The sequence below is a fragment of the Streptomyces sp. NPDC058052 genome, from assembly GCF_042885515.1.
GTDB lineage: Bacteria > Actinomycetota > Actinomycetes > Streptomycetales > Streptomycetaceae > Streptomyces.
Window position 1 is genome coordinate 1 of sequence record NZ_JBHVRX010000037.1, and the last position, 52,853, is coordinate 52,853.

65 protein-coding genes are annotated in these 52,853 nt (G+C 72.2%); 17 read left to right on the forward strand and 48 right to left on the reverse strand.

The window, feature by feature from the left end; genetic code table 11:
• Window positions 1–103 precede the first annotated feature (103 nt).
• From ACFVU3_RS33945 to ACFVU3_RS33955, 3 genes are all read left to right on the forward strand, one after another.
• Window positions 104–730 carry a hypothetical protein gene (locus tag ACFVU3_RS33945; RefSeq protein WP_390072422.1) on the forward strand — a complete coding sequence of 209 codons (627 nt, stop codon included), beginning with the start codon at window positions 104–106 and terminating at the stop codon, window positions 728–730.
• A 37-nt stretch (window positions 731–767) separates the two neighbouring features.
• Window positions 768–3,434, forward strand: a complete 2,667-nt coding sequence (locus tag ACFVU3_RS33950) for a Helicase associated domain protein (RefSeq protein ID WP_390072424.1) — start codon at window positions 768–770, stop codon at window positions 3,432–3,434.
• Window positions 3,435–3,810: 376 nt separating this feature from the next.
• Window positions 3,811–4,233, forward strand: coding sequence for a hypothetical protein (locus ACFVU3_RS33955; RefSeq protein ID WP_390072426.1), 423 nt, complete (start codon window positions 3,811–3,813; stop codon window positions 4,231–4,233).
• Between the two features lie 89 nt (window positions 4,234–4,322).
• On the opposite strand, the gene ACFVU3_RS33960 is transcribed toward ACFVU3_RS33955, so the two are convergent.
• From ACFVU3_RS33960 to ACFVU3_RS34000, 9 genes are all read right to left on the reverse strand, one after another.
• Window positions 4,323–4,817 carry a GNAT family N-acetyltransferase gene (locus tag ACFVU3_RS33960; RefSeq protein ID WP_390072428.1) on the reverse strand — a complete coding sequence of 165 codons (495 nt, stop codon included), beginning with the start codon at window positions 4,815–4,817 and terminating at the stop codon, window positions 4,323–4,325.
• A complete protein-coding gene (locus tag ACFVU3_RS33965) occupies window positions 4,811–5,695 on the reverse strand; it encodes a protein kinase (RefSeq protein ID WP_390072430.1) in 885 nt (294 codons plus the stop codon). Before ACFVU3_RS33965 ends, ACFVU3_RS33960 begins: the two co-directional genes overlap by 7 nt.
• Entirely contained in the window at window positions 5,611–6,309 is a 699-nt protein-coding gene (locus ACFVU3_RS33970; protein ID WP_390072432.1) for a DUF6875 domain-containing protein, read from the reverse strand. Before ACFVU3_RS33970 ends, ACFVU3_RS33965 begins: the two co-directional genes overlap by 85 nt.
• The gene (locus tag ACFVU3_RS33975; protein WP_390072434.1) at window positions 6,306–6,710 is read right to left on the reverse strand and encodes a hypothetical protein; all 405 of its coding nucleotides are present in this window, start codon (window positions 6,708–6,710) and stop codon (window positions 6,306–6,308) included. The genes ACFVU3_RS33970 and ACFVU3_RS33975 overlap by 4 nt, the downstream gene beginning before the upstream one ends.
• A gap of 117 nt (window positions 6,711–6,827) precedes the next feature.
• Complete coding sequence (locus ACFVU3_RS33980; RefSeq protein ID WP_390072436.1) at window positions 6,828–7,229, reverse strand: DUF6415 family natural product biosynthesis protein; 402 nt, start codon at window positions 7,227–7,229, stop codon at window positions 6,828–6,830.
• Entirely contained in the window at window positions 7,229–7,414 is a 186-nt protein-coding gene (locus ACFVU3_RS33985; protein WP_390072438.1) for a hypothetical protein, read from the reverse strand. The genes ACFVU3_RS33980 and ACFVU3_RS33985 overlap by 1 nt, the downstream gene beginning before the upstream one ends.
• A gap of 96 nt (window positions 7,415–7,510) precedes the next feature.
• The gene (locus tag ACFVU3_RS33990) at window positions 7,511–8,359 is read right to left on the reverse strand and encodes a DUF5753 domain-containing protein (RefSeq protein WP_390072440.1); all 849 of its coding nucleotides are present in this window, start codon (window positions 8,357–8,359) and stop codon (window positions 7,511–7,513) included.
• A gap of 35 nt (window positions 8,360–8,394) precedes the next feature.
• A complete protein-coding gene (locus ACFVU3_RS33995) occupies window positions 8,395–8,940 on the reverse strand; it encodes a DUF6879 family protein (RefSeq protein ID WP_390072441.1) in 546 nt (181 codons plus the stop codon).
• Window positions 8,897–9,175, reverse strand: a complete 279-nt coding sequence (locus tag ACFVU3_RS34000; protein ID WP_390072442.1) for a hypothetical protein — start codon at window positions 9,173–9,175, stop codon at window positions 8,897–8,899. Before ACFVU3_RS34000 ends, ACFVU3_RS33995 begins: the two co-directional genes overlap by 44 nt.
• A 293-nt stretch (window positions 9,176–9,468) precedes the next feature.
• Between ACFVU3_RS34000 and ACFVU3_RS34005 the strand changes: the two genes are divergently transcribed.
• Both ACFVU3_RS34005 and ACFVU3_RS34010 read left to right on the forward strand, forming a co-directional pair.
• Window positions 9,469–10,149: a hypothetical protein gene (locus ACFVU3_RS34005; protein ID WP_390072444.1), complete on the forward strand. Its 681-nt coding sequence runs from the start codon at window positions 9,469–9,471 to the stop codon at window positions 10,147–10,149.
• 352 nt (window positions 10,150–10,501) lie between these two features.
• On the forward strand, window positions 10,502–10,717 hold the full coding sequence (locus ACFVU3_RS34010; RefSeq protein ID WP_362881783.1) for a DUF6207 family protein: 216 nt from the start codon (window positions 10,502–10,504) through the stop codon (window positions 10,715–10,717).
• A gap of 67 nt (window positions 10,718–10,784) precedes the next feature.
• Here the strand turns inward: ACFVU3_RS34010 and ACFVU3_RS34015 are convergent, their stop codons facing one another.
• From ACFVU3_RS34015 to ACFVU3_RS34025, 3 genes are all read right to left on the reverse strand, one after another.
• Window positions 10,785–11,261: a hypothetical protein gene (locus ACFVU3_RS34015; RefSeq protein ID WP_390072446.1), complete on the reverse strand. Its 477-nt coding sequence runs from the start codon at window positions 11,259–11,261 to the stop codon at window positions 10,785–10,787.
• A 411-nt stretch (window positions 11,262–11,672) separates the two neighbouring features.
• A complete protein-coding gene (locus ACFVU3_RS34020; protein WP_390072448.1) occupies window positions 11,673–12,803 on the reverse strand; it encodes a replication-relaxation family protein in 1,131 nt (376 codons plus the stop codon).
• A gap of 57 nt (window positions 12,804–12,860) precedes the next feature.
• Entirely contained in the window at window positions 12,861–13,331 is a 471-nt protein-coding gene (locus ACFVU3_RS34025) for a hypothetical protein (RefSeq protein WP_390072450.1), read from the reverse strand.
• A gap of 271 nt (window positions 13,332–13,602) precedes the next feature.
• On the opposite strand from ACFVU3_RS34025, the gene ACFVU3_RS34030 reads away from it, so the two are divergent.
• A complete protein-coding gene (locus ACFVU3_RS34030) occupies window positions 13,603–14,070 on the forward strand; it encodes a hypothetical protein (protein WP_390072452.1) in 468 nt (155 codons plus the stop codon).
• A 624-nt stretch (window positions 14,071–14,694) separates the two neighbouring features.
• Here ACFVU3_RS34030 and ACFVU3_RS34035 read toward each other — a convergent pair.
• A complete protein-coding gene (locus tag ACFVU3_RS34035; RefSeq protein ID WP_390072454.1) occupies window positions 14,695–15,021 on the reverse strand; it encodes a hypothetical protein in 327 nt (108 codons plus the stop codon).
• Complete coding sequence (mobF, locus tag ACFVU3_RS34040) at window positions 15,018–16,769, reverse strand: MobF family relaxase (RefSeq protein ID WP_390072552.1); 1,752 nt, start codon at window positions 16,767–16,769, stop codon at window positions 15,018–15,020. The genes ACFVU3_RS34035 and mobF overlap by 4 nt, the downstream gene beginning before the upstream one ends.
• Window positions 16,770–16,989: 220 nt before the next feature.
• Between mobF and ACFVU3_RS34045 the strand changes: the two genes are divergently transcribed.
• From ACFVU3_RS34045 to ACFVU3_RS34055, 3 genes are all read left to right on the forward strand, one after another.
• Complete coding sequence (locus ACFVU3_RS34045; RefSeq protein WP_390072456.1) at window positions 16,990–17,184, forward strand: hypothetical protein; 195 nt, start codon at window positions 16,990–16,992, stop codon at window positions 17,182–17,184.
• 203 nt (window positions 17,185–17,387) lie between these two features.
• The gene (locus ACFVU3_RS34050; RefSeq protein WP_390072458.1) at window positions 17,388–17,690 is read left to right on the forward strand and encodes a hypothetical protein; all 303 of its coding nucleotides are present in this window, start codon (window positions 17,388–17,390) and stop codon (window positions 17,688–17,690) included.
• An 88-nt stretch (window positions 17,691–17,778) separates the two neighbouring features.
• Window positions 17,779–18,486, forward strand: a complete 708-nt coding sequence (locus ACFVU3_RS34055) for a hypothetical protein (RefSeq protein WP_390072459.1) — start codon at window positions 17,779–17,781, stop codon at window positions 18,484–18,486.
• 71 nt (window positions 18,487–18,557) lie between these two features.
• Here ACFVU3_RS34055 and ACFVU3_RS34060 read toward each other — a convergent pair whose 3' ends face one another.
• From ACFVU3_RS34060 to ACFVU3_RS34145, 18 genes are all read right to left on the reverse strand, one after another.
• The gene (locus ACFVU3_RS34060) at window positions 18,558–19,454 is read right to left on the reverse strand and encodes a ParA family protein (RefSeq protein WP_390072461.1); all 897 of its coding nucleotides are present in this window, start codon (window positions 19,452–19,454) and stop codon (window positions 18,558–18,560) included.
• Complete coding sequence (locus ACFVU3_RS34065; protein ID WP_390072462.1) at window positions 19,451–20,794, reverse strand: ParB/RepB/Spo0J family partition protein; 1,344 nt, start codon at window positions 20,792–20,794, stop codon at window positions 19,451–19,453. The genes ACFVU3_RS34060 and ACFVU3_RS34065 overlap by 4 nt, the downstream gene beginning before the upstream one ends.
• Before the next feature lie 305 nt (window positions 20,795–21,099).
• On the reverse strand, window positions 21,100–21,630 hold the full coding sequence (locus ACFVU3_RS34070) for a hypothetical protein (RefSeq protein ID WP_390072464.1): 531 nt from the start codon (window positions 21,628–21,630) through the stop codon (window positions 21,100–21,102).
• Window positions 21,627–22,049, reverse strand: coding sequence for a hypothetical protein (locus ACFVU3_RS34075; RefSeq protein ID WP_390072466.1), 423 nt, complete (start codon window positions 22,047–22,049; stop codon window positions 21,627–21,629). Before ACFVU3_RS34075 ends, ACFVU3_RS34070 begins: the two co-directional genes overlap by 4 nt.
• Before the next feature lie 88 nt (window positions 22,050–22,137).
• Entirely contained in the window at window positions 22,138–22,569 is a 432-nt protein-coding gene (locus ACFVU3_RS34080) for an NUDIX hydrolase (RefSeq protein WP_249004861.1), read from the reverse strand.
• An 82-nt stretch (window positions 22,570–22,651) separates the two neighbouring features.
• Window positions 22,652–23,770 (reverse strand): DNA polymerase III subunit beta, encoded by a 1,119-nt coding sequence (gene dnaN / locus ACFVU3_RS34085; protein WP_390072468.1) that lies wholly within the window; start codon window positions 23,768–23,770, stop codon window positions 22,652–22,654.
• Between the two features lie 106 nt (window positions 23,771–23,876).
• Window positions 23,877–24,353 carry a hypothetical protein gene (locus ACFVU3_RS34090; protein WP_390072470.1) on the reverse strand — a complete coding sequence of 159 codons (477 nt, stop codon included), beginning with the start codon at window positions 24,351–24,353 and terminating at the stop codon, window positions 23,877–23,879.
• Between the two features lie 2 nt (window positions 24,354–24,355).
• A complete protein-coding gene (locus ACFVU3_RS34095) occupies window positions 24,356–25,171 on the reverse strand; it encodes a histone-like nucleoid-structuring protein Lsr2 (protein ID WP_390072472.1) in 816 nt (271 codons plus the stop codon).
• A gap of 9 nt (window positions 25,172–25,180) precedes the next feature.
• On the reverse strand, window positions 25,181–25,702 hold the full coding sequence (locus tag ACFVU3_RS34100; RefSeq protein ID WP_390072474.1) for a WhiB family transcriptional regulator: 522 nt from the start codon (window positions 25,700–25,702) through the stop codon (window positions 25,181–25,183).
• Entirely contained in the window at window positions 25,699–26,160 is a 462-nt protein-coding gene (locus ACFVU3_RS34105; protein WP_390072476.1) for a hypothetical protein, read from the reverse strand. The genes ACFVU3_RS34100 and ACFVU3_RS34105 overlap by 4 nt, the downstream gene beginning before the upstream one ends.
• Window positions 26,157–26,828, reverse strand: coding sequence for a GGDEF domain-containing protein (locus ACFVU3_RS34110; RefSeq protein ID WP_390072478.1), 672 nt, complete (start codon window positions 26,826–26,828; stop codon window positions 26,157–26,159). Before ACFVU3_RS34110 ends, ACFVU3_RS34105 begins: the two co-directional genes overlap by 4 nt.
• A 90-nt stretch (window positions 26,829–26,918) precedes the next feature.
• A complete protein-coding gene (locus ACFVU3_RS34115) occupies window positions 26,919–27,221 on the reverse strand; it encodes a hypothetical protein (protein WP_376501583.1) in 303 nt (100 codons plus the stop codon).
• Between the two features lie 86 nt (window positions 27,222–27,307).
• Entirely contained in the window at window positions 27,308–28,078 is a 771-nt protein-coding gene (locus ACFVU3_RS34120; RefSeq protein WP_390072480.1) for a hypothetical protein, read from the reverse strand.
• A 77-nt stretch (window positions 28,079–28,155) separates the two neighbouring features.
• Window positions 28,156–29,001, reverse strand: coding sequence for a hypothetical protein (locus tag ACFVU3_RS34125; RefSeq protein WP_390072482.1), 846 nt, complete (start codon window positions 28,999–29,001; stop codon window positions 28,156–28,158).
• Between the two features lie 92 nt (window positions 29,002–29,093).
• Window positions 29,094–30,071, reverse strand: coding sequence for an AAA family ATPase (locus ACFVU3_RS34130; protein WP_390072484.1), 978 nt, complete (start codon window positions 30,069–30,071; stop codon window positions 29,094–29,096).
• 123 nt (window positions 30,072–30,194) lie between these two features.
• Window positions 30,195–30,848, reverse strand: a complete 654-nt coding sequence (locus ACFVU3_RS34135) for a hypothetical protein (RefSeq protein ID WP_390072486.1) — start codon at window positions 30,846–30,848, stop codon at window positions 30,195–30,197.
• 117 nt (window positions 30,849–30,965) lie between these two features.
• On the reverse strand, window positions 30,966–31,478 hold the full coding sequence (locus tag ACFVU3_RS34140; protein WP_390072488.1) for a hypothetical protein: 513 nt from the start codon (window positions 31,476–31,478) through the stop codon (window positions 30,966–30,968).
• Between the two features lie 16 nt (window positions 31,479–31,494).
• Complete coding sequence (locus ACFVU3_RS34145; RefSeq protein ID WP_390072490.1) at window positions 31,495–31,923, reverse strand: RRQRL motif-containing zinc-binding protein; 429 nt, start codon at window positions 31,921–31,923, stop codon at window positions 31,495–31,497.
• A 134-nt stretch (window positions 31,924–32,057) separates the two neighbouring features.
• On the opposite strand from ACFVU3_RS34145, the gene ACFVU3_RS34150 reads away from it, so the two are divergent.
• A complete protein-coding gene (locus ACFVU3_RS34150) occupies window positions 32,058–32,288 on the forward strand; it encodes an AlpA family transcriptional regulator (protein ID WP_249004874.1) in 231 nt (76 codons plus the stop codon).
• Window positions 32,289–32,644: 356 nt separating this feature from the next.
• Here ACFVU3_RS34150 and ACFVU3_RS34155 read toward each other — a convergent pair whose 3' ends face one another.
• The 6 genes from ACFVU3_RS34155 to ACFVU3_RS34180 all read right to left on the reverse strand — a co-directional run bounded on the left by ACFVU3_RS34155 (window position 32,645) and on the right by ACFVU3_RS34180 (window position 36,906).
• Window positions 32,645–32,980: a hypothetical protein gene (locus ACFVU3_RS34155; protein ID WP_390072492.1), complete on the reverse strand. Its 336-nt coding sequence runs from the start codon at window positions 32,978–32,980 to the stop codon at window positions 32,645–32,647.
• Window positions 32,981–33,107: 127 nt separating this feature from the next.
• Window positions 33,108–33,314, reverse strand: coding sequence for a hypothetical protein (locus ACFVU3_RS34160; protein WP_249004876.1), 207 nt, complete (start codon window positions 33,312–33,314; stop codon window positions 33,108–33,110).
• A 17-nt stretch (window positions 33,315–33,331) separates the two neighbouring features.
• Window positions 33,332–33,796, reverse strand: coding sequence for a hypothetical protein (locus tag ACFVU3_RS34165; protein WP_390072494.1), 465 nt, complete (start codon window positions 33,794–33,796; stop codon window positions 33,332–33,334).
• Window positions 33,793–36,012: a hypothetical protein gene (locus ACFVU3_RS34170; protein WP_390072496.1), complete on the reverse strand. Its 2,220-nt coding sequence runs from the start codon at window positions 36,010–36,012 to the stop codon at window positions 33,793–33,795. The genes ACFVU3_RS34165 and ACFVU3_RS34170 overlap by 4 nt, the downstream gene beginning before the upstream one ends.
• A 13-nt stretch (window positions 36,013–36,025) precedes the next feature.
• The gene (locus ACFVU3_RS34175) at window positions 36,026–36,418 is read right to left on the reverse strand and encodes a hypothetical protein (protein WP_249004791.1); all 393 of its coding nucleotides are present in this window, start codon (window positions 36,416–36,418) and stop codon (window positions 36,026–36,028) included.
• A gap of 17 nt (window positions 36,419–36,435) precedes the next feature.
• Window positions 36,436–36,906, reverse strand: a complete 471-nt coding sequence (locus ACFVU3_RS34180; protein WP_249004792.1) for a hypothetical protein — start codon at window positions 36,904–36,906, stop codon at window positions 36,436–36,438.
• 31 nt (window positions 36,907–36,937) lie between these two features.
• On the opposite strand from ACFVU3_RS34180, the gene ACFVU3_RS34185 reads away from it, so the two are divergent.
• On the forward strand, window positions 36,938–37,282 hold the full coding sequence (locus tag ACFVU3_RS34185) for a hypothetical protein (RefSeq protein WP_390072498.1): 345 nt from the start codon (window positions 36,938–36,940) through the stop codon (window positions 37,280–37,282).
• A gap of 383 nt (window positions 37,283–37,665) precedes the next feature.
• On the opposite strand, the gene ACFVU3_RS34190 is transcribed toward ACFVU3_RS34185, so the two are convergent.
• From ACFVU3_RS34190 to ACFVU3_RS34225, 8 genes are all read right to left on the reverse strand, one after another.
• Complete coding sequence (locus ACFVU3_RS34190) at window positions 37,666–37,884, reverse strand: hypothetical protein (RefSeq protein WP_249004794.1); 219 nt, start codon at window positions 37,882–37,884, stop codon at window positions 37,666–37,668.
• A gap of 1 nt (window position 37,885) precedes the next feature.
• Window positions 37,886–38,542 carry a hypothetical protein gene (locus tag ACFVU3_RS34195; RefSeq protein WP_384563212.1) on the reverse strand — a complete coding sequence of 219 codons (657 nt, stop codon included), beginning with the start codon at window positions 38,540–38,542 and terminating at the stop codon, window positions 37,886–37,888.
• A 169-nt stretch (window positions 38,543–38,711) separates the two neighbouring features.
• Complete coding sequence (locus tag ACFVU3_RS34200; protein ID WP_390072500.1) at window positions 38,712–40,982, reverse strand: hypothetical protein; 2,271 nt, start codon at window positions 40,980–40,982, stop codon at window positions 38,712–38,714.
• A gap of 67 nt (window positions 40,983–41,049) precedes the next feature.
• Window positions 41,050–41,415 (reverse strand): hypothetical protein, encoded by a 366-nt coding sequence (locus ACFVU3_RS34205; RefSeq protein WP_390072502.1) that lies wholly within the window; start codon window positions 41,413–41,415, stop codon window positions 41,050–41,052.
• Between the two features lie 110 nt (window positions 41,416–41,525).
• A complete protein-coding gene (locus ACFVU3_RS34210; protein ID WP_390072504.1) occupies window positions 41,526–41,855 on the reverse strand; it encodes a hypothetical protein in 330 nt (109 codons plus the stop codon).
• Between the two features lie 230 nt (window positions 41,856–42,085).
• Window positions 42,086–42,355 carry a WhiB family transcriptional regulator gene (locus ACFVU3_RS34215; RefSeq protein WP_384563222.1) on the reverse strand — a complete coding sequence of 90 codons (270 nt, stop codon included), beginning with the start codon at window positions 42,353–42,355 and terminating at the stop codon, window positions 42,086–42,088.
• A 248-nt stretch (window positions 42,356–42,603) separates the two neighbouring features.
• Window positions 42,604–43,020, reverse strand: coding sequence for a hypothetical protein (locus ACFVU3_RS34220; protein WP_390072506.1), 417 nt, complete (start codon window positions 43,018–43,020; stop codon window positions 42,604–42,606).
• 101 nt (window positions 43,021–43,121) lie between these two features.
• Window positions 43,122–44,009, reverse strand: a complete 888-nt coding sequence (locus ACFVU3_RS34225) for a hypothetical protein (protein ID WP_390072508.1) — start codon at window positions 44,007–44,009, stop codon at window positions 43,122–43,124.
• 349 nt (window positions 44,010–44,358) lie between these two features.
• Between ACFVU3_RS34225 and ACFVU3_RS34230 the strand changes: the two genes are divergently transcribed.
• The 3 genes from ACFVU3_RS34230 (at window position 44,359) to ACFVU3_RS34240 (ending at window position 46,891) form a co-directional block, all read left to right on the forward strand.
• Window positions 44,359–45,108, forward strand: a complete 750-nt coding sequence (locus ACFVU3_RS34230; RefSeq protein ID WP_390072510.1) for a GntR family transcriptional regulator — start codon at window positions 44,359–44,361, stop codon at window positions 45,106–45,108.
• Between the two features lie 179 nt (window positions 45,109–45,287).
• Entirely contained in the window at window positions 45,288–46,325 is a 1,038-nt protein-coding gene (locus ACFVU3_RS34235; RefSeq protein ID WP_384563234.1) for an AAA family ATPase, read from the forward strand.
• Entirely contained in the window at window positions 46,322–46,891 is a 570-nt protein-coding gene (locus ACFVU3_RS34240) for a guanylate kinase (protein WP_390072512.1), read from the forward strand. The genes ACFVU3_RS34235 and ACFVU3_RS34240 overlap by 4 nt, the downstream gene beginning before the upstream one ends.
• A 7-nt stretch (window positions 46,892–46,898) precedes the next feature.
• Here ACFVU3_RS34240 and ACFVU3_RS34245 read toward each other — a convergent pair whose 3' ends face one another.
• Window positions 46,899–47,738, reverse strand: coding sequence for a DUF1932 domain-containing protein (locus tag ACFVU3_RS34245; RefSeq protein WP_390072514.1), 840 nt, complete (start codon window positions 47,736–47,738; stop codon window positions 46,899–46,901).
• Between the two features lie 4 nt (window positions 47,739–47,742).
• Window positions 47,743–48,390: an HAD family hydrolase gene (locus ACFVU3_RS34250; protein WP_390072516.1), complete on the reverse strand. Its 648-nt coding sequence runs from the start codon at window positions 48,388–48,390 to the stop codon at window positions 47,743–47,745.
• Window positions 48,391–48,504: 114 nt separating this feature from the next.
• Between ACFVU3_RS34250 and ACFVU3_RS34255 the strand changes: the two genes are divergently transcribed.
• From ACFVU3_RS34255 to ACFVU3_RS34265, 3 genes are all read left to right on the forward strand, one after another.
• Complete coding sequence (locus ACFVU3_RS34255; RefSeq protein WP_390072518.1) at window positions 48,505–48,771, forward strand: helix-turn-helix transcriptional regulator; 267 nt, start codon at window positions 48,505–48,507, stop codon at window positions 48,769–48,771.
• Window positions 48,772–49,895: 1,124 nt separating this feature from the next.
• Window positions 49,896–51,983 carry a hypothetical protein gene (locus ACFVU3_RS34260; protein ID WP_390072520.1) on the forward strand — a complete coding sequence of 696 codons (2,088 nt, stop codon included), beginning with the start codon at window positions 49,896–49,898 and terminating at the stop codon, window positions 51,981–51,983.
• On the forward strand, window positions 51,980–52,801 hold the full coding sequence (locus ACFVU3_RS34265) for a DciA family protein (protein WP_390072522.1): 822 nt from the start codon (window positions 51,980–51,982) through the stop codon (window positions 52,799–52,801). The genes ACFVU3_RS34260 and ACFVU3_RS34265 overlap by 4 nt, the downstream gene beginning before the upstream one ends.
• Window positions 52,802–52,853: the final 52 nt, after the last annotated feature.

Genomic DNA, 52,853 nt, shown 5'->3' on the forward strand with positions numbered 1-52,853 from the left:
ACCCGGGAACCTCCCTCATTTTCGAGAGGAACGGCCGCAGATGACCGGACACCACGAATCTACCGGACCGGATGCCGCGCTGAGCAGCGATTCCGTGCGCCGGGTGAGCCAGTATCAGACAGCGGGCACCAACGCCCGGTTGAAGGTGTTCGCTCTCCTGGCCGCCCAGGGTGTTCCCGCGGCTGAGGCCGACGAGCTGGTGGCCGCCCTGGAGGCCGGCGCGGTCGCCGGGGCGCAGAGCGAGGTCGTCGAGCTGGACGGCATGGCGCCGCGCTCGCGTGGCCCGGTGTTCGAGGACGGCTGGGACGCCGGGGTGAGGGCCGTCAGCGAGGCCCTGGTGGGCATCGCTGACCGCGACTGGTCTCGGCGCTGCGGCCGGGCGTCCGGGTCCGCTGAGCTGGCCGTACACCTGGCGGACGTGAGGCAGCGTGAGCGGGCGGACCTGGTGCGGCTGGAGCAGTTCGTCCGGGCCCGCGTCCTGCCGGGCACCCACCCGCACACCACGGCCAGGCGCCGGGTGCTGGAAGCCCTGGGCGAGGCCGGCGGTCTGTGCACGGCCCGGACCGTGAACGGCGAGGGGGACGTCGTCGTCTGCACGCTCGATGCCGGGCACTACGACCCGGACGACAAGCCGCCCTTCAAGGACGGAAATCCCGGCGGCTGGCACAAGGCGGACGCGTCGATCTGGAACGACCTGGGCGCGGCCTGCATTCCGCACGCGGCCCTCTGAAACACCACAGGAATTCAGCGCTCGGGGAGGCACGGAAATGTCAGCGATTCAACTCAAGGAACACCAGGTAGACCAGCGGTCCGCGTTTCGCAGGTGGGTCGGATTCCCTGCAAGGTCATCTGTGCCCCCGCAGGGCGCCCGGGGCACCATCGTGTCAGCGACCGGCTCGGGCAAGACGATCACCGCCGCCGCGTGCGCGCTGGAGTCCTTCGCGGACGGCCGGATCCTCGTCACCGTGCCCACCCTGGACCTGCTCGCCCAGACCGCCCAGGCATGGCGGCTGGTGGGCCACCGGGCCCCGATGATCGCCGTGTGCTCGCTGGAGAACGACCCCGTGCTGAGCGAGCTGGGAGTACGGACCACCACCAACCCGATCCAGCTCGCCCTGTGGGCCTCCTCGGGGCCGGTCGTCGTATTCGCCACGTACGCCTCCCTGGTGGACCGCGAGGACATCGACGCACCCGAGGGCCAGCGGAAGGTTCGCGGGCCGCTGGAGGCCGCTCTGGCGGGCGGGGAACGGCTCTACGGGCAGCAGATGGCGGGCTTCGACCTCGCCATCGTCGACGAGGCCCACGGCACCGCCGGCGACCTCGGCCGCCCGTGGGCCGCGATCCACGACAACGCCCGGATCCCGGCGGACTTCCGGCTCTACCTCACCGCCACCCCGCGCATCCTCGCGGCGGCCCGGCCGCAGAAGGGGGTCGGCGGCCAGGAGGCGGAGATCGCGAGCATGGCTGACGACCCGGACGGAACCTACGGCGCGTGGCTGGCCGAGCTGGGCCTGAGCGAGAGCATCGAGCGGGGGATCCTCGCCGGGTTCGAGATCGACGTCCTGGAGATCCGCGATCCCTCTCCCGTCCTCGGGGAGTCCGAGGAGGCGCAGCGGGGCCGGCGTCTGGCGCTCCTGCAGGCTGCGCTCCTGGAGCACGCCGCGGCGTACAACCTGCGTACGGTCATGACGTTCCACCAGAAGGTGGAGGAGGCGGCCGCGTTCGCGGAGAAGCTGCCCGAAACGGCGGCCGAGCTGTACGTCACCGACGCCTCCGACGCCGATCTGACGGCCGCGGAGAAGCTGCCGAAGTCCTCGATCGAGGCCGAGTTCTACGAGCTGGAGGCCGGCCGCCACGTCCCGCCCGACCGGGTCTGGTCGGCCTGGTTGTGCGGGGACCACCTCGTCACCGAGCGCCGGGAGGTCCTGCGGCAGTTCGCCAACGGCATCGACGCCGACAACCGGCGCGTGCACCGGGCGTTCCTCGCGTCCGTACGTGTCCTGGGCGAGGGCGTCGACATCACCGGCGAGCGCGGGGTGGAGGCGATCTGCTTCGCCGACACCCGCGGCTCCCAGGTCGAGATCGTCCAGAACATCGGCCGCGCACTCCGGCTCAACAGGGACGGCTCCACGAAGATCGCCAGGATCATCGTGCCCATCTTCCTGGAGCCGCACGAGGACCCGACCGACATGGTCGCCAGCGCCAGCTTCCGCCCCCTTGTAGCCGTCCTCCAGGGCCTCCGCAGTCATGACGACCGTCTCGTCGAGCAGCTCGCCTCCCGGGCCCTCACCAGCGGGAAGCGCAAGACCCACCTGCGCCGCGACGAGAACGGGCAGATCGTCGGCACCGGCGGCGAGGGCGAGGACCAGGAGGACGGCACCGACGCCGCAGCCGAGTCGGCCCTGCTCCACTTCTCCAGCCCCCGCGACGCCGCCACCATCGCCGCGTTCCTGCGCACCCGCGTCTACCGGCCCGAGTCCCTGGTCTGGCTGGAGGGCTACCAGGCCCTGATCCGCTGGCGGGCCGAGAACGAGATCACCGGTCTCCACGCCGTCCCGTACGACACCGAGACCGAGGTCGGCGTCACCAAGGCGTTCCCCCTCGGGCGGTGGGTGCACCAGCAGCGCAAGGCCCTGCGCGCCGGCGAACTCGAGGACCGGCGCAAGGTGCTCCTGGACGCCCCGGAGGCCGGGATGGTGTGGGAGCCGGGCGAGGAGGCGTGGGAGGCCAAGCTCGCCGTGCTCCGCTCGTACCGGCGGGCCACCGGGCACCTTGCGCCCCGGCAGGACGCCGTGTGGGGCGAGGACGACGAGATGGTGCCCGTCGGCCAGTACATGGCCAACCTCCGCAGGAAGGGCGCGAAGAGCGGGCTGGGGAAGGACGAGGACACTGCGACGACCCGGGCCGCGCAGCTCGCCGCGATCGACAAGGACTGGAACTGCCCCTGGCCCCTGGACTGGCAGCGGCACTACCGCGTGCTCGCGGACCTGGTCGACGCCGACGGCCAGCTGCCCGACATCGCCCCCGGCGTGCTGCTGGACGGCGACGACATCGGACGGTGGCTCCAGCAGCAGAAGCAGCCGGCTACCTGGGCGCGCCTGTTGCCCGAGCAGCAGGCGCGGCTGTCCGCGCTGGGTGTGCAGCCCGACCAGGCGCCCGCTCCCGCCCCCGCGGCCAGTCCCGGGGCGAAGGGGCCGAGCAAGGCGCAGCAGGCGTTCCAGCGGGGCCTGGCGGCCCTCACGCAGTGGGTCGAGCGGGAAGGCGCGCACCGCCCGGTCCCCCGCGCCCACGGCGAGGAGATCGCGGTCGAGGGTGAGGCCGAACCGGTCGTCGTGAAGCTGGGTGTGTGGGTCTCCAACACCAAGAGCCGGCGCGACAAGCTCAGCGCCGACCAGCTCGCCTCGCTCGCGAAGCTGGGCGTGGACTGGGCGTGACAGGCCGTCCGGCTCGTCGTTGAGCTGGGAGGTCAGCGAAGTGGAGGCCCCGGGGCGTCGTGACCCCCGGGGCCTTCGGCTTCTCCTCCGGCACCGGGATGGTGGTGCAACACGGACTGCAACACGCCCCCTTGACGGCTGTTGGGCCACGTTTGTGCAGGTCAGGGGTGCAACGCGCAGTCGTGTTGCAGCGTCGGTGTTGCACGGCCCGGGTGAGTGCGTTGCAGCGGTGGCGCGATCGTCACCGCTTCGGGTGGCGCGTTCTTCGCGGCCGGGGGTGCCTTGCCGGGAAGCCCGCTCCCCTGTGGCCCAGAGCGGCTATACCGGATCGGGGCCGACTGCCCTGCCCGCCGTAGGAGAAGGAGTCCACCGCCTCATGACCGACGCCGCGAACACCCCTCCCACCACCCGTGCCGCCCGCGTACTCACCACCGTCTTCGTCATCATCGCCGTCGCCTACATGGGCTTAATGACCTTCATCTCAGTGCCTGAGCTCACGGACTACATGAGCGGCCGGGACATCGACTTCCCGGTGTTCCTGGCCATCGCGGCCGTCGCCGGCCCCGCCCTGTTCTGGGCCTACATCGGCCTCGGCTTCGGGCTGAGCAAGACGGGCTGGGCTGCCGGACTCGCCCTCACCGGCATCCTCACCAGCCTCACCTACGGGTGGCTCCTCGCCTCCTCCAACGGCCACGGCTTCGCCTACTGGCTGTTCCTCACCCTGATCGTCGCCACCAACCTCGGCGCCTTCTGCGTGATGCCCTACGCCCTCGTCCGCGGCACCATCAGGAGCCGCTGACCCGCCCGAGCCGGGGCCAGCCGTCCTGACGGCGCCGCCAGCCCCGGACACGGGCAAGCCCCCTCCCGGTGCGCGCCTCTCCTGGTGCCTCAGCTCGTCTGGTGTCGGATTGCGTACGTCTCGTACGGCACGGCGGACCCGTCGGCGGCGGGCTGGTCGGTGGTGCCGGTGTGGGTGAAGCCGGCCTTGGCCAGGACGCGGCCGGAGGCCGGGTTGGCGGGGTGGTGCATGGCTTCCACCCGTTCCAGGCCGGCGGTGGCGAAGGCGAAGGCGACGACCTGCTCGGCGGCGTTGGTGGCGTAGCCGCGGCCCCAGGTGTCGTCGCGCAGGATGTAGCTGATGGTGCCCATGACGGGCGAGCGGCGGCGCAGGGCGATGAAGCCGATCATCTCGTCGGCGGCGAGGATGCCCCAGCTCCACTGCGCCCTCGGCATCTCGGCCGCCCGGGCAAGGGCGCTGCGGATCTTCTCCTGGGCCTGGTCGAGCGGGAGCGCGCGGCCGGTGGTGTAGCGGACGGACGCGCCGCTGTAGATGCGGGTGAGGGCGGGGGCGTCGTCGAGGGTCAGGGCGCGCAGGGTCACCATGCTGCGATCAGTTCCTTGGCGGTGGGGCGGTCGGCGGGGTCGGGTGCCAGGCAGGCGGTGATGGTGGCCGCGAAGGTGGGGAACGGCCAGGGCCGTACGTCGGCCAGCTGGGTGGTGTGGCCTTGGGCGATGACGGCCAGCTTGTCCAGGCGGTCGAGGCTGTCGTCGTAGGGGACGGGGCGGTGGCCGGTCCAGCACCAGAACAGGGAGGCGCCCAGGCTCCACACGTCGGCGGCTGGCTGCGCCTGAACGTGAGTGTCGTCTGGGGTCGCGAGGACGGCAGCGGCGATCTCGGGGGCGGTCGTGTGCGTCAGCGCGCCGCGGTACGGCAGGCGCCCATCGGGTTCGGGGCCGCAGGCGAGGGCGTAGTCGATGACCTCGGCGCGGCCGCCTGCGGTGATGAGGGTGTTGGTGGGCTGGACGTCGGCGTGGGCCCACCCGGCGGCGTGCAGGCCGGCCAGGTGCTCAGACCAGGTGCGGGCGATCCGCCGGAGCCAGGGCCGGACCGAGGGCCGGTCGCCTTCGGGACCACGGGCCAAGGCGAGCGCCCGCCACAGCGGGACGCCGTCGACCCAGCGGACCGCGAGCCACCGGCCACCGTCCCAAGGGCCGGCGTCGACGCGGTAGCCGGGCCGGATCGCCCCGGCCGCGGTGAGGCGGAGGAGGTGCTCGTCCTCCTGGGCCATCTCGGCTGCCTTGTCCCGGGCGGTGGCCTCGTCGGGGCTGTTCGCCTTCACGGCCACGGCTCCCCGGGGCCCTTGGATCTTCCATGCCCGGGAGCCGCGCCGGTCGCTCAGGAGCCTTGCGGTGAGGGGATCGCCGAGTTGTTCGGTGAGGCGGGTGAGGGCTTCACCGGGGGGAGGAAGCGCTTGGCCCATGTCTTGATCTCCTTCCACTGGTCGGGGACGTGCTCGAGGAGGTCGCGGCCGTCGTCCACTGCGACGGCGAGCGCGGCCGCCAGGTCCGGGGTCGCGGTGAGGAAGCGGGGGTCGCGGCGGCGTACGGCGGCCCTCACCGGGAGGAACGAGACAGGGGCGGCCGGGATCCGGGCGCCTGCCCGGGTGGTTTCCTCCTCGCCCGCGTGGAACTTGCCGAACATGATCCCGACGGGGCCGTAGAGGTTCTTCAGGACCCAGTGCGGCCAGGCCAGCAGGTCACGATGCCGGGCCCCGGGGACGTCGCCGAGGAGGACGATGTTCTCGCACCGCAGGCTGCCGTGCGGCCGGTTCAGCAGAGGGCGCAGCCACTCCGCGGCCTGGACTCCCGCATGGAACAGCTCCGCCTCCACCGCCGCGGGCTCGCCGTCGGCCCGATACACGGTCCAGCTCGTCAGGCCCTGCTGGAGGGAGGGAGCCAAGTAGGGGCAGTGGGAGGTCATCTGCCGCAAGTACGCGCTGATGTGGATCGTGGCCGGAGCGGTGGTGCTGGCTTCGACAAGGCGCAGCGCCCCGGCGGTGGGCCGGGGCGCTGCGCTGGTGCGGGTGCGGTTCACGGGCGGTGGGTCGGGGGCTGCTCGGGGGTGAGGTCGTCGCCGTCGCCGCCGGCGGGGCCGCAGTCCCACTCGGCGACCACGGTGCCGGTCTCGCGGTAGCGGGCGATGGCCTGCTCGTCGACGTTGCCGTGGGCGTCGGTAAACCAGATCTCCGGGAGCGGCCCGTACGCGGCCTCGTAGGCGGCGACCCAGGCGATCGGGCCGTGGCCGTTGTTCGCGACGTGGCGGATCGGCTGGCCGGCGGTCTCCTGGCACAGGACGTCGTAGGCGGGGGTGCCGAGCATGTCGTGCCAGGCGGCGTCCACGGCCGGGGAGAACATCTCGGGCGCGGACTGGCCGTTCTTGAAGCGCTGGCCGGTGATGGTCAGGAAGCGGCGCAGCTCCAGGGTTGCGGTGGTCACGATGGTGCCCCTCTCGGTGTCGAGTGGTGCTCGCCCGGCCCGGGTTGGGCCGGCCGTCGTGCTGTTCGACGCCGCGCACCCGAGGATCCCCAGGTCTCGTCCGGGTGCGCGGCGGGTTCAGAGGGCCTTGGCGGGCGCGGATGCGGCGGCTTCGGTGAGGCGGTCCAGGCGCTCGTAGAGGGCGCGGATGAGGCGGGCCCGCCCCTGGGCGCACAGCACCGTGCCATCCGGAGCAGCGGACAGGCGCCGGTCGGCTTCGTCCAGGACGACGTCGGCGAGGGCGCGGGCGGCGTGGTCGGCGGGCAGCTGGTCGGCGGCGCGGCGGACGTCGGCGGCAACTGCGCGGGCGGCGCCGGTCAGCTGCAGCGCGATCTGGTGGAGGTCCGCCGGCTGTAGCCCGGTCTCGCCGGTCCAGCCGAGCACGGCCTTGGCCAGGCGCTCGTGGGTGCTTCGGTCGAGGGGGAGTTCACCTTCGAGGAGCCCTTCGGGGTCGTGGAGGGCCAGGTGTCTGCTGCTCATCAAAGCCTCGCTGGTGCGGTCGCGGGGTGTGCGGCGGGGGCGGGCAGGGCCTGGCTGCCGTCGTGGTTCTCGGGCTGCTGGGCGAGGAAGCGGGCGTAGCCGCGGTCGGCGCGGGCGAGCAGCGCGGGGGACGGAACGCCGTACCGGGGCTTGGGGGCGGTGGTGCTGGTCGTCTGTGCGCGCATGAGGCACCGTCCCGTTCCGCTGGTGGTCCGTCGGTGCTTCGACGCTACGGACGGCGCAGGCCGGGCCTCAAGAAGGTTGCGGATAGTTGCGCGGATTCACCCCAGGGCGTCGGCGGCGGCCCGGATGAGGGTGCGGGCGGCGTCGCCGTGGACGGCCATCTGCGCCAGGCCCTTGAAGGCTTTGGCGTAGTCGGCCAGTTCGCGGGGCTGGCGGACGTTGATGCCGGCGGTGAGGGTTTCCACCACGGTGTGCCGGTCGTCGTAGAGGTAGAACGCCTCCAGCGGCCACACCGTGCGCGGGACGCCGAGCGGGATGATGCCCAGGGAGACCGACGGCAGCGGCATCACGGTGAGCAGGTGCTGGAGCTGGCCGGCCATCGTGGCGGGCGTGCCGATCCGGGTGCGCAGCACCCACTCCTCGATGAGGACGACGAAGCGGTGCTCGCCCTCGTAGAGGAAGCGGGAGCGGGCAAGGCGTGCGGCGACGGCCTCGGGGATGTCGTCGGGGGTGCCCTGGAAGTCGGTGATGGAGCGCATCAGGGCCTCGGCGTAGTCGGCGGTCTGGAAGAAGCCGGGGATGACGTTGGAGACGTACGCGCGGCAGGTGCGCGCGGCGGCGTTGCGGGCGAGGACGTCTTCCTGGGCGCGTCGCATCCCGGCGCGGTGCTGGCGGCGCCACTCCAGGTACATCGAGTCCACCGCGCGGGCGGTGGCCACCAGGTCCGCCGCCTGGTCCTCGGCGTTGCAGGCGGCGCACCAGGCCCGGATGTCGGCGTCGGAGGGCGCGGCCTTGGCGCCGAGGATGCGGGAGGTCTTGGCCTTGTCCCAGCCACAGCGACGGGACAGCTCACGCCCGTTGATCCCGGCGTCCCGCATGAGGTGGCCCAGGCGCACCGCGAGAGCTTCGCGGGCGGCCTGGGCACTGGACGACGGGGAGACGGGCATGAGACGCGGGAAGTCCTGTGGTGGGGTGGTCTGGGTTACGGCGTGTACTTGGCGTGGGGGATGGCGCGCTCCCACACCTTCTCGAACGCGGTGCGGCACAGGGTGGCCGCGGCCGGGTCGGTGGTGCGTTCGCGGCCGTCCTTGGCCCAGTCGCCGGTGCCGGTGAAGTGGTGGAACTGCACCACCGTGTCGTCCAGGAGCCAGAAGTCGTTCCCGGGCAGCGCGATGGTGCTCGCTTCGCGGCGGGGCAGCCAGCGGACCTGCTCGCCGGCCTGGAGGTTGAGCGGGGTGATGGCGTGCTCGTAGCGGATGTAGTCGGTGACCGGCTCGGAGACGATCCGGGCGCGGCGCATCACCACCCCGCGGCCCACCGCCTCCTTGACGAGGGGCATCCACTGCGGCCAGAACGAGCGGGTCGGGTCGAGGTTCGGGATACCGGTGCGCAGGAAGGTGGCGAAGTCGTCGGCTTCGTCTCCTACGGCGTAGCTGTCGCGCATCTCCAGATGGACGGCCGTGCGCTCGGTGGCGGCCAGGAGCTCAGCGAACGTCGCGTTGTGCAGCGCTTGCGCGTTCAGCGGCATCGCACGCCTCCCTCAGGATCGGCACCATCCGGGCCGGGATGCGGATCACCCGCTCGTGCGCGGGGATGCCCTTCTTGTGGCCGGCCACCCACTCGGTGGAGCCGACCAGGGCGGTGAGGAGCTCGTCGGCCTCCTCGCCCTGCAGGACGAGATCTGCGGACTCCTCTTCGACCCACACCGTCGGCGATCCCTCACCTCCGGTGTTCGGGTCCATCCCGACGAACCGTAACTCCATGGTGGTCTCCCCTGTCGAGCTGGTTGCGGATGGTTGCGCACAACGACCGTCCCGCGCTTCGGCGCTGGCGGTCAAGAGCGCGAGCCGCGCCAGGCCGCTGGCACTTCCGTGCGCCCCAGAAGGGACAGCACCCGGGCCGCCGAAAGAGTGAACCTGCCCTCGCGTACGTGGGCGCGGTCCTAGTCGCACCGGTCCAACTCGTCTGCTTTCAGGAGCTGTTGACATGTTTTGCGGTGGTCTGTCATGTTCTGTCGCCAAGGTTCAAGGCGAACGAGCGAGAGCGAGGAAACCCCATGGCTCAGCGAACCGAGTACGACGCGGCCCAGGCCGCGAAGCGGCTGCACACGACGGTCGTGGTGCTGCGCTGGGCGCGGCACGTGGGCGTGGTCCCAGATCCGGACGTCCGCGGCTTCGCGTGGTCGAGGTCGGCGGTGGAGGCGATGGACGCGGCCGCCGTGCGGGCCTCGATGCCGCGCGAGGCGGTCTCGCCGTACGAGGCGGCGAACCGGATCGCGGCAGCACTGGGTACGCCGAACGAGCCCGGCCAGCCGCCGGCGGTGTCCTGCTATGCAGTGGAGCGCCTGATCGCGCTCGGCCTCCTGCTCGACCTCAGCGGCCACCGCCGGTACAGCTCCCTCAACCCCGACCAGGTCGACCAGGTCGCCGCCCGGGAGGGCCTGGCCGAGCTGCTGGACCGTGAGGCGCCGCTCGGGCCGGAGCAGGCCGCCGCCCGGCTAGGCGTACGCCGGGTCGATTTCGAGTGGATGCGCCGCCTGGGCTGGATCGCTCCCGTCTCCTGGGGCCGCGTCCAGTTCGGCGCGAGCAAAGCCGGAGCCGTCGACGTCCCCCGCTTCGCTGCTGGCCACGTCGACGACCTGCCTGGGGCACACCCCGAGGTCGACTGGGCGCAGCTGCGCACGGTCGGCAAGGGCCGGCGCTCTCCCCTGGCCGGACTCCAGGCGCAGCTGGTCTGAGCGCGCCCGGCCCCGGCCCTGACGAACAGCACCTCTTCCCCTCGGCTATCGCGTGGGAAAGAGGTGTCGTTTTGCGAAAGGGGCTTGCCCACGGCCATTGACCTGGGGAAACGGAAGATCACCGGATTCGGGGGGTCCCACCTCCGGTCACACCTGCGGTCCCCCGCCTAGTGCACCCCTGCAGACAACCCTCCAGTCCCCTTCCGGTGCAACCCTCCAGCGGGTCGGGGTGCGCCCGGCGGCCTCCCCGGCCGGGGAGGCTTGCCCGGGTGCGCTGGACGATTCGCGCACGTGCGGGTGAACCCACCTCGACTGGCGAACCGTTCCCCGCCGCGCTGTCGTCGACAAGGGGATGAAGCCGATCGACGAACAGCACATCGCAGAGCCCGGCCTGGTCGTGCTCGACATCACCGGCGGGGACGAAGACACCGTCCGGGCCGTCATGACCGCGCTGGAAGAACGCTGGGCGACCTCGGGCATCGTCCCGATGCGACGGGACCCCGGCGAGCCCGGTGTCCGGGCCCGGATCTACGCCGACGTCCTGCGCCCGGGACGGGAAGCCCCATAGCCGCAGGCCCTGGACAAGCCTCCTCGCGGAGGGCTTGCCCAGGGTCGCCTCGGGCTTGCCCAGGTGCTCAGGCTTGCCCGGCCGTCGGCGCCCACAGGGGGTGAGCACGCCCGGTGCCGTGGCAGTGGGAGCACAGTCCGCCGCCGGGCGTGCTGTGCGCGTCGATGGTGATGACGGCGTCGCGCAGGAGTTGGGTGAGGCCGTCCACGTGGTCGGTGTGCAGGGCGAGCTGGTGGCGCTTGCCAAGCAGGATCTCCAGCGCGGTACCCGGCGCGGCGGCGCCCAGTTCGTAGGTGATGCCGCGGGTGACCGTGGTGATCAGATCGTGGACGTGGCCCATCGTCTCCCCGCCGGACAGCTCCACCCGCGCGGTGAAGGCGATGTCACCGGGCCGGGTGAGGGAGAGCAGCGCGTCGGCGCGCTCGAAGGGGAGGAGGCGCCCGACGGGTTCGGAGTGGGTCTGGCGGAGAGCGGCGAGGGCGTGCCACATGTCCCCCGCATCGCTGGGCACGGGCCCGGGGATGTTCTGCTTGTTTCGTCTCATGGCTCCGGTGTACGACCGGCGAGGAGGCGTCGGCCGGCTCCGGGCATCTGCGTCCCGGAGGGTGACGCCGCGACTTCGGGAGCCGTCCCGCCCCGTGATCCGGATGCTGGGCAAGCCCTCCGCACCGAGGGCTTGCCCAGCAGAACCCGTGATCGGTCGGCAGGCCGGTCGTGACCGATCCGTCTCTCACAATCGGTCAACCAGCACGTCAGCGCCCTGACCGGTCCATGCAACTCCCGGCCTGGGCGGTGACCGGTCATCGGTCACGTGTCATCGGTCAGCCGCGCCCTGGCCGTGAAGGCCAGCGGTGGCCGTGACCGATGCCGCCCTGCCGACGAGCGCTGGCCGGGGTGGGCAAGCCGGTGTTCGGGATGGCTTGCCCAGGCTCCCCTTGGGCTTGCCCAGCGCCGGTCAGCGGCCGATGGCTTCGGGGTAGCGGGAGCGGCGCCGGTGTGGGTCGTCGACGCCGATCTCGTACCAGGGCTCGCCGCGCTGGAGCCGGGGCAGGGTGTTGACCCACACCGCGATGGTGATGCCCTCCACGGCGGCCGTGAGCGCCTGGAGCCGGTTGTCGAGGAGATGCTCCGCTTTGCCCGCCAGGACGACGTGCAGCCGCGGGAAGGTCTTCGAGCGGGTGTAGCGGTGGCGCTGCCAGAACGGATACGTCCCGCCGATGGTGCCGCGGGCGCCCTCCCAGACGCGGTGCCCGGCGTAGCGCTCGTAGTCCCAGACCTCCTTCGCGAGGAGGGCCTGGGACATGGTGCCGTTGTCGAGTTCGAAGAGGCGGACCTCGCTGGTCTTGGTGGGCACGGCGAGGACGGCGTCGGTGTTGAAGGACAGGCCGGTCTGCTTGATGGCGTGGTTGACCTCCACCTGCCAGTCGGTCAGGTACTCCCGGCGCCCGCGCAGGACCGTGTCGGTGTAGGCGAGGATCGTGTCGGTCACCGCGAGACCGTGCGGGCCGAACCCGGCTCGGACGGCCTTCGCTCCGGTGCCGGCCTTCGGCCGGGGTGGCAGCTCGTTGCCGTCGGCCAGAGCCTTCTGCCCTGCCGGGGTGAGGTTCCAGATCTTGTGCTTGCCGTCCTTGCCGTTCGTCTCCGCCAGCCCGAGCTTCTCCAGTTCCACCATCGCCCTGCGCACGTACGACCGGCCGTCCGACTCCTCCCCCGTGATCACCTGAGCCATCTGCCGAACCGTGGCTATCCGTACACACCCCAGCATCCTCAGAGCATCGGCTCGTACCTTCCCGGCCGTGGGAGTGGACTTCTTCCCCTTCGCTGCTGTCTCAGGGGTAGGGAGAGAGGTGTCAGCGTGCCGAGCGGCCCCCTGACGGGCGGTGTGAGCTGCGGTGATGGGCACGACGTTGGAATCGTTCACGGCACTGGACGCGGCACCGGCTTCCGGGCCGTCTGCAGGGTTCTCAGCACCCCTTGACCAGGTCTGGCCCGGCTCCGGCTCTGGCTCGGGCTGCCGGGCGCTGCTGGCGTACGTCATGATCAGGCTCCTCGCGGGTGGCGCGGGACTCCGGGCAGAGTTCCGCATTCACCTGCTACAGGTGCCGCCGAAGCCGATCGTGTGACGCCCGTTATCGAGCCGTGATCATTTGGTGGGTGCGGCGCAGAGCTCGGAGACGATCGTGAACGAGGTGCTCACCATCGGCACGGCCATGGCCGGCGGCATCGCCGCGTGGGTGGTCTTGCCGTGCGCCATGCCGTTGCGGATCTGGCGGCCGTAGTCGAGGTACTCCGCCTGGCGTGCGGTCAGGACGCCGGTGTCGGCTCCCTGCTTGATGAGTTGCTGCAGCGGCTTCTTGCCCGCGCCCGGGATGCGGTCGCGCAGCACGATCTCCACCGCGATCAGGGAGTGCATGACCGCCACGGTGGAGAACTCGTAGCAGTAGTAGGACTGGCGCAGCAGCTCCCGGGCCGTGCGCAGGACGGTCGCTGCGGCCTCGGGAACGCCGTCGGGCACGACCAGGTCCTCCACGAGGTCGTGCATGTCGGCGTACTGGCCGACGAAGTAGTGGGCGCGTTCGTCGGGCACGGGGAACGGGAGGCGCTGCGTAGTCATCCCCGGAGTCTCCCAGCGGTGTACCAGGTCCGGCAGCGGCTTTTCCCCGGCCGTCGCTCAGGGTGCCGGGACGGAGATTTCTCCCCTCCCGGGATGGGCGGTTTGTCGCACCTGGCGGACCCTGTCAAGGGGAAACGCGCGGCCGCCCGAACCTGGACAAGGGGGGTGGGTGGTCACCGTCGGTGCGCGGACTCTGTCCACAGGGCAGCTCCCCAAGGCTCGGAACCAGGCCGTCGCGATCCGCGCGGCGGCCCGTACGTGAGGAGCCGTCATGCCCGAGACCACCGCCCTGCCGCTCGCCCCGATGACCCCGCACGCGGCGATCAGCGCGTTCAGCTACCTCCGCGCCGTCCAGGCCCAGGACGTCGAGGCCGCCCGGGAGTTCGCCGGCGCCGAGCCGCGGATGGCCGAGCTGCTCGTCGACGCCGTCGAGCGGATCGTCGTCCCCGTCACCGCCCTGCCCGGCCCGGAGGCCGGCGAACCGACCACGGAGATGTTCGCTCTGGAAGCCCTCGGGCAGGTCCTGGTGTCCACCCTGCGAATCTGGGCGCAGGCCGGGCCGGAGGCTGCGGAGGGCATCGCCTGCGCCGTCATCGACTTCGTCCTGCAGTTCCTCACCGACGACCACGAGGACGTCGCCGAGGTGCTGCGCCAGCTGGAGGCGGTGGGAGTGGGCCAGGCCCTCGCCGCCCACCCCGCACCGGACGAGGCCCACCTGGTGCGCCTCTCCATCGTGTAGTTCGCGGCGGGGACGGCGACGGTGCGCACCGCGCCCATCGGGTGGCCTCCACCCGATGGGCGCACCACCGCACCACCGCACCACCGCACCGCACCGCACCAGGGCGGGGCGGGGCGGGGCGGGGCCATGATGCGCACCACCGTGCACCGCACCAGGTGCGCTTCCGCGTTGGCGGGGCCCTATCACACACCCCCTTGACCAGGCCCTGATCGGCAGCCGCAACCGGCTGTGTCAAGGAGAAACGTGCCAGTGGAGAACATGGTCAAGGGGTGGAGCCGCACCCGGTCAACGGGGTCGGTGGAACCTGGACAAGGGGCGGTGCGGAGGGTGGACAAGGGGTCGGCCGAACCTCGGCAAGGGGTGAGTGGGCGAGGGTGCGGATGGTGCGCACCCGGTGCGGTGCGGGACATCGTGGTGCGCCCGAGAGTGGAGCCCACCGTCAATCGGGTGCGCACCGCGGTGGACTCCACCGCGGTAATCCACCGCGAGGGTGGCGCCCACCGAGTGGAGCCCACCGCGAGGGTGGCGCCCACTGGATGGAGTCCACTGAGTGGAGCCCACCCAATGGAATCCACTCAGTGTCGACTCCGGGGCGGTCCACTCGGTGGACGGTGCCCGGCCTCGTCACCACAGCCAGGCGTTCGAGTGCCGCATCCGGGACAGGGCGCGGGCGTCGCGGCGGGCGGCGGCGCTGCCGATGCGGTTCTGCCGGGGCCGCGGCCGGCGCGCCTGAGCGCCGTAGAAGCGTCGGACTCCCGCCGCCTTGAGCCGCTTGCGCTGCTTGGCCAACTGCTCCTTCTTCGCCTTGATGGACTTCGGCTTCCGGGGACGCTTCCAGATCGGCTGCCAGTCCGTCGGCGGCGCGTACGCCTCGGCGCGCTCCTGGGAAGCGGCCTTCAGCCGGGCGGCAACGGCTTCGATCCTCGGGTCCGCGGGCGGCATGTTGGTCATGCGATTCCTCCGGTAGGTGGTGTCCGTCCCTGTGCGGGCTGGACAGGCTGCTGGGCGCTCGGCGGCGGAGCCGCCGCGGACTTGGGAGGGAGGCGGCGGCCGGCAGCTCGCTCCCGGACCCCTGCCTGAAGCCGGGCGGCCATCTCGGCCATCTCGGCGGCTGCGGCCTCCAGCGTCCGGCTGGTCAGCTCCACCGCGGCGACGTCCGTCGTCGGCTCCAGGTCCCGGCCGGCCCTCCGCCCGAGGCGGGGGCTCAGGGTGGCTGGCACGGCGACGGTGTGCGGCCGGGGCCGGGAGTTCAGGCGGTCCGCGCGGCGTGCGGCGTGGACCCGGGCGGTCAGCGCGCCGGCAGCGAGACGGGCCCGCTGGTACGGGGTGGCGGACCGGTTGCGGGTCATGGGGCGGAGCACGGCCTGGTCCTCGGTGTCGTGCGGGTAGAGGGCGTGGAGGTCGGCGGTCATCATCCGGCCTCGGCCGACCGGGCGGGTGTAGGCGTCGATGGCCGTCTGGACGATCTGTTCGTCCAGGCCGCGCTGGTGGGGCCGGCCGCGCAGGGCGTAGGAGAGGTGGCGGCGGGCTTCGGCGAGGAGGTGGCGGTGTGCGAACGCGCCGCGCATCACGTACACCACGGCGATCGTCTCAGCGGCGGCCAGGGCGACGTCGACGAGCGGACGCACCCGCGCCCATACCGCCGCTGCCGCTGCTCGGGCGCGCTCCGCCAGCCCGGCGACGACGTCGGCCCCGTACGCTCGGGCCGCCGAGTCCCGCCAGGCGTCACGCAGCTCGGACAGCGACCGCAGCTCTGTGCGCTTCGGTGAGCGGGTCTGGTCGGCGGCCTGGCAGGCGAGCGCGTAGGCGGCCCGCTCCCCCGGCGGGTGGCCTTGCCGCTCCTCGTACTTGGCCGTGAGGAGGGGGAGGGCGTCGGCGATCTGCTGGCGGCGGGTGGACTGCCATCCGATGAGGCGCTGGTCGATCCCGGCGATCTCCATGACCGGGCGGTGGCCGGGCGTCACCTCGCGCGGCTCCCACGCCCATCCGAGCCTGGCGGAGACCTCTTCCATGAAGAGCAGGGTGTAGAGGGCGTCGGCCGCGACGATGTGCTTCATCAGTGCGTCGGCTGTCTGGTTGCCCCACGTGCCGTCCGGCCGCCGGGCCCGGATGGACACGACGGCGTGGTCGTGGAGCAGGGGGCGCGAATCGGTGGCGCGGGACTCGTAGTGCCGGAACACGGCGACGATCAGCCCGTCGCGGACGCGGGCGCTCTTCTTGCCGCCGCTCTTCCATCGGATTTCCGCGACCGCGTCCTCGAGCCAGGCCAGGGTCTTGTCCCGGGCGATGTCCTGGCACAGCTCCAGTACCCGGCGGGTCTCGTCGTCCATGAGCGCCCACGCGATGTGCGCCGTCGGCGGCGCCCGGAAGACGAGGTCCATCCCGAGCCAGGCCGTCCGCTCCTTCGCGTCTTCGGTCTCGGGGGACTGGTTGTGCTCGATGGGCCTGCCCAGCACCGTCGCCCGCCGCGCTTTCGCCGGGGTCTTGCCCTCCGCCAGGAGGGCCTGCTCGATCCGGTCGGCGTCCGGGTGCCGGCCCTCGCCGAGGAGGAGTTCGGCCTGCCGCTCGGTCACCACGTCCCCGGCCGCCAGGCCGACCGCGGCCAGGCCCCGGCCCTTCCACACACCGGGCGGGACACCGGCCTCCTCCTGCGCGGCGCGCAGCGACGTGCCTGCAGGGCGCCGGCCGTCACCGACCATCACGCCGCGGAACAGGTAACGCACCCCGTCTCCCGGACGGACATCCGATTTGCTGATCACCGGGTCATGGAAACCCGCCCCTGACCTGCGCGAAAGCGCGAACCGGGGTCCTTCCCGCCGGGCGGGAGGCCATCAGCAAGTCTTTGCCGAAGCGCCCCGCCAGGCGGTACGTCCCGGCAGCCCAAGACGGTAAGCGACGCGTGTGTGCACTCTCCCGCGCATGAACACCACCACGTACGGCGAGCCCTGCCCCCTCTGCACCGAACCGCTGCTCCTGGACCTGCTCCAGGTGCGCTCCGCACAGTCCGACTTCCCCGTCGCCGAGCGCGTCACCGGGCGCCGATGCCCCGGCTGCCAGGCGACCCGACCCGAGCAGTGGACGGAAGCCATGCGAGACCGCTACGGCGACAGCTGATGGCGCCGTGCGAATGCTGCGCCCCGCTCTGCCCGTAGTTCCACTCCAACCCAATCCACCCTCATCGAGCACCAACCAGCGCACGACTGTCCCGAGCACCCGACACCGCTGAGCACACCACGTCGTCGAAGCCCTTCAACACGAACAGCCACCCCGCCCCCGGCCACCGGCCGGGGGCTTCGTGCTTCCTGGAGGAGTTCACCGTGCCCACCTACGAGGCCCTGCCCCGCTTCACCGCCGACCTGGACCGTCTCACCCCCGAGCAGCGCCGCCGCTTCCGCCAGACCGTGACGGCCTTCGTCGACGACCTGCGCACCGGCCGCTTCCGCGCCGGCCTCCGCGTCAAGCGCGTCCAGCGCGCGGTCGGCATCTACGAACTGACCTGGTCCATGGGCGCCGGACCCGCAGGACGAGCAACCTGGGAGTACGGACCCGAGTTGCGCCCCGGCACCCCGCACGTGATCTGGCGCCGCATCGGCACCCACTCGATCCTCACCGGCCCCTGACGGCCGGGCGCGGCCGGCGCGCCGGACCGGCGGAGGCGATCATGGGGTGCCAGCATCACGCGGACTGGCCGGACTCGTTGGGCGGGACATGAAGCACTCCACCTCCCTGGACCCGCTGGCCGAGAACGCGGTGATCGCGGTGTGCGCACTCGCCGACGCCGCCGGACCCGGGCAGTGGAGCTCCGGCGCCGTCGAGGACGCGGCCACCGCGCTGGAGGTACTCGCCGGGGCGCTGTCCGAGCTCAGCCCCGAGGTCGCCGAGCTCCTGGAGGTCATCCCGGCCGCCGTCGCCGCACTCCGCGAACGCGTCGAACACGCCCCGGCCTCAGCCGTACCCGCCCACCGCGCCGACGCCGCAGCGGACCCGGCGGTGCTGAGCACCGGACTGCGGCGGGCACTCACCGCACACAGCCTCACCGGCCACCGGGTCCACCAGCTCGGCCCCGCCCTGCTGACCGTCACCCTGGACGCGGCCCACGCTCAGGCACTCGCCGTACTCCTCGCCGCCCGCCGCGCACTCCCCCACCAACCGCCCGCCATCGAGGACGAACCCCGCTGGGGCGCAGGGCCGGCCGAGACGGCCGCGGCCGCGCTCGCGGTGGCACTGGCCGCCTACGGGCCGGGGACGTACGCCCGCGTCCTCGCCTCCGGACAGGTCACCGCCGGCCTCTCCCCGACGGCGGCCGCGCAGGTGACCGGTGCACTGAACGCCCGCCCTGCGCCCGCTGCCGGACCGTCGCGGCCCCGGCGCCGCGGGCTCGGGAACGGGTGGAAGGGCATCGACGCGGGGCGTTGACCGGGATAGCGCGAGGGCCCGGCCACCCAGGGGTGGTCGGGCCCTCGCGTCGTTTCCATTGGAAACGGTGGTCAGGTGCGGTCGGGGAATCCGATGTTGGTCATCAGCTTCCGGTAGTCGACGGCCGGCACCGAGTTGGGCAGAAGGATGGGCAGGGGGCAGCAGTCGTCGTACAGCTTCTTGGCGTCGGCCGAGTACCGGATGTACGGCGTGAGGATGTCGCCGTACAGGGATTCGGCGAGCGCCGTGGCCTTCCTGGCCGACGCTTCGGTGTAGCTGGCGGTCGGGGTGCCCGTGAGGATCAGATGGTTGACCGTCGGGCGGCCGGGGACCGACCGGCGGAGGCGGTTCTTCTCCCGGACCCGGTCGAGCTCCTCGAACAGCGGAACCAGCAACTTGACGTCCTTCGGATCGGCGCGGACCGACGGGATGACGGAGTCGTCCTCGTCGAGCATCCGGATCACGGAGTAGACCATCTTCCCGTAGCTGGCCGGGAAGTCGAGCCAGAAGACGTCGTCCTCGTCGCCGTCGTAGCCGAGCAGAATCTCAGCGAACCAGTCCTGCCGGTCCGCGTCCTCGGCGATTGCCGTGTCCGCGGTGGACATCTCCTTGCAGCTGGGCACGACGCGCAGGCCCGGGATGTAGGCGAAGGCGTCGTCTCCGTAGCCGTCGCCGATGCGGTAGCGGGCCGGCAGGGCGACCTCGTCCAGGGTCGCGGTTCCGTGGATGAGGTCGAGGACGGTCTTCCGTCCCTTCATGGCCTCTTCGTCGTAGCCGAGGATCGTGGTCGTGGACCGGTTGGCGTCGAAGTCGAAGATGGTGCCCGGGTACCCCCGCAGAGCTGCCTCGGTCGCCATAGAGGTGGCGCTGGTGGTCTTGGTGGATCCGCCGCACTCGAGGATGAAGGCGTAGATCTTGGGGTGGCGCCGCCCTCGGGGGCGGAAGCGGGGTTCGACGGTGCGCGTCACGCGTTCTCTCCTGTGGTGTCCAAGCCCAGTTCCTTCTTCTCCCACGCGGTCTCCGGGGCGTACTGCGCATGGTCCTGGAGGAGGCGGAGGTAGCCGGCCTCTCGGCTGCCCCACGAGTGCCGGCGGGCGGCGGTGCGGAGCTCGGCCGCGGCAAGCGCGCTTGCGAACGCCGCGAGTCGCTGAAGTTCACCGTCGCCCGAGTCCTGGACGGCGTTGAAGTAGGTGCCAGCGTTCTGGTCGTCGATGCCGTGACGTTCAGCTCGGCGGAGCCAGACCAGGGCGCGCTGCTGCGCGGCGGACTGCTGCTGCGGAGCGAGCAGAGCACCGGTCATGGCCTTGAGGAGGAGATCGCTGTCGGCCGTGTCGCCGACGTCCACGGTCTCCACGAGGAGCTGGCAGGCGGCGTCTCGCGCTGCGGCTGCCGCACTGCGGTCGCGCTCGTACTGGTCAGCCGACGGCTTGGGCTGCTCCTTCTTCGCCGTCGCACGGGGCTTGGCGGCAGCGTTTCCAGTGGAAACGGCCGCCGGCTGCGAAGCCCTGCCGTTTCCAGTGGAAACGGCACCCTCTCCATCGCCCACCTCGGAGTCGGGCGCATCGTCGGCCTGCCGCTGACGCGCGAGGATCTGCGCCTGCGCTTCCAGCGGACGCATGCCGCCCTGGACCAGGACCACCGCCTCCCGCTGCTCCTGGGCGTTCATCTTCTGGAGCTTCTCCGCGGTGCTGACAGCCAGCGTGCCGTCCCGGAGCGCCCCCTGCACTTCCGGCTCCAGGGCGAGGAGCTGCACGCGCTTCCACACGGTGCCCTTGGAGATGGCCCCCTTGGCGGTCTCGCCGACCTTCTGGGCGATCTGCTCGTACGAGAGCCCGCCGCTCCGCAGGGCCTCGTAGTGCTCGGCCTCTTCCAGGGGGCTGAGCTGTGCGCGGCGGAGGTTCTCGATGAGGGTGATGAGCCGGGCGTCGGCGACCTTGTCGTCCATCAGGACGCTGGGGATGATCTCCCAGCCCAGGGACTGGACGGCCCGCCAGCGGTGCTCCCCGAAGAGGATCACGTTCGAGGCGGTGATCTTCTCTGCCGTCTCCGGGTAGTGCGCGAGCCAGACGTCCGCAGGGATGTGCGCGATGTTCTGGAGGAGGCCGACTTCCGCGATCGTGGCCGCGAGCTCTTCGACGCCCGACATGGCCCGCTTGTTGAACGGGTTAGGGCACAGGTCCTTGGGGTGGAGTTCGACAGTGTCGCCGCTGCGGTCCTTGCCGCCCCGGTAGAACGCCTCTTCCTTGGATGGAACTGCGGGGGCCTGCTTGGTGCTCGTGCGCTTGGGCCTCGGAAGGTTGGCAGCCATAGATTCTCCAGGACGACAGAAAGTACGGCCAGAGACTAGCCGTTTCCAATGGAAACGCTGGCGCTCTCGCACGGCCCAAGCGGGGCCAGTCGGTGTCCCGCCAAGGCTGCGGTTGCCGTTTCCATTGGAAACGCCGTTGCCTCGTCCGGGGGTTGACGGAAGGCCATGCGCGGGCGGGGTCGGGAAACTCGTCTGCCGTTTCCATTGGAAACGGCAGACAGACAGAACCCTGGAAACGCCCCAAAACAGAAAAAGGCCCTGCCCCGGCAGTCCCGGGGCAGGGCTTCAGTGAGGAGCGTTGCAGGTCAGGCTGCCCAGCTCGCGGGCCCGCCTTCGTCGGGGTTGGGGATGCCGGCGGCGGCCGCCAGAGCTGCAGGGTGCCGCAGGGCGGTGACCGGCACAGCCCCCGGTTCGGTGGCCGGCACCCAGACCATGCGCCAGGTGTCGTCCCACTCGCATCCGCAGCCATGGTCCGGGTGCGGGTGCCGTAAGAAGATGCCGTGGGTGTGGACCGCACGCGGGATGAGGGGGATGAGCACGGAGGGATCGTCGCCGGGGTAGAGGTGCAGGTTCCGCCAGCCATGGATCCGGGCCATGTACGCGGCGGCGGCCTCGATGGTGTCGGTCCACTTCTGGTGCCCGAGCGCGAGGAACGCGACGGGGTAGAGGTGGTCGCCGGTGGGGTTGTCGATCCCGGTGACGTGGAGGCCGCGGTGGGCGATGAACCCGCTGTCGGGGGCGTCGTCGGCGCAGGGAATCCATATCTGTTCGATGGGGTGCAGGGTGCCGTCGTCGCCCTCGCTGGCCGCGACCTCGTACAGGCCGGTGGTGGTCATGCGCTCGCTCCGGTGCCGGTGTCGACCGTCGTCTTGAGGACGCGCGGCAGATGGACGTGGAAGTGGTCGACGTCGACCTGACGGCCGCGGGCGCGAAGTTCTCGGGCAAGGAGTTCGGTGAGGCCGGCAGCCCTGTGCTTCCCGCCGGCACAGCCGATGGCGATGCGGCGGGGGCCGGCGGGCAGGTCGGCGTAGTCGGCGAGGTTGGCGAGCAGTTCGCGGGCGCCTGGGGTGTTGAGAACGATGTCCTGAACACGGGGGTTGAGGCCGTCGAGGTCGAGGATGTCGCGGGCGGCGGCCGGGTCGCGGAGCCGGTCGCGGACGTCCTCGATCCGGTCGGCGGCGGGCGGGACGGGGGAGCCGTCCGGGCCGGTGGGCAGGTGCAGGTAGCCGAACGAGATCAGACGGATCGGGTGCAAGGTGTCTCCTGCTCCAGGTGAAGGGGGGACGGGGCCGCCCTGTGGTGTCCGGGCGGCTCCGTCGGGCGCGGGTGCGGGCGTGGTGAGGTCAGCGGGTGGGGCGCAAGGCGGCGTTGAGGATGTCGGCGTGGTCGAACGCGAGCGGCTGGGGGAGGTCGGTCAGGGGCCACCAGCGGGCGTCGCGGGCGTCGTCTCCGGCCGTGGCCTGGGTGTCGGCGGGGACGGTGGCGAGGTAGGTGACGGTGACGTACCGGCCGCGCGGGTCGCGGTCGGGCTGGTCCCAGACGCCGACCAGGTGCAGCTCGTCCTCGGCCACGCGGACGCCGGTCTCTTCCTCCAGTTCGCGGACGGCGGCCTGGAGGCCGGTCTCCCCGTCATCGACATGGCCGCCGGGGAGCGCCCAGTGGCCCTCGTAGGGGTCCCAGTCGCGCTTGATGAGCAGGACGCGGTCGTCTTCGGTGACGGCGACGACGTCAGCGGTGTAGCGGATCGTCGCGTGGTTCTCGTGGGTGTCGGTCATGGTCGGCTCCTTGCACGGGTGCTCGGTGGGGATCGGTCGGGTGGAGCGGGGGCCGGCTGGTGGGCCTGGCTCTTGGGGCGGGTCAGTCGGTCTGGCGGATCGGCATGAGGAGGTAGCGCAGGGCCTGGTCGTCGCTGCCGTGGCCGCTCAGGACGGCGGGCTTGGTGGGCGAGGTGAAGTCGAACCGGACGGACTCGGCGGTCAGCGCGCTCAGTCCGTCGAGGAGGAAGGCCGGGTTGAACGCGATGGTGAGCCCGTGGCCGTCGAGGGCGGTGTCGACGGCGTCGAGGGCCTGGGCGTCGTCGCCGCTGCCGCTCTCCAGTACGAGGGTGCCGTCGCCGGCGAAGGTCATCCTGATCGGGCCGTCCTTCTTCGGCGAGACGAGGGCGACGCGCTGGACGGCGGCCTTGAGGGCGTCGATCTCCACGGTGGCGGTGTGGGCGAACTCGGTGGGGAAGAGGGAGGCGTACTTCGGCAGCTCGCCGTCCAGGGCGCGGATGGTGGTGGTGTGCTGCTCGCCGCGCAGGGCGAACAGGCCGCTGCGCGCCGGGAGGACGAGGTCGACGGTGGCGTCGCCGGCGGCGGCCTTGGCGGCGTCGAGGAGGGCGCGGCCGGGGATGACCGCGCCGGTGTCGGGGAGGTGGGCGTCCTTCCACGGCAGGGTGCGTACGGCGTAGCGGTAGCGGTCGGTGGCGGACAGGGTGAGCGTGGACGCCTCGTGGTCGTGGCGCAGGCTGACGCCGGTCAGGACCGGGAGGGCTTCTTCGCGGCTGACGGCGCAGGCGACCTGGGCGACGGCTTCGGCGAAGGCCGGGGCGGACAGGGTGCCGGTGACGTCGCCGGGCTCGGGGAGCGTGGGGTACTCCTCCAGGGGCAGCAGCGGCAAGGTGAAGCGGGCGGATCCGGCGCGCAGGGTGAGGCGGGTGCCGTCGAGGTCGAGGTGGACGTCGTCGCGGAGGGTGGCGGTGATGTCGGCCAGCAGCCGTCCGGGGACCAGGGCGCGGCCGGGCGTGGTGATGGCGGCCGGGACGGTGGTGTCGGCGGAGACCTCGTAGTCGAAGGCGCGGATGCGCAGGCGCTCGTCGCCGGTGGCGTCCAGGAGCAGGCCGGCCAGGACCGGGGCGGGGGGCCGGGAGGGCAGGGTGCGGGCGGCGTAGCCGACGGCCGCGGCGAGGTCGGCGTGGTCGATGCGGAGCTTCACAGGGGTGTCCCTTCGGGCGCGGTGAGGTCGAGGAGCAGCTGCGCGGCCGTGGGGGCGGGGCCACCCGGTGGTCTCGGGCGGCCCCGCCCCGCGCGGGGGTGCGGGGTCAGGGCGTGGGCGGCGGGCTGCCGGACTCGTGGGCGTGGATCAGGTCGGTGATGGCGTCGGCGTGTTCGGCGGTGCCGACCCAGGTGCCTGCCTCGGTGAAGACCGGGACGGTGTCGACCTCGGGGTTGAAGACCACGAGGTAGGGGCCGTAGCGGTCGAGGACCATCTCGGCGAGGTGCCGGGCGGGCGCGGGGGCCAGGAGCTCCAGGGCGTCGACGTCCATCCGCGGGCCGGTCTCGGTGTGCGGGGCGGGCAGGACGAGGTGGCCGCCGACGCGCAGCAGGTCGCCGGGCCGCATCAGGTTGAGCAGCGCGTGCGCGAGGTGCGGGTCGGCGGTGCGGCAGGCGAAGACGGTCTCGTCGGCGGCGTCGTCGGTGGGCGAGGAGATCACCCGGAACCGCGCGGTGAGGCCGTCATCGCCGGGGACGGGGAGCTCGTCGAGGTAGCCGTCGAGGACCAGGGGTATCGCGCTCATCGTCAGCTCGCCTTCCGGGACGGGGCGGTGGGGTGGGCGGCGGCGTACTTGTCCAGGACGGTCTTGGACGGCAGGCCCCGGTCGGCGACCTGGTGGCCGTTGGCGCGCGCCCAGGTCCGGATCGCGGCGAGCTCCTCGCGGCTGTAGGCGCCGCTGGTGCCGGTGCGGATCGGGGTGGGCGCGGCGTCGGCCGGGCTGCGGGTGCCGTTCTTCACGGCGCGCAGCTCCTGCTCGGCCTTCTCCAGCGCCTCGCGGGCTTCGGCGACGCGGGCCTCCGCCTCGCGCTGCGCGGCCTCGCTGTCGCGGCGGGCGGACAGCTCGGTGAGGGCGGCGGTGATGCGGGCGGCGCTCTTGCGGACCGAGGCGGCCGGGTGCGCCGCCGCCCACTCGATCAGCTGCTGGAGGGAGTCGGAGCCCGACAGCGGGATGACGGGCACGTCGATCACCGGGGACATGGAGGCGTCGGCGCGGGGCAGTTCGAGGACCTTGTCGGCGATGAGGTCGCTCAGCTCGGCCTCGGTCAGGCCGGTGGTCTCGCGGATGTCCTGCTCGCTGGCGCCGTCGGCGTGCATCGACAGCGCGACGGACTGGTGCGCGGAAAGGGTGCCGGTGGTGGTCGTCATGGTGGCGGGTTCTCCGGTTTCCGGGAGCGGGTGGGTGGTGGCGGGCAGTCCGAGGACGTCCAGGAGGAGCGCGAGGTCGGTGGTGTCGCGGGCGTTCCGCGCGACGGTCCGCGCGGCGGCGGCGAGCTCAGGTGCCGGGCTGGGGTTCACGGCCAGCGCTCCGGCCCGGGCGCTGACGGTCAGTTCGGTGAACACGGGCGCCTCCTACGCGGCCTTGAGGCCGGCCTCGAGCCGGGAGCGGTTGAGGCGCTGCTCCTCGGCGGTGAGCTGCGGCAGCAGCTTCATGGGCCCGTGGAGTTCGCGGTCGAGGTGGACGATGCGGGCCTGGGCCACGGGCAGCGGGGTGTGCCGGGCGGACTCGGCCCGCTCGCGGCGGGCCTGGTCCCGGGCGGCCAGGACGTCCACCCAGTCGGGTCCGAGCCGGTCGACCAGGCGGCGGCGCAGGACGCGGCGCTGGCCGGGGGTGGTGCCCGCGAACACGTTCTCCGCAGTGAGCGTCTCGTTGACCAGCGCCCACCGCAGGCAGGCGGTGACGACCGGGCAGGCGGAGCAGGAACGCCGCGCCGCCTCCAGCCTCTTGCGTGCCGCCTTCTTCGTGTCGCCGCTGAGGTCGCCGAAGCCGAGGTCGAACAGGGCCGGGTCTCGGCGGCAGCGGGTCGGGGCGGTGGTGTGCGGGAAGGGGGAGCGGGGGTCGGGAGCGGGCTCGGTGGGGTGGGTGCGGCTCATGACGCGGACTCCGGGGTGAGCTGGGGGAGCTGGAGGCGGACCTGGTCGACGAGGTCCTGCGTCGGCTTCCACGCGCCGAGTTGCCCGCGGACGGCGGGGATCGGCAGCGGGAGCTCGTGGACGTCGGCCAGGACCAGGTGCCAGGCATCGGTCTGAGCCCAGGGGGAGCAGGGCGGGGTGCCGGCCGGGTCCTGGTGGCAGTCGGTCAGGCGGGCGATGCCGATGACAGCGCCGGTGTGCAGGTCGCGGCCATGGATCGCGGTGGCGACCAGCGGGTCACGCAGCGGGGCGCGTTCGGTGGCCTGTCCGGCGTGCAGGAGGAGCCAGCCACGCCACGGCCAGTGCACGGGCCGGTTCTCAATGTTCTTCCCGGCGAGGAGGCAGGTGGCCCAGGGCTGGCGGACCGTGATGCCCCGCACCCAGGTGCCCGGGTCGCCGGGCAGGGCCGAGTTGCTCATGCGGCACGCTCCAGCGCGGTTCCGGGCCGACCCACGCGGCGGCCGTTGACGGTCGGCGTCTGGAGGTCCTCGATCTCCGCCCAGCCGTAGTGGCCGGAGTGCTTGGTGCGGTACATCGAGACGTCCGCGCCGCGCATCAGGGCGGGCAGGGCGTGGATGCCGAGGTAGTCGGGGACGGCGGCGCCGACCGACGCGGCGACCGCGACGGGCCCGGCCTCGGTGGGCACGGGCTCGTGCAGGGCGTCCACGAGGGCTTGGAGGTGCTGCCCGATCGCGTCCTCGCCGACTCGGGTGGCGACGGCGAACTCGTCTCCGCCGAGGCGGCCGACGACTCCGTGGGGTCCTGCCCAGCGGGCGAGGCGCTCGCCGGTCGCGGCGAGCGCGGCGTCGCCGGCGGCGTGGCCGTGGGTGTCGTTCAGTTCCTTGAAGTGGTCGAGGTCGACCAGGCAGAGCAGGGCGTCCTGCCGGTGGCGGGCGAGGAGGCGCTGGGCGCGGCGCTGGAACGCGGCGCGGCGCTGGGCGCCGGTGAGCGGGTCGCGGCGCTCGGCCGCGAGGCGCCGGTGGAGCGTGAGGGCGTGGAGGGTCCAGCCGGTGAGCGGGACCGCGAGGGTGGTGATGAGGAGAGCGCGCTGCCCGAGCGGGCCCGGAACGCGCGTGACGGGGTCCATACTGGATCTCCCTCTCGTCTCGTACGAGTTGGGTGGCCCGGGGCAGGCGAACTGGTTTGGACGCCGATGTGCGCCTGTCCCGGGGCGGAGCTACAGCGCGAAGCCGCTGGGGGTGCAGCTGAGCGGGTTGTGCCAGGGGCCGGCCTTCGCGGCCGTCCACTCCATCTGCCAGCCGGGCCGAAGCCCGGACGCTCCCCAGCTGTCCGGCTGCCTGCCGGGGGTCTCGAGGCCGGCCGTGTGCGCGGCAAGCGCGGCGTCGTACACCTCGTGCGCGCGGCGCAGGGCCGCGGCCGGGGAGTCAGCGACGCCGGTGAAGACGTGCAGTCCGTGCCGGTCGGGGTCGGTGCTGTCGTGTATCGGGACGTCTACCTCGTAGAACTCGCGGTTCGGCATGACGCCCATCTCCTTCCTTGTCTGGTGCGTGAGGGGCCACCGCGACCGCCCCGGCTGCGAAGGGCCGGGGCGGCACGGAGAGCCCGTCAGGCAGCGACGGCGGCGGGGGAGTCGAGGCCGGTGCCGCGGAGCGCGTCCAGGACGTACGCGTCGAAGCGGGCCTGGTGCTGGGCGGCGACCGCGTGGCCGGTGGCGCGGCTGTAGGCGTAGCTGTACGCGTACATGCTGGCGTCCGTGTCGGCGAGGGCCTGGTCGACGGCGTGGCGCGCGAGGTGCTCGATCCAGGTCTGCGCGGCCGACTCGCGGTGGGCGTGCGACGTCGTGAGGGCCACCGACTCCGCCCACCGTCCGCTGCCACAGGCGCGGCCGCCGCCCTGCGCCCAGTTCCACTGCCGCTGGCGCATGCCCTCGGGGTCGGCGTCCCAGTCTGCGGCCCAGCGGACGGCCTGCTCGGGGATCTGCTGCTGGACGACGTCCAGGACGTCGCGGCCGGCGGCACCGAGCGCGCGGTGGGCGTCGGTCTCCTCGAGGACGCGGATCTGGTGGGAGAGGAGCCGGTAGGGGTAGTGGCGCTGGCCCCAGTTGCCGGCCTCGCCCAGCGGTTCCACGATCCACAGCCGCACGGGCCAGGTGATGGGCCAGATGCCGGTGTCCTCCAGCGCCTCGCCGACGCGCATGACCATGCGGAAGTACGAGAAGGGGCTCTCGTCGAACCACAGGTTGGTGCAGGGCTTGGGGTGGTCGACGACCTGGCCGACGTTGTCGGCGAGGTTCACCGGGGTGCCGGCGTGCCGGGACATCTCGATGGTGCCGTCGGCGGGGGTGGCGATGTACCAGGTGTCGGGCTGGCGGGCCATGCGGTCCTCCGTGAGGGGGTGGGGGCGGCCGGGGCCGCTCGGTAACCGGGTGTTGGGCGGGGTGCGCACGTCGGCGGTCAGGCGCGGTAGACGGGCGGGCGGACTCCGGCGCGGAGTTCGCGGATGAGCGAGCAGGGGCCCTTGATGGCGCAGTACGCGTCGTCGGTGTCCGGCAGGGCGTTGCCCTGGGTGCCCCACATGTCGCGGGCGACCGCGTTCACGACGCGCAGCATCTCGCCGTCGCTGGGGCGGCAGGCGCTGCTCTTGTCGCCGACGCCGTGCCGGTGGGCGCTGATGATGTGCTGGCGGGCCTGGCGGGCGGCCCAGCGGCGGCTGTCGGGGCCGGTGTTCTCGTGCACGTGCCCGCTGTCGTGGAAGGTGTCGAGGTGGCAGGCGGTGCAGTGGTAGGTGACCATCTGCTTCGGCTCGCTGTCGGGAAGCCACTTGCCTTCGAACTCGTAGACGATGACCTCGGCGCCCGGGATCTCGGTGTGGGCGAAGGCGGTGACGAGGCCGACGCCGTCCGCGATCCCACCGCGCTGCGCCTGGTTCCAGAAGACGCGGGGGAGGAAGGTGTCCCAGCCCTTGCCGTGGGGCCACTTCGCGTACATGACGCCCTGCGAGGGGTCGAAGGTCGCCGTGCCGTCGATGTTGTCGCGCTTGTACTGCTCGATCTGCTCGATCGATCCGAAGTACGTGGCGCTGAACTCCTCGGACTCGAGGAAGATCAGCCCGTACCCCTCGGGGCGGGTGTCGTGGCCGTTCTCCCGCAGCATCTCGACCATGTCCTCGTAGCCCGGGTTTCCCGGGGCGATGGTGCCGACGAGGGGCAGCCGGTAGGCGTTGCAGCTCGTGACGTGGGCCGGGTTGGTGTCGCTGACGTTGTGCGCGTTGCCGTACGTGGTGGTGATCGTGATGCTCATGCGTGGGTGTCCTTCCCGGGTTGACAGCGCGCGGCCGGCGCGGGGCGGGTCGCGGCGGGTGGTGGTTGTCCGGCGAGGCGGTGGGGCGCGGCTCAGGCGCGGATCGCGTCCGCGTACTGCGCGTCCAGGTCCGCGCGGCTCTCGGGGTCGTCGTCCTGGTCGTGGTCGGCGGGTCCGCCGTGGACGGTGCAGACGGTGTCCGTGTCGGCAAGGGCGCCGGTGATCGCGTCGAGGAGCGTGGTGACCGAGTGGGCGGGGGTCCAGGCCGGGGCGGTGCACTCGTCGTCGACGGGGCACGCGGTCAGCAGGTCGAAGCCGTAGTCGCCCTCGCCGTCGATGTCCTGGCGCAGGGCGAGGCGGAGGCGGTCGGCGCCGAGGGTGATCTCGGCGCCGCGGTCGCCGCCGGCGAGCGTGGAGCCCTCCACCCACCGCCACAGCGGCAGGACCGCGTCGCCGAAGACGCGGCGGACCAGGAGGAGGGAGCCGAGGCCGGGGTGGCCGTCCCAGCCGAGGTCGGCGCGGCGGGTGTCGCTGGCCCGCTGCAGCAGCGGCTCCAGGCGGTGGAGCTGGTCGGCGAAAACCACGTGGTCGAAGCCTTCGGCGCTCAGGCCGGGGAAGGCGGTGACGGCGGCGGCGTGCTGGGCGCGGACGGTGTCGGCGGGCACGGCGCGGTCGGGGGTGCGGGCGGTCTGCCGGTTGACGCAGAGGGAGACCGGGGTGCCCATGAGGACCGCGACCGCAGGGACACCGTGGCGGCGGGCGGCCTGCACCAGCCCCGCCCGCACGGCCTTCTCGCAGTTCGTGGCGTCGATGACGGTCGTCTTCTTGCGGGTCAGGCGGGCTTCCAGGACGGTCCGCAGGGCGGCGACCGCGTCGGCCGTGGCGGCCTGGTCGCCGGCCTCGTCCGAGACCATCGCCCGGAACGCGTCGAGCTCCAGCACCTGGGAGGGGGACCAGGTGGAGGCGAAGGTCGACTTGCCGGAGCCGGCAGCCCCGATCAGGACGACGACGGCCGGGTCGGGGATGGCCGTGTCGAGCGGCTGGAGCGTGGCGTTGAAGGTGCGGGCCATGAGCGCGAGTTCTCCTGTCGCGGGTGTGCGAGGCCGTTGGACGGCCGGGGCCGGGCTGTCCGGTCCTCCGCACCGCCCCCGGACTCCGCGCGGTGCGCGGGCCAGGGGCGGCACAGAAAGCCGTCAGACCGTGCTCGGCGCCACCGCGTCGAGGTCCTCGGCCGTCTTGCGGGCGCGCGGGACGAGGTCCTCGAGGATGTCTCGGACGTTGGTGACGGGGACCGGGGTCGGGTCGTCGGCGGTCAGGAGCGTGTAGCGGTGCTCGGCGATGCCGCGCTCGTTCTCCTCGCGGCTGTAGTGCAGGACCGTGCCGGGGGCGAGGTAGTAGGTGGCCTCGCCGTTGATGTAGCCGCGCCACCGGCCGGGGTTGCTCAGCAGCTGGTCGCTGAGGTCGATGCGGTAGGCGGCCTGGGCGGCGCGGCGTGCGGCGTCGTCCTCGGCGGCCGCGGCGACCTGGTCGACCGCCTCGCTCAGGCCGCTCGGTACGGCGACGCCGCGGGCTTCGGCCGCGCGGGTCTGGGCGGCGGCCCGCATGTCGGCGACGTCGGCCTGGGCGAAGCGGCGCAGCGGGGCGAGCACCGCGTCGGCGACCGTGGTGAAGAGGAAGGTGCCGCCGAGCGCGACGGCGCCGGTGGCGGCCAGGCGCAGGTCGGCGTCGAAGGTGGCCGGGTAGTAGGTGTAGCCGGCCACGGCGCCGCTGGCGGCACCGGCCAGCATGGTGACCATGTCGGCGCCGTCGAGCAGGGCCTGGATGGAGCGGCGTACGGATGCGCGCACAGCGGGTTCCCTTCGGGATGGGTGAGGGCGGCCCGCAGAACTGCGGGCCGGTCCTGGGCGGGTCAAGAGAGCGGTTCGTCGTGCCCGGCCGGACGGCGCGGGCGGGGGAGCGGCCGGTTACCGGGTCTTCGCGCCGGTGGTGGCGATCAGGGCGGCGACCGTCTCCCAGCCGTGGTGCCAGGCGCTGTCGAGGTGGAAGGCCCCGTTCATGCCGAAGTCCGCGAGCTTGTAGAAGCCGCCCTTGCCGGTCTTGGTGGCGAGCTTCTCCAGCAGGCCCTTGCCCGGGACGCGCCGGTCGGCGGCGTAGTGGGTGCCGAACGAGATGGCGAGGGCGGCCGCGGCGGCGGCCGGGTGGACGCGGATACCGAGCGCGCGGGCGCCGAGACCGGCGACGATCGCCTGCGTGGCGGTGTAGGTCAGGCAGTGCTCCAGGCACGCCTTGCGGCCGTCGGCCGTGCCGTGGACCGTCTTCGTCTCGGTGACCGGGTCCTCGTAGGTGACCGGGTGGTCGTCGGACGCGCCCTTCACCCGGGCGCAGAAGTCCGACTGCACCCAGAAGTCGCCGGCGGCGCTGGCGGCGCGGGTCAGTCCGAGCACGGCGGCGAAGACGGCGGGACGGTGAGCCTGCATGAGGGGTCCTCTCGGTTCAGGCGGCCAGAAGGTGCGGGGTCGGGGGAGCGGTGTAGGAGGCGGGGTCGGCGGGCGTGCCGTCGTGGCACTCCAGGCACGAGCCCAAGGTCTTCAGAGGGATGCAGTGGAAGTAGCGCCGGCGGCAGGTGCCGCAGGTCTGGCGGGCGGCCATCGCGGCGTCGAGCGCGGCTTCCTTGGCGAGGGTCATCGGGAACTTGGGCCTGGCCAGGTCGATCCGGTACAGCCACGCGAACCGCCGGCCGCCGCGGCACTCGATGCGGGCGACGGGCTCCTGGCCGCCGGGGCGCAGGCCCATCTCCCGCAGCTGGCGGCGGGTCGCGAGCCCGGGGCCGGCCTGGCGCCACCGGAAGACCGGCAGCGAGCCGTCGCCGGGGTCGTGCGGGTCGACGTCAACCAGGTCCTCGTCGGTGTCGTGGGCGTGCACGGGTGCCTCCCCCGGAGTGAGTGGGTGGTCTCGCTCGGTGCACCACCACCATGCTGTAAAGGGGTTTACTGTGTCAATGGGTTACCAGACGAAAGACGTTGACAGGCTGGTGGGATGGCTTGATCCTCGTAGGCATGACGAATTCGGAGACCTCCGCGCACGTCGGCGTCACGGAGATCGGGGAGATGCTGGGCGTCAGCCGCCAGCGGGCGAACGCCCTTGTGGCCAGGCCGGACTTCCCGCCGTTCCTTGCGCGGACGAAGGCGGGCCGGGTGTGGGAGCGGGCGGCCGTCGAGGAGTGGGAGAAGGGCTGGGACCGTACGAACGTCGGCGGCCGGCCTCCCAGATCCGCCCCGAAGCAGTAGCAGCACACCGACCGGCCTCGAGCTGGAAGCGCGCCGCACGGATCATCCGTGCGGCGCGCTTCTGCGTGAAGCCGGACCGGACGTCACCGGCTCCAGGCGCCGGGGAGCCGGGCGGGGTGCCGCGGGTAGCGGGGGCCGGGGCGCTGCGGACGGGGCCGTCCGATCCGGCGGCGCGGGCGGGGGATGAGCACGGGCGTCCTCCAACGGGATGGGTGGCGGGCAGTGCTGGGCTCCGTCGACAGAGCACGGGGTGAGGGCGGGTGGCCGGTCGGCCTGTCCGGTCACCGGGGACCGGCCGCTCCCGAGGTGCGGGGCGAACCGGTGCCGGTGGCCAGGCGGGGCGGTCGGAGCCTGTGTCAGAGGGCGGCGGTGACGACGAGGGCGATGAGGGCGGCCGAGCCGCCGATCAGGAGGGCGGAGCCGGTGCTGGCCCACCAGTAGTGGCCCAACGTCTTCTCGTCGCGCAGGTCGCTGAGGCCGTCGGCGATGCGGGCGTGGAGCACGGCCAGCGGGGACAGGGCGGTGTACCAGCGGCCCTGGCGGTCTATTTCGCCGCCGAGTTCGCCGTCGGGGAAGTGGCCGCCGTGGACGGCCTGGCGGTGGGCGTCGCCTTCGGCGGCCAGGTCGTCGGGGTGGAGGACGACGGGGCTGGTGGTGCGGCAGATGGTGCAGCGGTAGCGGTATCGGCGCACGGTGTTCGGTCTCCCGAGAGGGTGATGGTTTCGGGCAGGGAACGGCGACGCCCCGCCCGGAAGGGATCCGGGCGGGGCGTGAGCCGAGCTGTGTGCGGGTGTCTCCGCGTCAGGGCGGAGGAGACGGTCAGGTGTTGATCTGCCTGCGGACGTCTTCGACACGGCGGATGAGCTCGGTGGCCATGTCGGTGATCGCCTGGAGCTGCCTGTCGATGTCGGCCGGGTCCGAGCCGGTGAACGAGAACGACCGGCCGTCGTCGCTGCCCGGCTGAGGACCGGTGAACGAGAACGACCGGCCGTCGTCCGGCTCGGGGTTGGTGAACGAGAACGACACGGACAGCTCCTCCAGCGTCAGATGTTCATGTGGTGGGCCCGCCGGATGGCGGCCTCCCACACGCTACGCACCTGCGCTCCGCTGTGGGAGTCGTTCCAGGCGGGGATCGCCTCCCACTTCTTGCCGTGCTGGCGCCGGGCCTCGTCCAACAAGAGGTTCCCGGCGTCGCGGTAGGCAGCACTGCGGGAGCCGGCCGCGGCGCGCAGGGCGCCGATGGAGCAGCGGGCGCCCTCGGAGTTGATGAGGCTGTACCTGGCCCAGCCGTGGGTGTCGAGAAAGGTGAGCGCGTCGGTGAGGGTCTTCTCCACCGGCCCGGTCAGGCGCACCGGAGCGGCGGCGGTGAGGGGAACCTGCGCGGGAACCGCAACAGCCGCAGGGCGCGCGGGTGCCGGGGTGGGGTCGGGGTCGAGGAGCCGGAACGCCGCCGCGTACAGGTCCTGGTCGACGGGGGTGAAGTCGGTCTTCTGGGTGTAGGTGTTCATGCTGCCTGCCACAGTCCGTTCTCGTTGGTGACCTCGCCCCGCTTCTTCAGCTCGGACAACCGCGGCTTGACGCGAGTGGCGGGGATCTCGAGCTTGCGGGCGATGGTTTCGGCGGTCATGGGGATGGCGTGCTCCTGGAGGAGCTCGAGGATGCGCGGCTTGATCAGCTCCTGTCCGTCGGACGCCGCCGGTGCCCCGCCCGGCCGGGCGGGCCCGGGGACGGCGTGGAGATGGGCGGGGTTGTGGTGGGCCGCCGACTCCTGCGAGGAGGGGGCGCCCTCGGCCGCGGCAAGGAGGTCGGCGAGGCTGCCGATCAGGTTCTTGCCGCGCTTGTCGACCATCGGCGTCCTCGCGATCGCGTCGCGCTCGCGCCAGGCGTCGCAGTGCTCGATCCCGACCGGCCGCTCGCCTCCGGCGAGGGAGACGGGCGGCACGTCCAGGTGCAGGGAGCGGAACTGGACGGCCTGGCTGCCGGGGGTGAGGAGGTAGCCCAGGCCGAAGGTGCCGTCCTCGGGAGCGGCGGCGGCCTCGGTGGCCAGGCCGGACATGTCGCGGTCGGCGACCTTGGCGTACTGGCCCGGCCACTGCGAGGGGATCATCGACAGGTCGATGCCCTCCGCGCCCTCCACCGCGTTCGCCCCGACCAGCGAGCCCTGGCCCTTGGCGCAGCGCAGGAACACCGCGCCACCGCCGATCAGCAGCTGCGAGCGGATGACCGTGCTGTTGCCGAGGTCTTCGGCGAGCGGAGTCTGGGTGGCCAGGACCACGCCGATGCCCCGCTTGAGGGACCGGCGGGTGAGCTGCTCCACGATCGCCTTCGCCTCCAGGTGGTACGGGGAGGAGGCCGACAGCAGCATGTGCGCCTCGTCGATGACGACCAGGATCAGCGGGTCGGTGAAGGGGAACGCGGGGGAGCGGTAGCGGGCCTCGCGGTCGAGCATCATCGCGTAGGCCAGGCGCAGCGCGCCCATCGCCTCGTCCAGGCCGTCCCCGAGGTACGCGGACAGCGAGGCGCCGGCGATGGTCCCGGCCTGCGGGGAGGCGAGGACCACCGCGATGCCGGAGCGGTGGGCGGAGAGCAGGATCTGCTCCAGCAGCCCCGACTTGCCCGACCGCGATCCGCCCACCAGGTAGAGGTGGCGGGCACCGGAGCCGGGCTGCGCCAGCGGCAGCAGCGCGGCCCGGCCATCCACGTAGGTCCCGGCGCGGACGTAGCCGCGCGAGTCCATCGCCAGCTCGTCCAGAACCGAGGAGAGCATCGTGCCGTGCATCAGCGCGTGCTCCCGCATCACCCGGATCCCCATCTGCGACGGCTTGTCGCCGGGGGCCAGGGCGATCTGGATCGTCTCCAGGTCGAGGTTGCCCGCGAGGTCCTGGAGGTTGACGGTCCCGATCGCCCGGCGGTCGCGGGTCGCAATGCCCTCCCAGTCCAGCGGCCCGTCGTAGCGGGTCACGGTCAGGGAGGTGCCGGGCATCGCGCCTTCCGGCACGCCGACGTACGCGGCCCACAGCTCCTCAGGCGTCGTGGGGGCACCGGCCGCGATCTGCGGCTGCTCCGCCGGCGCCGTCAGCTGCACGGTGACCGGCAGCGCGTTCGGCGCGTAGTGCTTGGGGTCTCCCAGCTCGATCTGGGAGATGGGGACCCGGTAGACGGAGGCGATGTCGCCTTCCCGGACCCGCACCTGCTGCCCGGGGGGCAGGGTGATGATCCCGGTGAACACCACGTGGCCGCCGTCGACCTGGAGGACGAGGTGTTCCAGGGCGGCGCCCGGCTGGATGAGCTTGCGGCCCTCGGTCTGGGTGGGCCCGGAGATGAACTCCGCCCAGAAGGCGGCGATCACCTGCTCCTGCGACGTCAGCCCCGCCCCCGTGCCCGCGCTCTTGGTGATGGTCGCGGGCGTGAGCGCGGGCACGGGGGTGTGGCCGGCGAGGTTGCGGTGGTGGGCCAGGGCGGCCGCCCCGGCCGGGACCGCGAGCCCGAGGGCGATCAGCGGGTTCATGCCGCTGGCGAGGACCTCATGCGCGGCGATGCCGCAGCCGGTGGCCGTGAACCCGCACCCGATCAGAGAACGCAGAACCGGGGCGGAGGCGTTGACGGCCCACGCCCCGGCTCCGGCCGCCGCGGCGGCGAGGGCGGACCAGGGGCCGGCCACGAGTGGCACCACCGCAAGAGCGGCAGGCGCGTACTGGATGAACTGAGCTCGGGTCGGCCCCACGGTCTTGTTCTCCTTACGGCTGGGTGTAGAAGGCGGCTTCGGCCATGTCGACGGGGGAGGAGTCCACCGCGTCGGCGATGCCGCCGTGGTCGTTCTCGGTGGTGGTCTTCGCGTCGTCGGCGGCCGCGGAGGCGCTGTCGGCGGCGGAGGTGTAGGCGCCGGCCGCGTCCTTGACGCCGGTCATGGTCAGCGCGGCGTCGGCGAACTCGGAGGTCGTGGCGTCGTCGACGGCCAGCGCCTTCATCGTCTCGGAGGCGTCCAGCATCTGTTCGGCGGCGTCGTCGACGTCGGCGGCGAGCTTGGTGACGGTCTGGGCGTGCGCGTGGACCTTGTGGGTGAGCCAGGCCAGCTTGGTGCGCAGGGCCGCGTAGTTCGCGGCGTCCTTCAGGGTCTCGGTGGCGCTCATGCGGGGCTGCTCCTCTTCTATCGGGCGTTGTAGAAGTCGCGCTCGGCGGGCTTGGTCAGGGGGGAGTCGGCGACGGCCCGGAAGATGCCGCCGTGCCGGGCCTCGGCGTTCGCCGAGGCGGTGCGGCACGCCTCCTCGCCGCCCTGGATCTTGTCGTGGACGTCCTTGGCGGCGGCGGCCTGGAGGTCGAGCTGCTCCTTGAGGTACTCGCACTTGCCGATCAGGCCCGCGCCGACGCCCTTCGCGGTGATGTCGGCGATGAGCGTGTCGCAGTCGGTGGCCAGCTCCGTGGCCTCGTCCATGAGTTCCAGGGCGGTGTCGGTGCTGGCCTGGCACAGGGTGGCCGAGCCGTCGGCGAGGTCGATGACCTGGGTGAGGGTCATGACCTCGCCGCCGCTGTAGGTGCGGGTCTTGCCCGCGGCGGTCGTGACGTGGACGCCCTTGTCGTCGACGGTCGCGGCGTGCGGGACGGGCGGGTTGGGCTGCATCGCGGGGTCCTTCCGGATGTGGTCGGGCAGCTTGACGGTGCGGGGCCGCGGGATGGTGCCGGCCGGGGGGACCGCGGAGCCCGGCGGCACCGTCGTCGGCGGGGTCGTCGTGGACGAGGTTCCCGACGGCGGCGTCGTCGTCGAGGAGGTCCCCGACGGCGGCGTCGTCGTCGAGGAGGTCCCCGACGGCGGCGTCGTCGTCGAGGAGGTCCCCGACGGCGGGGTGGTCGTGGACGAGGTCCCCGACGGCGGCGTCGTCGTGGACGAGGTCCCCGACGGCGGCGTCGTCGTGGACGAGGTCCCTGTCGGCGGGGTGGCTGCAGAAGGTCCTCCGGAGGTGGAAACGGAAGGCTTCCCGGTCGGCTTTTTGAGGTAGCCCGAGCGCCATCCGTCGCGCAGGCCACCGGCCATATGGGCACCGGCCAGGAGCCCGTAATGCGTTTTCGCCGCGATGTTGTACGGCGTGTTTCGGAATGTGTCCGGCGCCCGGGTCGGATTCCATTTGTCTTTTGTTTTTGCGGGGGGTTTCTTAATTCCCGCCTGTTCGTATTTGCCGTGCGTTTTCTCCACGCCGAACACGTAGCTGATGGCGAGGAGTAAGAGGAGTTCCATGAGCCTCCCTTCTGTGACGCTGTGTGGTCTCCGGCGGTTACCGGTTACCGGTTACAGGCCCCTGAGACCCCGGTTCGGGTCGTCCGCGGGGCGGTTCCGGGGGTGTTCGGGGGCTGTAACCGGTAACCGGTAACCGCGCTCGGTCACTCAGCGCGACGACGAGCCGATGTTGTTCACGGTCGTGTTGGCCGTGTTGAACACGGACTCCAGCGTGCTGCGGATCTCCTCGCTGAACGGCGTGTACGGCAGGAAGATCCCGGAGACGATCAGCATGATGCAGATCGCCATCTGCTTTCCCTTGGTCTTCTTGAAGGTGAAGAAGAGGGCCCAGCAGAACAGGGCGAGGGCGAAGAACTGAAGCGTCATGTCACGCACCCTTCTCGAAGGTGAATCCCTTGTCGTTCATGGGGGTTACCGCGCCCGAACCGGAGGGCACGGAGAGCTTCTTGTAGGCGATGAATCCGCCGCCTCCGATGAGCGCCACCCACAGCCAGGGGCTGGAGGTGATGCCGCTGTCGGAGCTGGAGCCGGCGGGCTGCTGGGCCTTGGTGGAGGCGGTGCTGAAGACCGGGGCGTTGCACTCGGGGATCCTGGAGACGTCGTAGCTGGACGCCTTGGCGACCGCCGCGGCGCGGCCCTTCATGCACTCGCGGTAGACGGTCATCTCCCGCTCGTACGCGGCCTTGGCGGTGGCCTCTTCGGTCTCGGCCCGCTGCTTGTCGGCCTCCGCCGCGACCAGGGCGTTCGCGGCGTCCTCCTTGGCGCGCGCACGCTCCTGGGCGGCCTGGTCGGCCTGCATGTTGGTAACGGCGACGACCGTTCCGCACACGGCGACGACGGCGATCGTGCCGCACACGGCGAGGGCCGCGGTGTTGCGGCGCATCCCGTCGACGGCGGCGGAGAAACGCGAGGTCGCGGGCTTGTTCGGCTTCTCCGGAGTCTCGGGCGTCGGGGGGTTTGCGGGGGTCGCGGGGGTCTGGGGGTTCATGAGGGTGAACTCCTTGTCCCAGTCGATGCCGGACATGGGCGGCTGCTCCTTTGCGATGTGGGTTCGAGCCCGTCCAGGCGTGCCGGAAGCGGGGTCTGATCAGGGGAAACGTGCTGTACTGGCGGTGGCTGCTTCCGGCAGTCGCGAGGAGGGCCAGCCCGATTAGCGCGGGCTGGCCCTCCTTGGTGTGTGCCGGACGGGTGGGTCAGGTGAGGTGCTTGTCGGCGTCCTCGGGCCGCAGCAGGCCGGCCTCCTTCAGCAGCCGGACCGCGCGGGGCAGGTTGACCGAGAGGTCGGTACGGGCCCGGTAGAGGGTGACGTAGCCGTCCTCGTCGCGCGGGAGCGCCTGTACGAGCGGGAGGAGTTCGGCGTCCGTACGGGCGGGCGTACCGGGTCGGTCCGTACCGGCTGTACGGACCGTACCGCCGGTTCCGGTTGCGCGGGAGGAGGCGGTGGCCGTACCGGTACGGCCACCCTGTACGGCGTCGGGGCCGGGCTGGGTACGGACGCTGACCGTGCCGGTGCGCTCCTGTACGGCCGGGTGAGCCGTACCGGTACGCCCTCGGGGCGCCGTACCTGTACGCGCCGCCAAGTCAGGGGTGGTGTGTACGCCGTATGTACGGTCGCTGTACGGCCTGGTCAGCGCCCCTTCGCCCCCGTCGTGGTGCGAGGGGTGCGTGAGGGCGTGTGCAGGGTCCGTACCGTCGTGTCCGGTGCCCGTACCGTCCGCTCGTCCGCCGTTGTTCGCGGCGTACAGGTCGCTGTGGGCGGGCTGCGTACGGCCGGATGCGATGCTGTCCGTACCGTCCGTCCGGCGGTGTGTACCGGTACGGGCGGGCGTTCCGTTTCCGCCGTCCATGCCGGTACGGACCGGCGTACCGGCGGCCGTACCGGACGGGGCGGCCGTACTGCCGTGGCCGTCCGTACCGTCGTCGTGCATGAGGGTGTGTACGCGCCAGATGACGGCCACGAAGATCAGGACGACGAAGGTGGTGAGCCACCACGGAGCCGACCCGCCCTCGGGAACGAGGTGCGCCTGCTCGGAGAGGTGGAAGACCACGTTGGCCGACGCCATCAGCAGCAGCGCCGCCGCGATGTCCCGCTTGGTGCGGAACGCGGTGACGCAGTAGACGTCGATCGACACCGGCAGGAGCGGGGCGACCCACTCGTTGATGCCGACCATCCGGGCGAGCTCGTACTCACCGGAGGCGGCGAGCCCGACGCCGGCGGCCAGCGCGACCCACGGCGCCATCTTCCACAGCTTGCCGCCGAGGTTCTGACGCCAGCCGCGCCACTTCGAGGCGGACTTCTTCGCCTCGCGGGCCTCGGTCAGCAGCCGGCGGGCGCGGGCCTCGTCGGCCTGCGCCCGCTCGGTGATGCCCTTGGCCTTGCGCTCCGCCTCGCCGGTGATGCGCTCGGCCTCCTTCTGCGCGGCCGCACGCAGCTCCTGAGCAACCGTCGTCGCCTCGGTCCGCAGCTTCTCCCGCTGCTGGTCGCACGCCGACTTCAGCCCGGCGAGCTCCTCGGCCAGGGCCTGGCGCTTCGCCGCGGCCTCGGTGTCGAACTTCTCGCCGAGCTCGCGCAGCTCGGCACGCAGCTCGGCGCGGGCCGACTCCGCCTCGGTGTTCACGGCGGCGACGTGGGCATCGGCCTCCCGGCGCCGCTCGGCGGCGGCCTCCACCGCGTCCGCGTACAGCGTCTCCGCCTCCGCGCGCCGAGCGTCGTACTGCTCGGCGGCGGCCCTGGCCAGCTGGGTGTGGCGCTCGCGAGCCTGGTCGACCTCCTTCTGCGCGGCGGCGAGCAGGGTGTCGGCCTCCTGGCGGGCGCGGGCGAGGATCTGCCCGGCCTCGTTGCGACGGGCCTCGACCAGGGCGCCGATCTCGGTGAGGTCGGCCTCGGCCAGGCGCCGCAGCTCGGCAATCGCCGTCGCGGTGGCCTGGTGGTCGGCGGCGGCCAGCTCGGTCAGCTCCGTGACCTGCGCCCGCGCCTGGGAGAGGAGCTGGTCGGCGCGGGAACGGGCGTCGGCCAGGAGCCGGTCGGCGTCGCCGCGCAGCTGCTGCGCCTCCTGGCGCACCGTCTCGGCCTGGGTGGTGGCCGCCGCCCGCTGGGCGGCGGCCTCCTCCTGGGCGCCGGCCGTGACGGCCTCGGCGCGGGTGCGCGCGTCGGCCAGGAGCGCGGTGGTCTGCTCGTGGGTGTCGGCGACGGTACGCGCCGCCTGCTCCTCGGCCTGCGCCTGGAGGGCGAGGGCCTGGTCGCGGGCGGTGTCGATGATGTCGGCGGCCCGGTCGCGGGCGTCCGCGACCCTGGCCAGCGCCGCCCAGTCCGTCTCCAGCGCCGCCGTGTCCGCGACGGTCTCCGTCTCGGGGGTCGGGGCCGGGGCCTGGGCGGGCAGGGTGGAGGTGGCGGGCTGCGCAGCCGTCGTGGCCGTCGTCTTGGTGCGGGCGTTGGCCCTCTTACGGGTTCGTGTGGCGGCCACGCCGCCTCCTTCCAGGTCGGGTGCCGCCCCGGGAGGCCCGGGGCGGCGGTTGTACGGGGTGGGTGGGTCAGCCGCGCGGGGCGGGCAGCTCCGGCGTCGTGTTGGCGATCGCGTGCTGCCGGGTGAGCCACGCCATCGCGGCCGCCGTCATGTCGGCGGCCGCGGCGTCGGCGTGCAGCGGGGCGGTGTCGATGTCGCGCATCGCGTCGGCCGGCGGCAGCAGCCGCATGTAGTCCGACCGCACCTGGCTGATCACGCGGCCGGAGACCAGGGCGAACAGGTCATAGCCGCCGGTCATCCAGGTGTACGTGATCTTGCAGACGAAGGTGTGGTCCGGCTTGCCCGCCCAGAACAGCGCCGGGTCGCGGTACAGGACGAAGTCACCCGTCCTGAAGACGGTGGCGGGGCTGGTCTTCTCGGTGCTGGTACGCACAGACGCCTCCTCAGCGTGTTGTGTCCGGACTGTCCGGCTCCCCTCGCCCCGTCCGTACCGGCGCACAGGCCGGGACGGGCGGGGGAGGCAACCGACAGGCGGGAGGTGGGTCATTCGACGCCGATGAAGCGGAACGCCGCGAAGGCGGTGCCGCGCGGGTCGGCGGTGGCCTGCACGATGCGGTCGGCTTCACCGGTGTCGCCGCGGTTGACGGCGTCGGCCGCCGCCCGGGCCGCGACCCAGTCGATGCCCGCCGTCGGCGTCGCGTTGGTGGCGCGGCGGTGGAGCCGGGCGCGCAGCGTGCGCCAGGCCCGGCGAATCGGGCGCCGGCGGCGGGCCTGGTTCACCCGGGCGGCGGCGTCGCGGTGCCCGAGCTCGCGGAGGATCTGCTCGGAGTCGTAGTCGGCGGCGGTCCAGCCGTCGCGGCGGATGGTGCGCATGGCGCCTCCTGGGGATGGACGTCGAGCCGGGCCGATGCCCGGATCCGGGGGATGCGAAAGGCCGACCGCCCGCGAGGCGGGCGGCCGACCTGGTGGAACGGCGTGGTGCGGGATTGAAGTTGGGTTCGCGTCCTACAGGGCGGGACTCTCACCGCGCGAGCGCCGGCCGAAGTCGTGGCGCTCGTTGGTGCGGCGGAGGTTGTCCTCCAGGCGCTTGTGGTCGGCGTCCGTCATGCCACCGCCCCGTTCCTCGCGCCCCGGGCGCGGTTCCGGGCGGCGCGACGCTTCATCGCCCGCCGCTCGTCCTCGCTGAGCCCGCCCCAGACGCCGGAGTCCTGCCCGGACTCCAGCGCCCACTGCAGGCACGCCTCCATGACCGGGCAGCGGCGGCAGACGGCCTTGGCTTCCTCGATCTGCAGCAGGGCGGGGCCCGTGTTGCCGACCGGGAAGAACAGGTCCGGGTCTTCCTCGCGGCAGACCGCGTTGTGGCGCCAGTCCATCGCGGTCACTTCCCCTGCCGGACGCGGCGCAGGGCCTCGTCCATGTCCGTGTCGGAGTCGCCGTTGTTCCGTGCGATGCTGTCCTGCATCAGGTCCTCCACGTAGGTCCTGGACAGCCCCGGGGGGTTCCAAGTCGCCGGGGCTGTCGTCGTGTTGGCGGGTCGTACGACCAGCCGCGACCAGCGGCCATCCCCTTGGTGCAGTAGGGGTTGGCCGGTGATCGCGGGCGTCCGTCCGGGGCCGGATGGTCAGGCGGCGGCGTACTCGGGGCGGCATCCGGAGCGGACCGTCCTGCGCAGGCGGGCGGCGTAGGGGAGCAGGACGTCGACCAAGCGCTCGCGGACGCGGGCGGTGATTGCCGGGTCGGCGGCGAGGATGTCGCGGGACGCGTCGACGCGGGCGGTGATCTCGGCACCGTGCGCGAGGGCGAGCTCCTGGCGGCGGTCGGGCGGGACGGTCAGGACCGCGGCCGCGTACCGGCGCATCTCCCGGGCGGTGCCCGCGGGCTCGTGCATCTCCAGCGGCGTGCCGAAGGCGATGTCGAGGTCGACGTCGAAGTCGGCGGAGAGCGGGACGTCGAGCTCGTCCAGGAGCGCGAGCGTCTCGGCGTCGAACACCTCGCCGGTGCTGGGCCGGTGGGACGTCAGGGTCGAGGTGGCGGGCATCAGGACCTCCAGGTTGTGGTGCGTCAGGCGAGACGGGAGCAGAAGGCCCCGGCCTCGGCCCCCGCGCGGTGCGGGAGCCGAGGCCGGGGCGGTTGTGCGGGTCAGGCCGCGAGAGCGGGCTTGCGGCGGCGGGCGCCGAAGGCGGGCTTGCGGCAGCGGGCGGTGTACGCGGCGGCGGTCTCGCCCGGGACCGGGGCGGGCAGCTCGGCCCGGACCTCGTCCACCAGCTTCGTGTGCTTGGACTGGTCGGCCGGGGTCAGGGGGCGGCGCAAGAACGTGGCCAGGTGCGTGTAGGCGACGCGGGCGAGGTGCTCCTCGAGGACGTCGCTCGCGGAACGGTCCGGGGCGGCGTCGGCCAGGACGCGGAGGGTGCCGACGGCCAGGGCACGGACGGAGCGGTCGTCCCCGGCGTCCTGCCCGATCATGGCCGGCAGGGCGCCGGCGGGTCCGTCGACGGCCCGACCGCGCGTGGTGGGGATCGCGTCGGCGGGAACCGTACGGGCGGCGTCGGCCCGGCGGGCGGCGGGCATCGCACGCTCCCACTGGGCTCGCCGGTCGGCGGGGCGCTCCTGCGGCCGGGCGACCTTGAGGGTCTGGACGGTGGCGCGGCGGTGACGGGTCAGGTCGACGGCGAGGCGCTCCTCGCGCGCCCACTCGTCGTACTGGCGGCTCCAGGTGTCCGCGCTGACGTCGACGTCGACGAGGCGGTTGCTGGAGCTGCAGCGGATCGCGGCATCGACGCCGGCCCGGCCGGTGTGGTGCGGGACGAGCTTGAGCAAGTAGGTGCCGCGGTGCGGGGTCACGGCCACCCAGGTCTTGCAGACCGGGCAGACCAGCGAGATGCGGCGCTTCTCGGTGGACTCGACCCGCCTCATGTCGATGTGACCGGGCGACAGGGTCGAGAGGACGATCGCGTCGAGGGGGCTGACGCGGGAGGTACGGGTGCGGCCCCGGCGCTTGGCGGCCTTGGGCATGGCGAGCTCGGGCATGGCGACTCCTCGGCAGGAAGAGGGAGGGGGTTCGCGGGGGCGGATGCTCTCTCCACCCACCAGGTCCACGAGCCAACGGCCCGCGTCCCGGCGGATAGACAGCGCATCAGCGCTGAGGTCGTGCAAGCAGTCCTGCCAGGCCGGGGGGTTTGGTCTTGGCTACCGCCTCCGGCCACCTGCCCGACTCCGAGGAGACGAGCTGCAGAAACTGCGGTGGTACGCGGGCTAGAAACGGAGATGTTCAACTACTCCCCGTAAGGGCTAGCCCCTATTGATGATGGGGCTAGCTCCTATCCGATGTCAATAGGAGCTAGCCTTAAGACGGAATCGGCTAGGAAAGGAGGTCAACGTGAGGGGATACCGCGAGCTCGCCGCGAGGCTGCGGGAGCAGATCATCAGCGGCGAACTCTCCCCCGGGGAGAAGCTGCGCCGCATCGTGGATCTGATGGACGACTACGGCTTGTCGCGCCAGACAGTCCGCGAGGCGATCAAGGAACTCGCAGATGAGGGACTGGTCGTAACCATGGGCAAAGGGGGAACGGTGGTTCGCAACCGGACCCGCGTGAAGATCCCCTTGAATCGGTACTCGAAGGTGCTTGGGCCGAACGGAGCGCGAGGACCCTGGGAGACCGCCTGCGCCGAGCAGGGCCTCGACGGACAGATGCACGTCGTCCGTGTCGCCAGAGTCCAAGCTGATGATCGACTCGCCGAGCAGTTGGGGGTTCCTGTCGGAGCGGAGCTTGTACATCGTCAGCGGCGCGCCACTCTGGGCCCGGACGACGTCGTACAGCTTCAGCTCGTCTGGTACCCCGCTGACCTTGCAGATCAAGTGCAGCTCGCAGGAACTAGCAAGATCAAAGGCGGTGTCTTCGGTGCCCTGGTTGCTGCCGGACATCGCCCCGCGGCCGTGAGCGAGCGAGTCGAATCCCGCATGCCCACCCAGGACGAAGCCGACCAGCTGAAGATCAGCGGAAAGGTGCCCGTCGTAGCCGTGACCCGCACGACCATGAACTCCGCGGGCCGTGTGATGGAGCTGCTCCAGTCCACCGCGCCAGCCGACCGCATAGAGCTGGTCTACGACAACCTCCCGCTGGAGTAACGCCTCCGCCGAGCCTCCCACTTGGGCACCCCTTGATCGTTTCCCGTCTCACTGGCTACGGAGCTATGGAACTCCTGGCGCGTCGAGAGGGACATCACAGCTGGCTACCCAAGCTCATTCACACGTTTTCAACTTCTACGTACACACGGGTTCTGGAGTGGCGGCCCTAGGCTCGCGGCATGACGACGGAGGGGACATCTGTGGGGAAGCAGCGGGCGGGGTGGAGGCCGGACAGGCTGCGCGAGCAGCGTGAGGCCCACGGCTTGACCTTGGAGAAGGCGGGCGAGCGGCTTCGCGAGGTCGCGGAGCAGGCGAAGTTGAAGGGTGTCCCGGCGGCGAATCCGCAGACGCTGTGGCAGCACGAGCAGGGGGAGGTATATCCGGGTCCGCACTATCGGCGTGCCTACTGCCTCCTGTACCGCGCAACCGAGCCCGACCTGGGGTTTCGTGCCGCGCTGCCGGGGGAGGAGACGTCGTCCTTCAGGCTCACGCCGGCGGATGACCGCATCAACGGGTCCCACGTTCTGGCGGTCGAGCGTGCGATCCACCGGATCACGCCCGGTTCGGAAGAGGCTGACCACCTCGGCCTGCAGCAGCGGATCATCGACGCGTGGAAGCGCCGTCACACCGGCGGCGATCCGCACCGGCCATCGCTCATCTTGGTCGGCGGATTCGCTGGGTCCGGGAAGACGGAGCTGGCCCGCTTCTTCGTCCAGCTCACGGGCTGGCCGCTCCTTGACAAGGATCCCCTGACCCGTCCGTTGGTGGAGCGCCTGCTCGTCGCGCTCGGCGGCGATCCGCACGACCGGCACAGTGAGCTCTACCGGGAGCAGGTGCGGCCGGTGGAGTACGACTGCCTGATGCAGTCAGCGCTCGCGAACATGCGGTGCGGGATCTCCAGCGTGCTCTCGGCGCCGTTCATCGCGGAGATGACGGACGCGGACTGGATGCAGCGTCTGGTCAACCGTGCGGGCTCGCTGGGCGTCGATGTGTTCCCGGTGTGGGTGCGCTGCGACGAGGAGTCGATGCGGGAGTACATCACGTTCCGCTCGGCGGCACGCGATGCGTGGAAGCTTCAGCGGTGGGACGAGTACATGGCGACGGTCGATCTGGACCTGCGCCCGGCGGTGCCGCACCTTGTGGTCGACAACCGGTTGGGCACGGCGATCTCGCTCGCGGATCAGGCCCGTCAGGCAATCGGGGCGATGTACTCGTGACCGGGCGTCAAGGGGTGGTCCTGTACGGTCCGCCGGCGTCGGGCAAGGACACCGTTACCGCCGCGCTCGCCGAGCTGCACTCGCAGTACGTGCAGTTCGCGCGGCTCAAGGTCGGGACCGGCAAGTCCGCCGGCTACCGGATGGGCACGGCGGAGCAGCTGCGCGAGCTGGAGGCCGCAGGCGACGTCGTGTACGCGAACTCGCGGTACGGCAACACGTATGCGATCGACCGGCCCGGCGTAGATGCCGCGTTCACGGCCGGTGTGCCAGTGGTGCACCTCGGGCAGGTCGACGGCATCCAGTCTCTGGTCAGCGGTTACCCGGCCCAGTGGTTGGTAGTGCTGCTGTGGTGCCCGCGTGAGGTGACCGCTCAGCGGTCCGCCGGACGGGGCGACGGCGACACGGCCGCGCGGCTGGCAGCGTGGGATGCGACCCGCGAGGACCTGGACGCGCACCCGGACCTGGCCTGGGACCTGACCGTGGACACCACTGCCGCCTCGCCGCAGGACGCGGCGCGGCTCATCGACCAGATGCTGGCGCAACAGGCGGGAGCGGCAACGGCATGAGCGCGGGCTACGGCTGGGCGAGTCGGTTCAAGGCGTCGGTGAGCGTGAGCTCGCCGTCGTCCTTGACGTCGTTCCACCGTGCCAGCGTCGTCGCGGCCGCGCGCAGCATCTCCGGCGGGAGGCCGGCAGCCGTAAGCGCGTCCGCGGCTTCCTCCAGCTCCGGGCCCCAGCGCCAGGCGCGCGCGGCGGTCTTGGCGACGTACTGCGGCTCGGAGAGGTACGAGTCGGTGCGTCGGGAGGCAACCTCGATGAGCTCCTGGTCGACGCCGTGCTCGCGCGCCATGCCGACCGCGAGCGCCACCAGCACCCGGCTGGTCTTCTGGAACGACGCATATGCCAGCTTCAGCGCGGACGCCTTCCCGACCTCCGTGCCCAACACCACCGTCTGGACGGCGGTGCCTGTGAACAGCGCCTCGATGCGCTCGGTCGCCAAGGTCGGGCCGGACAAGTACAGGGTCGGCGTCTTGCCACCGATCGGCGGAGAACCGACGACACCGCCGTCCACGACGGTCGCGTCCGGTTCGAGCAGCGCAGCGATCCGCTGGGCCCGCTCGGGGTTGATGGCGTTCGCCTCCACGTACACCCCAGCGAAGCGGTGCGCCGCGACATCGCGGGCCAGGCCCTCTGCTGCGGCCGGCGGGCAGAGGCTGATGACGACGTCGCTGCGGCCCAGCAGGTCAGACAGCGTCGCCACGGGCGTCAGGCCGAACTGGGAGGCGCGCTCTTGGGACACGGCGCTGCGCCCGGTCTCGCACCACAGGACCGCGGCCGCGTTGCTCGCGGCGCAGGCGGCGACGGCGGCGCCCATGCTGCCGGGGTGGAGGATGCCGACGGTCGGCTGGTCCACGGTGCTACTCCGTCTCGTTGAGCAAGATGGCAATCGCTTCGGTGACGTCGTCCACGACGTGGTGAGCGTCAGGGAGGCCGTCGGGCCAGGGGCGGCCGCGCAGCCAAATGGTGCGCAGGCCAGCCTGGTGGCCGCCGCCGATGTCCCCGGCCGCGTTGTCGCCGACCATCCAGCCTCCGTCCCCGAGACTCACTCCGCAGCGGGAGGCCGCGAGTTCGAAGAGGCGCAGGTCTGGCTTGCGGATCTCCAGGTCTCCCGAGACAGCGGCGCCGTCGACCAGGTCGGCGAGGCCGGTCGCGGCCAGTTTGGCGCGCTGGATGTCACCGGCCCCGTTGGTAACGATGCCGATCGTCCATCCGGCCGCACGCAGGCGGGCCAGGCCCTCGAGGACATCGGGGCGGCAGGTGACGGTGGCCGCCATGAGGTCGACGTACTCCTGCCACAGGTCCGTGGCCGACGCGTCCAGTCCGAAGGTGTCCCGCAGCCGGGCGAAGTCGTTGACAGTCGCGCGGTCGGCCAGCTCGGTGCGCAGCCATTGGTCTGCGTCTGGCGCGAGCGCGCGGGAGCGACACAGGGCGGTCAGGGCGTCGCTGAGCGCCGATTGTCGGTCGACCAGCGTGTTGTCCAGGTCGAAGAAGGCGAGGCGGGCCACGGGCATGGACCCTACCCGCCTTGCGGCGGAGTTGTGTTCGTGCTGCGGCTGCTTCCCGACACGAGATCATCTGGTGTATGTTTTCAGAGAACATCAGATGGGATGGAGGCTGCCATGTCGGATCCGCTGCGTCGAGACGATGCCCTAGTGGATGCTGACACGCTGCCTCCGCCGCACATTCGTCGGCAGCTGCGCATCGCCGCGAACCTTACCCAGGAGGAAGTCGCCGAGGCCCTCGGCGTCAGGCGCCTCGCCATCGTTGGATGGGAAGCCGGCCGCACGCAGCCCCACCGCAGCAACCGCCTGAAGTATGCGGAGTTTCTCCGCGGCCTGGCCAAGGAGCACCCGGCCGTTGCCCAGGGAGGTCCGCGTGAGGACTGACCTCGGTCCCAGTTTCGGGTACGCCGACTCCGCCTTCGGTTTCGAGGGGGTCGGGGTGACGTAGCCGCCACCGGCCGCGCGTGCCAAATGAGTGGACTGCAATCCACTTCGACCTCGCGCGGCCCTTCACGCCGACCATCAGGTCGGCTACCCAGCCCCCGGTTCGCACCCGGCTCTGGGCTCCAGCTCATCGAGCTGGGTCTTGCAATCCAATGCACCACCCGGTCCGCGAGGACCAAGTAGTAACCGCAGCAGCCCTTCTGCAAGAGGGCCTCTGCACAGCACCACCGAAGTACCGAAGTACCGCTTCACCGTTCCGCCGCAGTGCCGCAGCGGCCCCTCTGCAAGGGGGTTGCTGCACCGCTCAGCTGTTCCGTCAGCCCCTGCAAGGGCTTTGGAACGTCCGTTCGAATCACGTCAAGGAGAGAGGTCTCGCCTCTGGTTCTTCGTCCGGCCTGTGCCCGCTCCTCACGGAGGGGGCTTGGTGTCTCCCAGTTCGCTCGTCGGCCGTCCCGCGTTGCGGGGTGGTCCGGCTCGCTTATGAAAGTTGGTGGCTTCGCCATAGTGCCCGATCTGGTGTCCCCTGAAAAGTCGAGCCCTGCCCGTTTCGGAATGGTTCGCACCTTTGGTGATTTTCATGTGACGGAACAAGCGTCCCTGATCCGATACTTCGCGGCTTTTGGTCAGGAAGTGGCTCTTCCTGTAGGAAGCCACGAGCTGATCGTTTCGACTGGGTCTGTCCGGCCGCTCCTCGGCGGCGGTGTCCGCGAGAGCGTCATCCCGTGTGGCGGGACGGGTTCGAAGGTTTCTGCCCGCCGTGCGGGAGCGCGGGGAGTGATCCGGGCTGAGCGGCCGTTGTCCACAGGCTTCCTCGTGCAGGGTCGGCGGGTGGATGACGAATCGCGCGTTCTGCCTGCTCGGGGAGGTGTCCGCTTTGGCGTGTACACCGGCCCGATGACGAAGATGACCTCGGCCCTCGCGGTACCCGCCGCCCGTGTCTCGGCGGTGGGCCGATGAGCGCCGCAGCGGCCCCAGCCGCCGCGTTTCCGCGCCCTCGTACGGAGTTCGCCGGCGGGGCTTCGCGCCGTCGGCTGCGGTCGGTTCCGGCGCAGGCCGGTCCGGTCGTGCCGCTGGAGCTGGGCAACCCCCTCCAGCTGTCGAAGACGATGCGGGCCCGGCTGCTCGCCGCGGTGCGCGCGCTGGTGACGTCTCCGGCGCTGGCCGGTGCGTCGGACGGCACGCGGCTGGCGTCGGTCGTGCTGACCGCGAAGGCGGATGCGCGCAAGGACTTCGAGACGTCGATCTGGGCGGCGGAGCTCGGGCGGTGGCTGGGGGTGTCGCAGTCGACGGTCGCGCACACGGTGCTGCCCGAGCTGCGCGCTGCCGGACTCCTGGGCTCGAACGTCGCGACGAACGCCATCGGGTGGGCGACGGGCCTGGAGTGCTGGGTGATCCCGATGTACCGGGCGCAGCAGGCCGGCGACCGGCGGCACGCGCTGGCGCTGTCCCGCTCCGAGCTGGCGGTGCTGCTGAGCCTCATCGAGGTGCTGTTCGGTCCGGGGTGGGCGCCGAAGGACAAGCCGGTGGTCCCGGCCGGGCTGCTCGCCGGGCGTACGGGCCGGGGAGCTGCGACGGACCGGCTCGGGCTGCTGCTGATGGTGCTGACGACGGGCTCGGCGGGCTGGCTGCAGCTGTGCCCCGGCTCGGTAGACACCTCCCGGGGTCGTCCGGCGGCAACGGTCGCGCGGCTGCTGGGCTGCACGGCGGCGGCCGGAGCGAAGGTCCTGGGGCGCCTCCAGGAGCACGGCGTCGCGGAGGTGGTGCGCAAGCAGACCGGCTCGGGCCTGAACGCGCAGTCGCGGGTGCGCCTGGTGCCGGTCGCCAAGGCCCACGGTGTGGCCGTGCGGGAGGCCCGCCGGGTCGCGAAGTCCGTGCTTTCAGACCTCGCTGGTACTGCATCCGGAGATCTTGAGACCAGCGAGACGGCCGAGACCCTTGTGGTGACTGGGATCGAGGGTGCCGGGCAGGGCGAGATGGCCGGATCGGCAGACCTCGCCGCAACTGCACAGCACCACGCTCTCCACGCTTCTGTGGTTACTCCCAGTGGGTCTCTCGCGCTCTCTGGTGGCTTTTCCGGCGAAGGCCGTGGTGGGAACCACGGCCTGCCGGACCGCGCGTGCGTGCGCGAGGACGGCGGCCCGCTCCGCGGGGAACAGCCGAAGGATTCCCCGGTCGTTGAAGGCATGAACGGCGGCTGCGGGCCGATGGCCGACGGCTCGGTGCGGGTCGTGGACGGTCCGGGTCAGAGCAGGCAGCAGCGGGGGAGGGTGCCTCTGCCGCCGGAGGACCTGCGGGCCGTCCTGGCTCCGGTCGACCTGGTCTGGGGGCGCCTGGAGCGTCGGGGCGCCCGGAAGCTGGTGGAGGCCGCCGCCCGCAGCGAGCTGGAGCGGGTGGTCGGGTTCGCCGGCCGTACGGACGCTCCGCAGGTCCTCGCCGACCGGATCGCCCGGCGCCTGGAGGACCAGATGCGTCTGGCCGGGCCGATCAAGGACCCCGTGGGCTGGCTGATCGGCCTGGCCCTGCCCCAGCGTCAGCAGTGCGGCGACGTGCGGTGCGACGACCGGGTGCTGCTGGACTCCGGACGGGACTGCCCGCGCTGCGCGGAGAAGCAGGACGACCGCCGCGACCAGCGCCGTACGGTCGCGGCCGCCGCCGACGCCGCGATGCCCGGTGCCTCCGAGGCGGAGCGCCGGGCGGCGACCGAGCAGCAGCTGCACCAGGACGTGACCGCTCAGGCGTGGATCCGCGAGCACCGGTGGGCACAGGTCCGCGAGCAGCAGGCCGCCGCCAAGGCCCACCGCGCCGAAGCTGCGGCCGCGGCCGCGCAGCCGACCTTCGAGGTCCCGGCTGCGCCGACGGCTCCGGTCGTGCTGCCCTCACCGCGCCCGGCTGCCGTCGTCCCCGTTCCGAAGCCGGATCCCGCCAACGTCGACGACGTCCAGGAGCTCGTCCTCGAGGACCTCACCCGCGAGCAGGTCCGCGACTGGCGGGTGCGAGCGATGAAGGACCACCAGGTCGTCTTCGACCACATCGACCGCTACGGCGAGCCGTCGGCCAGGCGTCTGTTCAGCAACCAGGTAGTCGACCAGGCGCAGCACCTCTCCCGCCTCGGGCACTTGGACCTCGGCTACACCACCTGGGGGCAGGCATGAGCGGCGACGAGACGTCCGGTGTCGACCTGGCCCGGGTTGCGCTGCGGGCCGCGATGGAGGCGGCCCGCAAGAACGGCAGCGGTCAGAAGGCGAAGCGGAAGCCGCGGGCCGTCACCACGGTGCGGCGAGACGGGCGCGAGCCGATGGGCCTCGGAGCGGCGATCGGCGCGCTGGTCACCGAACGGGCCTGGGAGCTCCCGGCCGCCGGCGCGACGTTGCGGGAGCGGTGGGCGGCCATCGCCCCCGAGCTCGCCGGGCACGTCGCCGCTGTGGCCTTCGACGCGGACTCCGGCCGGCTCACGGTGTGCCCGGAGTCGTCGGCCTGGGCGACGAAGGCCCGCCTGGAGCAGGCCCGCGTCATCGCGGCCGCCAACACGGCGGCGGGCCGCACCGTCGTGAACTCCCTGCGGATCCTGCCGCCCGCGCCCGTCTCCGCCCCGGCCGACGTCGCCCTGGCAGACCTGGCCCCGGGTGTGCCCACAGGTCCGGCGAAGACCAGGGAGTCCGCGTCCGAGGGCTACCGGCGCGCGCTCGCCGCGCACCAGGAGGCCGTCGCGCCGCGTCGGGCGGACCCGGCCATCGCGGAGGCGGTGGAGCGGCAGACCACTGCGATGCGGGAGCTGTCCCGCAGGGCGTTCCCCGAGACCGACGTCGCTGCGGACGACGCGCCGGCCCCGATCGAGCAGGCCCGCGCGCAGCGGCGCCGCCAGGCCGCAGTGACCGAGGCCGCCGCGCTGCGCCGGGCCCGAGCCGAACGCGGGCTGGCCGGGACGCAGGCCGTCGTGCGGCAGTCACCGCCGTTGCGTACGACGGCGTGAACACGGAGATCGGCTGTGGACCCAATGCCTCTGGTGGGAGCATGAGTTGGGA

Bases quoted from the DNA above. Each gene is read 5' to 3' on its own strand.
- ACFVU3_RS33950 (WP_390072424.1), top strand. From the start codon at position 768: ATGTCAGCGATTCAACTCAAGGAACACCAGGTAGACCAGCGGTCCGCG.
- ACFVU3_RS33955 (WP_390072426.1), top strand. From the start codon at position 3,811: ATGACCGACGCCGCGAACACCCCTCCCACCACCCGTGCCGCCCGCGTA.
- ACFVU3_RS33960 (WP_390072428.1), bottom strand. From the start codon at position 4,817: ATGGTGACCCTGCGCGCCCTGACCCTCGACGACGCCCCCGCCCTCACC.
- ACFVU3_RS33965 (WP_390072430.1), bottom strand. From the start codon at position 5,695: ATGGGCCAAGCGCTTCCTCCCCCCGGTGAAGCCCTCACCCGCCTCACC.
- ACFVU3_RS33980 (WP_390072436.1), bottom strand. From the start codon at position 7,229: ATGAGCAGCAGACACCTGGCCCTCCACGACCCCGAAGGGCTCCTCGAA.
- ACFVU3_RS33985 (WP_390072438.1), bottom strand. From the start codon at position 7,414: ATGCGCGCACAGACGACCAGCACCACCGCCCCCAAGCCCCGGTACGGC.
- ACFVU3_RS33990 (WP_390072440.1), bottom strand. From the start codon at position 8,359: ATGCCCGTCTCCCCGTCGTCCAGTGCCCAGGCCGCCCGCGAAGCTCTC.
- ACFVU3_RS33995 (WP_390072441.1), bottom strand. From the start codon at position 8,940: ATGCCGCTGAACGCGCAAGCGCTGCACAACGCGACGTTCGCTGAGCTC.
- ACFVU3_RS34000 (WP_390072442.1), bottom strand. From the start codon at position 9,175: ATGGAGTTACGGTTCGTCGGGATGGACCCGAACACCGGAGGTGAGGGA.
- ACFVU3_RS34005 (WP_390072444.1), top strand. From the start codon at position 9,469: ATGGCTCAGCGAACCGAGTACGACGCGGCCCAGGCCGCGAAGCGGCTG.
- ACFVU3_RS34010 (WP_362881783.1), top strand. From the start codon at position 10,502: ATGAAGCCGATCGACGAACAGCACATCGCAGAGCCCGGCCTGGTCGTG.
- ACFVU3_RS34015 (WP_390072446.1), bottom strand. From the start codon at position 11,261: ATGAGACGAAACAAGCAGAACATCCCCGGGCCCGTGCCCAGCGATGCG.
- ACFVU3_RS34020 (WP_390072448.1), bottom strand. From the start codon at position 12,803: ATGCGGAACTCTGCCCGGAGTCCCGCGCCACCCGCGAGGAGCCTGATC.
- ACFVU3_RS34025 (WP_390072450.1), bottom strand. From the start codon at position 13,331: ATGACTACGCAGCGCCTCCCGTTCCCCGTGCCCGACGAACGCGCCCAC.
- ACFVU3_RS34030 (WP_390072452.1), top strand. From the start codon at position 13,603: ATGCCCGAGACCACCGCCCTGCCGCTCGCCCCGATGACCCCGCACGCG.
- ACFVU3_RS34035 (WP_390072454.1), bottom strand. From the start codon at position 15,021: ATGACCAACATGCCGCCCGCGGACCCGAGGATCGAAGCCGTTGCCGCC.
- mobF (WP_390072552.1), bottom strand. From the start codon at position 16,769: ATGGTCGGTGACGGCCGGCGCCCTGCAGGCACGTCGCTGCGCGCCGCG.
- ACFVU3_RS34045 (WP_390072456.1), top strand. From the start codon at position 16,990: ATGAACACCACCACGTACGGCGAGCCCTGCCCCCTCTGCACCGAACCG.
- ACFVU3_RS34055 (WP_390072459.1), top strand. From the start codon at position 17,779: ATGAAGCACTCCACCTCCCTGGACCCGCTGGCCGAGAACGCGGTGATC.
- ACFVU3_RS34065 (WP_390072462.1), bottom strand. From the start codon at position 20,794: ATGGCTGCCAACCTTCCGAGGCCCAAGCGCACGAGCACCAAGCAGGCC.
- ACFVU3_RS34070 (WP_390072464.1), bottom strand. From the start codon at position 21,630: ATGACCACCACCGGCCTGTACGAGGTCGCGGCCAGCGAGGGCGACGAC.
- ACFVU3_RS34080 (WP_249004861.1), bottom strand. From the start codon at position 22,569: ATGACCGACACCCACGAGAACCACGCGACGATCCGCTACACCGCTGAC.
- ACFVU3_RS34090 (WP_390072470.1), bottom strand. From the start codon at position 24,353: ATGAGCGCGATACCCCTGGTCCTCGACGGCTACCTCGACGAGCTCCCC.
- ACFVU3_RS34100 (WP_390072474.1), bottom strand. From the start codon at position 25,702: ATGAGCCGCACCCACCCCACCGAGCCCGCTCCCGACCCCCGCTCCCCC.
- ACFVU3_RS34105 (WP_390072476.1), bottom strand. From the start codon at position 26,160: ATGAGCAACTCGGCCCTGCCCGGCGACCCGGGCACCTGGGTGCGGGGC.
- ACFVU3_RS34110 (WP_390072478.1), bottom strand. From the start codon at position 26,828: ATGGACCCCGTCACGCGCGTTCCGGGCCCGCTCGGGCAGCGCGCTCTC.
- ACFVU3_RS34115 (WP_376501583.1), bottom strand. From the start codon at position 27,221: ATGCCGAACCGCGAGTTCTACGAGGTAGACGTCCCGATACACGACAGC.
- ACFVU3_RS34120 (WP_390072480.1), bottom strand. From the start codon at position 28,078: ATGGCCCGCCAGCCCGACACCTGGTACATCGCCACCCCCGCCGACGGC.
- ACFVU3_RS34125 (WP_390072482.1), bottom strand. From the start codon at position 29,001: ATGAGCATCACGATCACCACCACGTACGGCAACGCGCACAACGTCAGC.
- ACFVU3_RS34130 (WP_390072484.1), bottom strand. From the start codon at position 30,071: ATGGCCCGCACCTTCAACGCCACGCTCCAGCCGCTCGACACGGCCATC.
- ACFVU3_RS34140 (WP_390072488.1), bottom strand. From the start codon at position 31,478: ATGCAGGCTCACCGTCCCGCCGTCTTCGCCGCCGTGCTCGGACTGACC.
- ACFVU3_RS34150 (WP_249004874.1), top strand. From the start codon at position 32,058: ATGACGAATTCGGAGACCTCCGCGCACGTCGGCGTCACGGAGATCGGG.
- ACFVU3_RS34165 (WP_390072494.1), bottom strand. From the start codon at position 33,796: ATGAACACCTACACCCAGAAGACCGACTTCACCCCCGTCGACCAGGAC.
- ACFVU3_RS34175 (WP_249004791.1), bottom strand. From the start codon at position 36,418: ATGAGCGCCACCGAGACCCTGAAGGACGCCGCGAACTACGCGGCCCTG.
- ACFVU3_RS34180 (WP_249004792.1), bottom strand. From the start codon at position 36,906: ATGCAGCCCAACCCGCCCGTCCCGCACGCCGCGACCGTCGACGACAAG.
- ACFVU3_RS34190 (WP_249004794.1), bottom strand. From the start codon at position 37,884: ATGACGCTTCAGTTCTTCGCCCTCGCCCTGTTCTGCTGGGCCCTCTTC.
- ACFVU3_RS34195 (WP_384563212.1), bottom strand. From the start codon at position 38,542: ATGTCCGGCATCGACTGGGACAAGGAGTTCACCCTCATGAACCCCCAG.
- ACFVU3_RS34210 (WP_390072504.1), bottom strand. From the start codon at position 41,855: ATGCGCACCATCCGCCGCGACGGCTGGACCGCCGCCGACTACGACTCC.
- ACFVU3_RS34215 (WP_384563222.1), bottom strand. From the start codon at position 42,355: ATGGACTGGCGCCACAACGCGGTCTGCCGCGAGGAAGACCCGGACCTG.
- ACFVU3_RS34220 (WP_390072506.1), bottom strand. From the start codon at position 43,020: ATGCCCGCCACCTCGACCCTGACGTCCCACCGGCCCAGCACCGGCGAG.
- ACFVU3_RS34225 (WP_390072508.1), bottom strand. From the start codon at position 44,009: ATGCCCGAGCTCGCCATGCCCAAGGCCGCCAAGCGCCGGGGCCGCACC.
- ACFVU3_RS34235 (WP_384563234.1), top strand. From the start codon at position 45,288: ATGACGACGGAGGGGACATCTGTGGGGAAGCAGCGGGCGGGGTGGAGG.
- ACFVU3_RS34255 (WP_390072518.1), top strand. From the start codon at position 48,505: ATGTCGGATCCGCTGCGTCGAGACGATGCCCTAGTGGATGCTGACACG.
- ACFVU3_RS34265 (WP_390072522.1), top strand. From the start codon at position 51,980: ATGAGCGGCGACGAGACGTCCGGTGTCGACCTGGCCCGGGTTGCGCTG.